The organism is Bradyrhizobium sp. SZCCHNR1002, assembly GCF_032381435.1.
Lineage (GTDB): Bacteria > Pseudomonadota > Alphaproteobacteria > Rhizobiales > Xanthobacteraceae > Bradyrhizobium > Bradyrhizobium aeschynomenes.
Window position 1 is genome coordinate 346,030 of the sequence record NZ_JAUHIS010000005.1, and the last position, 57,671, is coordinate 403,700.

The 57,671-nt window shown below is 67.1% G+C and carries 46 protein-coding genes and 1 pseudogene (1 of these 47 running past the window's edge); 21 read left to right on the forward strand and 26 right to left on the reverse strand.

Annotation, left to right across the window (positions count from 1 at the left end; translation table 11 throughout):
• A pseudogene (locus tag QX108_RS24165) lies at positions 1 to 136 on the forward strand (histidinol-phosphate transaminase) (its annotated part extends 65 nt beyond the left edge of the window); the annotation flags it as partial.
• Between the two features lie 206 nt (positions 137 to 342).
• Here QX108_RS24165 and QX108_RS24170 read toward each other — a convergent pair.
• The 9 genes from QX108_RS24170 to QX108_RS24210 form a co-directional block, all read right to left on the reverse strand.
• Positions 343 to 1,164, reverse strand: a complete 822-nt coding sequence (locus QX108_RS24170) for an NAD(+)--dinitrogen-reductase ADP-D-ribosyltransferase (RefSeq protein ID WP_409998551.1) — start codon at positions 1,162 to 1,164, stop codon at positions 343 to 345.
• A gap of 64 nt (positions 1,165 to 1,228) precedes the next feature.
• The gene (locus QX108_RS24175; protein WP_315783362.1) at positions 1,229 to 2,011 is read right to left on the reverse strand and encodes a TIGR04222 domain-containing membrane protein; all 783 of its coding nucleotides are present in this window, start codon (positions 2,009 to 2,011) and stop codon (positions 1,229 to 1,231) included.
• A gap of 46 nt (positions 2,012 to 2,057) precedes the next feature.
• Positions 2,058 to 2,672: a hypothetical protein gene (locus tag QX108_RS24180; RefSeq protein ID WP_315799609.1), complete on the reverse strand. Its 615-nt coding sequence runs from the start codon at positions 2,670 to 2,672 to the stop codon at positions 2,058 to 2,060.
• Between the two features lie 30 nt (positions 2,673 to 2,702).
• On the reverse strand, positions 2,703 to 3,755 hold the full coding sequence (locus QX108_RS24185; protein WP_315783366.1) for a M48 family metallopeptidase: 1,053 nt from the start codon (positions 3,753 to 3,755) through the stop codon (positions 2,703 to 2,705).
• Positions 3,756 to 4,259: 504 nt separating this feature from the next.
• Entirely contained in the window at positions 4,260 to 5,444 is a 1,185-nt protein-coding gene (locus tag QX108_RS24190) for a VWA domain-containing protein (RefSeq protein WP_315783368.1), read from the reverse strand.
• 5 nt (positions 5,445 to 5,449) lie between these two features.
• Positions 5,450 to 7,822: a DUF5682 family protein gene (locus tag QX108_RS24195; RefSeq protein ID WP_315783370.1), complete on the reverse strand. Its 2,373-nt coding sequence runs from the start codon at positions 7,820 to 7,822 to the stop codon at positions 5,450 to 5,452.
• A gap of 1 nt (position 7,823) precedes the next feature.
• Positions 7,824 to 8,927: an AAA family ATPase gene (locus QX108_RS24200; RefSeq protein ID WP_315783372.1), complete on the reverse strand. Its 1,104-nt coding sequence runs from the start codon at positions 8,925 to 8,927 to the stop codon at positions 7,824 to 7,826.
• Positions 8,924 to 10,351: a DUF5691 domain-containing protein gene (locus QX108_RS24205; protein WP_315783374.1), complete on the reverse strand. Its 1,428-nt coding sequence runs from the start codon at positions 10,349 to 10,351 to the stop codon at positions 8,924 to 8,926. Before QX108_RS24205 ends, QX108_RS24200 begins: the two co-directional genes overlap by 4 nt.
• A gap of 2 nt (positions 10,352 to 10,353) precedes the next feature.
• On the reverse strand, positions 10,354 to 11,781 hold the full coding sequence (locus QX108_RS24210; protein ID WP_315783376.1) for an SWIM zinc finger family protein: 1,428 nt from the start codon (positions 11,779 to 11,781) through the stop codon (positions 10,354 to 10,356).
• An 824-nt stretch (positions 11,782 to 12,605) separates the two neighbouring features.
• Here QX108_RS24210 and QX108_RS24215 point away from each other — a divergent pair.
• Positions 12,606 to 12,929 carry a hypothetical protein gene (locus tag QX108_RS24215; protein ID WP_315783378.1) on the forward strand — a complete coding sequence of 108 codons (324 nt, stop codon included), beginning with the start codon at positions 12,606 to 12,608 and terminating at the stop codon, positions 12,927 to 12,929.
• 86 nt (positions 12,930 to 13,015) lie between these two features.
• Here the strand turns inward: QX108_RS24215 and QX108_RS24220 are convergent, their stop codons facing one another.
• Positions 13,016 to 14,575, reverse strand: coding sequence for a glycosyltransferase family 39 protein (locus QX108_RS24220; protein WP_315783380.1), 1,560 nt, complete (start codon positions 14,573 to 14,575; stop codon positions 13,016 to 13,018).
• 482 nt (positions 14,576 to 15,057) lie between these two features.
• Between QX108_RS24220 and QX108_RS24225 the strand changes: the two genes are divergently transcribed.
• Both QX108_RS24225 and QX108_RS24230 read left to right on the forward strand, forming a co-directional pair.
• Positions 15,058 to 15,729, forward strand: a complete 672-nt coding sequence (locus QX108_RS24225; RefSeq protein WP_315724277.1) for a response regulator transcription factor — start codon at positions 15,058 to 15,060, stop codon at positions 15,727 to 15,729.
• Between the two features lie 5 nt (positions 15,730 to 15,734).
• Positions 15,735 to 17,186: a HAMP domain-containing sensor histidine kinase gene (locus QX108_RS24230; protein ID WP_315724278.1), complete on the forward strand. Its 1,452-nt coding sequence runs from the start codon at positions 15,735 to 15,737 to the stop codon at positions 17,184 to 17,186.
• Between the two features lie 18 nt (positions 17,187 to 17,204).
• On the opposite strand, the gene QX108_RS24235 is transcribed toward QX108_RS24230, so the two are convergent.
• Together QX108_RS24235 and QX108_RS24240 are read right to left on the reverse strand one after the other, a co-directional pair.
• Entirely contained in the window at positions 17,205 to 18,335 is a 1,131-nt protein-coding gene (locus tag QX108_RS24235) for a hypothetical protein (RefSeq protein WP_409998554.1), read from the reverse strand.
• Between the two features lie 275 nt (positions 18,336 to 18,610).
• A complete protein-coding gene (locus tag QX108_RS24240) occupies positions 18,611 to 19,561 on the reverse strand; it encodes an aldo/keto reductase (protein WP_315783383.1) in 951 nt (316 codons plus the stop codon).
• Between the two features lie 261 nt (positions 19,562 to 19,822).
• On the opposite strand from QX108_RS24240, the gene QX108_RS24245 reads away from it, so the two are divergent.
• The 3 genes from QX108_RS24245 to QX108_RS24255 all read left to right on the forward strand — a co-directional run bounded on the left by QX108_RS24245 (position 19,823) and on the right by QX108_RS24255 (position 22,875).
• A complete protein-coding gene (locus QX108_RS24245; RefSeq protein ID WP_315783385.1) occupies positions 19,823 to 21,064 on the forward strand; it encodes an NF038122 family metalloprotease in 1,242 nt (413 codons plus the stop codon).
• A 439-nt stretch (positions 21,065 to 21,503) separates the two neighbouring features.
• A complete protein-coding gene (locus tag QX108_RS24250; RefSeq protein ID WP_315799610.1) occupies positions 21,504 to 21,749 on the forward strand; it encodes a hypothetical protein in 246 nt (81 codons plus the stop codon).
• A gap of 418 nt (positions 21,750 to 22,167) precedes the next feature.
• Positions 22,168 to 22,875, forward strand: a complete 708-nt coding sequence (locus QX108_RS24255; RefSeq protein ID WP_315783571.1) for a group II intron maturase-specific domain-containing protein — start codon at positions 22,168 to 22,170, stop codon at positions 22,873 to 22,875.
• Positions 22,876 to 22,917: 42 nt separating this feature from the next.
• Here QX108_RS24255 and QX108_RS24260 read toward each other — a convergent pair whose 3' ends face one another.
• Positions 22,918 to 24,480, reverse strand: coding sequence for an AMP-binding protein (locus QX108_RS24260; protein WP_315783389.1), 1,563 nt, complete (start codon positions 24,478 to 24,480; stop codon positions 22,918 to 22,920).
• Between the two features lie 171 nt (positions 24,481 to 24,651).
• Here QX108_RS24260 and QX108_RS24265 point away from each other — a divergent pair, with 171 nt between their 5' ends.
• From QX108_RS24265 to QX108_RS24280, 4 genes are all read left to right on the forward strand, one after another.
• On the forward strand, positions 24,652 to 25,296 hold the full coding sequence (locus QX108_RS24265; protein ID WP_315783391.1) for a hypothetical protein: 645 nt from the start codon (positions 24,652 to 24,654) through the stop codon (positions 25,294 to 25,296).
• Positions 25,297 to 25,367: 71 nt separating this feature from the next.
• The gene (locus QX108_RS24270; protein WP_315783393.1) at positions 25,368 to 26,336 is read left to right on the forward strand and encodes a nitronate monooxygenase; all 969 of its coding nucleotides are present in this window, start codon (positions 25,368 to 25,370) and stop codon (positions 26,334 to 26,336) included.
• 84 nt (positions 26,337 to 26,420) lie between these two features.
• Positions 26,421 to 26,687, forward strand: coding sequence for a hypothetical protein (locus QX108_RS24275; protein WP_315724294.1), 267 nt, complete (start codon positions 26,421 to 26,423; stop codon positions 26,685 to 26,687).
• 184 nt (positions 26,688 to 26,871) lie between these two features.
• Positions 26,872 to 27,498 (forward strand): hypothetical protein, encoded by a 627-nt coding sequence (locus tag QX108_RS24280; protein ID WP_172110566.1) that lies wholly within the window; start codon positions 26,872 to 26,874, stop codon positions 27,496 to 27,498.
• A gap of 78 nt (positions 27,499 to 27,576) precedes the next feature.
• On the opposite strand, the gene QX108_RS24285 is transcribed toward QX108_RS24280, so the two are convergent.
• On the reverse strand, positions 27,577 to 28,056 hold the full coding sequence (locus QX108_RS24285; protein WP_315783394.1) for a hypothetical protein: 480 nt from the start codon (positions 28,054 to 28,056) through the stop codon (positions 27,577 to 27,579).
• A gap of 117 nt (positions 28,057 to 28,173) precedes the next feature.
• Positions 28,174 to 29,070, reverse strand: coding sequence for an SDR family NAD(P)-dependent oxidoreductase (locus tag QX108_RS24290; protein ID WP_315783396.1), 897 nt, complete (start codon positions 29,068 to 29,070; stop codon positions 28,174 to 28,176).
• A 141-nt stretch (positions 29,071 to 29,211) separates the two neighbouring features.
• Here QX108_RS24290 and QX108_RS24295 point away from each other — a divergent pair, with 141 nt between their 5' ends.
• Complete coding sequence (locus QX108_RS24295) at positions 29,212 to 29,862, forward strand: TetR/AcrR family transcriptional regulator (protein WP_315783398.1); 651 nt, start codon at positions 29,212 to 29,214, stop codon at positions 29,860 to 29,862.
• A 14-nt stretch (positions 29,863 to 29,876) separates the two neighbouring features.
• Here QX108_RS24295 and QX108_RS24300 read toward each other — a convergent pair whose 3' ends face one another.
• Positions 29,877 to 30,731: an NAD-dependent epimerase/dehydratase family protein gene (locus QX108_RS24300; RefSeq protein ID WP_315783400.1), complete on the reverse strand. Its 855-nt coding sequence runs from the start codon at positions 30,729 to 30,731 to the stop codon at positions 29,877 to 29,879.
• 180 nt (positions 30,732 to 30,911) lie between these two features.
• Here QX108_RS24300 and QX108_RS24305 point away from each other — a divergent pair, with 180 nt between their 5' ends.
• On the forward strand, positions 30,912 to 32,951 hold the full coding sequence (locus QX108_RS24305) for an NAD(+) synthase (protein ID WP_315783401.1): 2,040 nt from the start codon (positions 30,912 to 30,914) through the stop codon (positions 32,949 to 32,951).
• Positions 32,952 to 33,020: 69 nt separating this feature from the next.
• On the opposite strand, the gene QX108_RS24310 is transcribed toward QX108_RS24305, so the two are convergent.
• The 5 genes from QX108_RS24310 to metF all read right to left on the reverse strand — a co-directional run bounded on the left by QX108_RS24310 (position 33,021) and on the right by metF (position 40,987).
• Positions 33,021 to 34,040, reverse strand: a complete 1,020-nt coding sequence (locus QX108_RS24310) for an HlyD family secretion protein (RefSeq protein ID WP_315724307.1) — start codon at positions 34,038 to 34,040, stop codon at positions 33,021 to 33,023.
• On the reverse strand, positions 34,037 to 34,756 hold the full coding sequence (locus tag QX108_RS24315) for an ABC transporter ATP-binding protein (RefSeq protein WP_315783404.1): 720 nt from the start codon (positions 34,754 to 34,756) through the stop codon (positions 34,037 to 34,039). The genes QX108_RS24310 and QX108_RS24315 overlap by 4 nt, the downstream gene beginning before the upstream one ends.
• Positions 34,753 to 35,886 carry an ABC transporter permease gene (locus tag QX108_RS24320; RefSeq protein WP_315783406.1) on the reverse strand — a complete coding sequence of 378 codons (1,134 nt, stop codon included), beginning with the start codon at positions 35,884 to 35,886 and terminating at the stop codon, positions 34,753 to 34,755. The genes QX108_RS24315 and QX108_RS24320 overlap by 4 nt, the downstream gene beginning before the upstream one ends.
• Positions 35,887 to 36,206: 320 nt before the next feature.
• Positions 36,207 to 40,070, reverse strand: a complete 3,864-nt coding sequence (gene metH / locus QX108_RS24325) for a methionine synthase (RefSeq protein WP_315783408.1) — start codon at positions 40,068 to 40,070, stop codon at positions 36,207 to 36,209.
• Complete coding sequence (gene metF / locus QX108_RS24330) at positions 40,070 to 40,987, reverse strand: methylenetetrahydrofolate reductase [NAD(P)H] (RefSeq protein ID WP_315783410.1); 918 nt, start codon at positions 40,985 to 40,987, stop codon at positions 40,070 to 40,072. The genes metH and metF overlap by 1 nt, the downstream gene beginning before the upstream one ends.
• A gap of 372 nt (positions 40,988 to 41,359) precedes the next feature.
• Between metF and QX108_RS24335 the strand changes: the two genes are divergently transcribed.
• Complete coding sequence (locus tag QX108_RS24335) at positions 41,360 to 42,379, forward strand: LLM class flavin-dependent oxidoreductase (protein ID WP_315783412.1); 1,020 nt, start codon at positions 41,360 to 41,362, stop codon at positions 42,377 to 42,379.
• Between the two features lie 164 nt (positions 42,380 to 42,543).
• Here the strand turns inward: QX108_RS24335 and QX108_RS24340 are convergent, their stop codons facing one another.
• Complete coding sequence (locus QX108_RS24340) at positions 42,544 to 43,203, reverse strand: SDR family oxidoreductase (protein ID WP_315724319.1); 660 nt, start codon at positions 43,201 to 43,203, stop codon at positions 42,544 to 42,546.
• 122 nt (positions 43,204 to 43,325) lie between these two features.
• On the opposite strand from QX108_RS24340, the gene QX108_RS24345 reads away from it, so the two are divergent.
• Positions 43,326 to 44,216 carry a LysR family transcriptional regulator gene (locus QX108_RS24345; protein ID WP_315783414.1) on the forward strand — a complete coding sequence of 297 codons (891 nt, stop codon included), beginning with the start codon at positions 43,326 to 43,328 and terminating at the stop codon, positions 44,214 to 44,216.
• Positions 44,217 to 44,343: 127 nt separating this feature from the next.
• Here the strand turns inward: QX108_RS24345 and QX108_RS24350 are convergent, their stop codons facing one another.
• Positions 44,344 to 45,207, reverse strand: coding sequence for a prephenate dehydratase (locus QX108_RS24350; RefSeq protein ID WP_315724324.1), 864 nt, complete (start codon positions 45,205 to 45,207; stop codon positions 44,344 to 44,346).
• 21 nt (positions 45,208 to 45,228) lie between these two features.
• Entirely contained in the window at positions 45,229 to 45,969 is a 741-nt protein-coding gene (locus QX108_RS24355) for a 3-deoxy-manno-octulosonate cytidylyltransferase (RefSeq protein WP_172110105.1), read from the reverse strand.
• Between the two features lie 241 nt (positions 45,970 to 46,210).
• On the opposite strand from QX108_RS24355, the gene QX108_RS24360 reads away from it, so the two are divergent.
• The 6 genes from QX108_RS24360 to QX108_RS24385 all read left to right on the forward strand — a co-directional run bounded on the left by QX108_RS24360 (position 46,211) and on the right by QX108_RS24385 (position 54,792).
• A complete protein-coding gene (locus QX108_RS24360; RefSeq protein ID WP_315783417.1) occupies positions 46,211 to 46,759 on the forward strand; it encodes a c-type cytochrome in 549 nt (182 codons plus the stop codon).
• 377 nt (positions 46,760 to 47,136) lie between these two features.
• Positions 47,137 to 48,981 (forward strand): extracellular solute-binding protein, encoded by a 1,845-nt coding sequence (locus tag QX108_RS24365; protein ID WP_315783573.1) that lies wholly within the window; start codon positions 47,137 to 47,139, stop codon positions 48,979 to 48,981.
• Positions 48,982 to 48,986: 5 nt separating this feature from the next.
• Positions 48,987 to 50,855, forward strand: coding sequence for an extracellular solute-binding protein (locus tag QX108_RS24370; protein ID WP_315783575.1), 1,869 nt, complete (start codon positions 48,987 to 48,989; stop codon positions 50,853 to 50,855).
• Between the two features lie 3 nt (positions 50,856 to 50,858).
• A complete protein-coding gene (locus QX108_RS24375) occupies positions 50,859 to 51,971 on the forward strand; it encodes a microcin C ABC transporter permease YejB (protein WP_315724329.1) in 1,113 nt (370 codons plus the stop codon).
• Positions 51,971 to 53,149, forward strand: coding sequence for an ABC transporter permease (locus tag QX108_RS24380; RefSeq protein ID WP_172184063.1), 1,179 nt, complete (start codon positions 51,971 to 51,973; stop codon positions 53,147 to 53,149). Before QX108_RS24375 ends, QX108_RS24380 begins: the two co-directional genes overlap by 1 nt.
• Before the next feature lie 5 nt (positions 53,150 to 53,154).
• The gene (locus QX108_RS24385; protein WP_172133736.1) at positions 53,155 to 54,792 is read left to right on the forward strand and encodes an ABC transporter ATP-binding protein; all 1,638 of its coding nucleotides are present in this window, start codon (positions 53,155 to 53,157) and stop codon (positions 54,790 to 54,792) included.
• A 681-nt stretch (positions 54,793 to 55,473) separates the two neighbouring features.
• On the opposite strand, the gene QX108_RS24390 is transcribed toward QX108_RS24385, so the two are convergent.
• Together QX108_RS24390 and QX108_RS24395 are read right to left on the reverse strand one after the other, a co-directional pair.
• Positions 55,474 to 56,721 (reverse strand): DUF5666 domain-containing protein, encoded by a 1,248-nt coding sequence (locus tag QX108_RS24390; RefSeq protein WP_315783419.1) that lies wholly within the window; start codon positions 56,719 to 56,721, stop codon positions 55,474 to 55,476.
• Positions 56,718 to 57,566: a DUF6502 family protein gene (locus QX108_RS24395; RefSeq protein ID WP_315783421.1), complete on the reverse strand. Its 849-nt coding sequence runs from the start codon at positions 57,564 to 57,566 to the stop codon at positions 56,718 to 56,720. The genes QX108_RS24390 and QX108_RS24395 overlap by 4 nt, the downstream gene beginning before the upstream one ends.
• Between the last annotated feature and the right edge of the window lie 105 nt (positions 57,567 to 57,671).

Here is a 57,671-nt window from a genome sequence, read left to right on the forward strand (position 1 = left end):
GATCCCCGGTCTCGTCAAGCTCAACACCAATGACGGCCCGTTCGGGCCGTCGCCGAAGGCGAGCGAGGCGATCCGAGCCGCTGCGGCCGATCCGTTGCGGCTCTATCCCGATCCGCAGGCGACACGGCTGCGCGAGGGATCGAACGGCACCTACTATTGCTTCGCCTTGCGAAACGGGAGCACGAAGCTCAACACCGTCAGCGCCATCAGCGCGCTCAGGAACATTGTCAGGGAGACGTCACGCCACACCGGGCCGGTCCCCGTCGCGCGTCGTTAGGGATATCGTCACAGCTTGCCTCCTCGCGCGCTCGCCGACATCAGGCGCGCTCATGTGGGGCGCGCTCAGACATAGTCCACGCTGACGCGGGTGTCGCCGCCGATGACGAGATATTCGCCTTCGCCTTTCAGCGCGTGCGACGTCAGCAGGCTGTTGAAGAACACGACCTTGCTGACGGGAATCCGCGCGGTCAGGATCATGTCGCCGAAGCAGCTGGCGGTGTCGCGGTCCGAGGAGAACGACACGAGATTGTTGAGCCGCATCACCGCCTCGCGGCGCGTCGTCCGCTCGATGATCCAGTGCTCGTCGAACGAATTGACGCCGCGATAGAGCGTGAGATGCGTTTCGTCAGGGAAGGCGAAGCGGCGGATCGCCCACTGACAGAACTCGAACAGCAGATCGAGCTGCACCCAGATCGCGTTGTTGTGGAAGCGGCTCGACATCTTCTCTTCCACATAGCTCGTCCAGGCCCGGCTCGCCACGCGCTCGATGATCTCTTTGTGGTAGGACGGGCCGAGGCCGAACCGGCTTTCGACCCAGCCCTTCAGGACGGCGCCTTCCGGGCCGTTGCTGTCGAACCCCCAGCCCTGGATCAGCCGCAGGAACGAGGAACGGAAGCGCCTTTGACCGGTGCGCTGCTCCGGGTCGAGGCCGAACATCGCCATCATGTAGCTGGAGAAGGCCTGGCCGGCCTCGGCGAGATGCTCGGCCTGATCGAGCATCGTGAACAGGCTGGGGTTCATCTCGGTGACGCCCCAGATGTGCAGCGGCACCGCGCTGTCGTTGAAGGCGCAGCTCGCCAGCCATTCCGAGGGACGCCCCACGAGATTGGTCGAATGGCCGATGCCGCGCCGTGTCGGCCGTGCTGCGTCGCTCATGGCCGGCATGATGCCGCGCCGCATGCGAACAGGAAAGGCTTTGGTATCAACCGCGGCGCCGAGCGATTGATTGTCAGCTGCAGCCGCCGCAACCGCCGCCGCCACCATCGCCGCCCCCGCACCCTCCGCCGCCGCAGCCACCCCCATTGCCGCCGAGGGCTTTCGAGGTCGCGAGCACCGACGCATAGGCGGTGCCGGACAACACCATGGCGCCCGTCAGTGCCACGGCGAGCAGCAGCTCATGCTCGCGTGGTGCACGTGCTGCACGCGCGTGGGAGGCCTCGTAGCTCTTCAATGCGTCTTCGCCGGCGCGGGTTCGCAGCGGCGCGGATGCGAGCGGCAGCGTCGCGAACACGGTGCCACCGAGGAGAAACATCAGAAATTCGACATCGTGGTGCCGCGCGTGGCCCACGACCGCCTTGACGATGCCAAACAGCATGAGAGCGCCGACGAACTGCAGCACCGAGCGGCGGAAGGCGCTCATCTGCGCGCTGCTTGGGCAGTAACCCAGGGTCCGAAGACGCTGCTGAAGGCGCCGGGCGAGCGGCTCCAGTGCGGTCTGGAATTGCTCCCGCGTCATGTCGGGCTGGAGCGCGAGGCGTGGCGGCTGCTTGATCAGGGCCGCCAGCGGCGCCTGATCTGAGACCGTGATCTTGTGGTCGCCGGATGTGAAAGTGACGGCGTTCTGCACGGCGAGCCCGAGCAGCACGGCATCGCCGAGCCGGCGATCGCCGCCAGCCAGATAGGCCAGCTCCAGCTCGCTCAGGGGCTGGATCATCGAAGCTGCCGGACCGATCGTCCGTCGCCACCGATACGCGATCCAGAACAATAGGGCTGCGCTGCCGACATACAGCATGATGAACGGGCCGGCAGTCCAGTCGAACGGATTGAGCGGCAAGCAATCATCTCCTCAACAGTCGCCGCAGCCATGCGCGCGGCCGCGGCAGGGTGAGCCAATCTCTACGGTCGGCGACGAAATAGCGCGGGCCGGCGAAACGGATATGTGTCGCAGGCCACAGATCGGGGCTGGGCGGCCCGAAGAAGCGTTCGTGCAGCGCCAGGGTCTCGGCATATTGGCGGCGGTAGGTCATCTGCGCGTCCGGCCCGCCCGGGGTCGGATCATGATGCAGCGGGGACTGCAGCCGCTCACCGCACCACATGGTCCAATAGTCGCGCGAATAGATCAGGTGCTGATGCCAGACCTCGTCGACCACCTCGCTCGGCGTCACCGGCATCGGTGACACCATCGCGAGAAAGCAGAAGCGCCGATAGGCGCCGATGGCGGCGCGGGCCTCGTCGAGGCTCCAGCCATGATCGCGCGCCAGACGCTGGGTGAAGTTGAACGGCGTGTCCGGCTCGAAATCATGCGCGGCGATGCGCCGCCATAACTCCTGTCGCGCAGGCGTCCAGTCCGGCTCGCCGGCCCGGACATCGACCTTGAGCTGCGCGCGCTGTACCGAAGGGTCTCGGAGATCGTGCACGGCTGGACGATAGCATGGCAGCGCGCCGAGTTCCATGGGGGGGCCGCAGGCTGGTCCAATTGGGCGTCAGCCGCCCAGGCGCACCCTGGTCTGTGCCAATTTGCGCCACTCGGCGTCGAGCCGCGCGGCGAGGTCGCGCGCGGCATCGGGTGACAGCAACTGCGCGATGGCCGGTGCCTCGATCGGGTCGACCGCGGGGAGCGTGGCATAGCCGAGATTGGCTAGGCTCGTGCGGAGCGGCGGGTGGGTCGAATCCGGGTGCTCCATCGGCTCCTCGCCCATCGTCTTGGCCGCGGCAGCGGCGAGCGCGTCATGGTCACGGATGGCGGCGAGATGGCTGGACATGCGCTGCAGCGGCGTGGCCGGCAGGCTGATGGCGCCGAGCATGTCGGTCTCGAGGGGCGCAAAGACCAGCTCGCGCAGCCTCGCCGCGCCGCCGGCGATCAGCACGAGCGATCGTGCCATCTCGGCGGGTCCCATCAGCGCCGCCGCGCGCCGGTCTGCGGCCAGCTCGTTCTGGCGTGACAGTGCGCGATACTCCCTGTTGACCCATTCGAGCATCGCGCGCAGCAGAAATGCCGCGATCCGGCCGGTGATGGTGCGATCAGGGTTCGCGTAGTGGAGAACGTTCTCGCAGGCGCGCAGAAAGTCGAACAGATTGCCAGAGCCGGTGATGTGACGCAGCTCGGCATGGGCGACCTCATGGGCGATAGTGGCGCGGATGGCCCGCTCGTCGAGGATCATCAACAGCGGCAGTCCGACGGTCATCGTGACATGCTGGCGGAAGATGCCGGCATAGGAGCGCGCTTCGCCAATCGACGCGTTGAAATCGGCGTCGAAGCGCAGGCTGCGTCTCGGCTTGGCGAAGGCCGGGTCGAGCTCCCGCCAGATTCGCCACAGCGCGGGCGCCGTCGCTTCGTCCAGGACGTTGCTCCGGTCGCACCGCGCTGGCACGAACAAGATTCCGAGCGCCAGCGCGACGGCAGCCGCGATCACGCAGAACATGATGGGCGCGGTGGCCAGCACAAGCCGCGTAGAGTGGTCCAGCGCGAGCAGCCAGATGAAGAGCAATCCGCCAGCCAGCCCGACCAGGGGCAGAACCGCATAGCGGCCGAGCAACAGGATGGATGTCAGAACAAGGCGCTTCATCGATGTCCCATGCGATCGGAGCCGTCGACGGCTCGCCCATCATCCGTCTCTTTCGATGGCCGTGATCCGAAAGTCGCCCTGCGCGCGGAGCAGCCGCTCGACGGTGGCGGACAGCTCGCCCTCGGCCAGCATCTTTGTTGCGGCGGAAGAGACGGTCGCGCAGGCTCCGGCGTTCGTTGATCGCAATGATCCAGTGAAAATCCTGATTCGACTCCGGCGCCGAGCATGTAGGACATCGGCCCCCTCGCCGCGTAGGCATACCAGCCCCAATCTTCAGCCGCGGGGTCCGTCGTATCGTAGCCCAGCGTCCGGAGTTCGGAGCACAGCCACGCCAGGACAGCCTGTCCTGGAATCGGGTTGATCGGATTGGGGGGCTCGGCGGCAGGATCGAAGCGGTCAGTGATGACATAGATCAGATGATGCGCCATGTCGCTCCCGCTTGCCTGTTTCCTGTCAGCTGCCTCGGGCTGCGAGCTACACGCCACCGTCCTCCGGGCGTACCAGCTTGATGTCTTGCGCCGCGGCCCACGACCAGATGTCCTGGCGCTTCAGCGCCGTCGCCATCAGCTCGGGAAACTGGTGCGGCGTGCAGGCGAACACCGGGCAGCCGAGCGAGGCCAGGATCGCGGCGTGCTTGGCGTCGTAGGCCGGGCGGCCATCGTCGTTCAGCGCCAGCAGCACGATCAGGTTCACGCCGGACGACACCAGCGCCTTGGCGCGCGCCAGCATCTGCTCGGCGATGCCGCCCTCGATGAGGTCGCTGATCAGCACCATGTGCGTCCGTGTCGGCTCGTGCACCAGCCGCTCGCAATAGGCCAGCGCCTGGTTGATGTCGGTGCCGCCGCCGAGCTGCACCGAGAACAGCACCTCGACCGGATCGGCCAGTTCCTCGGTGAGATCGATGATGTTGGTGTCGAACACCACGAGCTTCATCGCGATCGCCGGGATCGAGGCCAGCACCGCGGCGAAGATCGAGGAGTAGACGACGGAGGTGCCCATCGAGCCCGACTGATCCACGCAGAGGATGACCTCCTCCAGATTCGTCCGCCGCGACGCGCGGGCGTGGCCGATCAGGGTCTCCGGCACGATGGTGCGATGCTCGGCCTGCCAGTGGCGCAGGTTCTTCCCGATGGTGCGCGGCCAGTCGATGTCGCCGGGACGCGGACGCCGGGTGCGGCGGCGGCGGTCGACCGCGCCACGGATGGCCTCGGTGGTGCGCGCGTCGAGCTTCTCCATCAGCTCCTTCACGACCTTGGCCACCACCTCGCGCGCCGTCGCCTTGGTTTTCTCGGGCATGACTGAGCGCAGTGCCATCAGGTCGGCGACGAGATGCACGTCGGCTTCGAGAGCGGCGAGAAACTCCGGCTGCAGCAGCATCTCCTTCAGGCCGAGCCGCTCGAACGCGTCCTTCTGGATCACCTGCACCACGGGCGCGGGAAAGAACTCCCTGATGTCGCCGAGCCAGCTCGCCACGCGCGGCGCCGAGCCGCCGAGCCCGCCGCGGCGGCCGCCGCTGCGTTTGCCGCCGGCGCCGGCGTCATATAGCCCGGCCAGCGCCGCATCGAGCCGGCGGTCGCGATCGGACAGGCCGGCTTGATCGTCGCCACCGAGAACGAGGCGCCAGCGGCGATTGCGCTCGGCCTCCGCATCACTGCTCATGTCGGTCATCCCTTCATAGGCCGGTCCGCGCCAAGGATCGTCAGCAGCAAGGGCAGCGCTGCGTCGAAGCCGGCCGCGCTGGACGGCAACGGCGCCAGCGGCTGCAACGGCGCGGCGTCGGTCGCCGTCGACATGGCGGTCGGACGCTGCCTCGCTAGCTCATCGAGCAGCCGCCGCCGCTCGCTGCGGTCGAAGCCCGCAAAGGCGCGGCGCATCACCGGCAGCAGATTGTTGAACGCCTCGTCGTCGATTGCCGCCAGCCAGGCGTCGATGATCCGGCGCAGCGCCTGATCGTGCAGCAACACCTGGCCGCTCTGACCGAGGAAGCCGTCGAGCCAGTCGCCGGCCTCCAATGTCGGTACGCTGTGCGACAGCGCGCGCGAGAGTGCCAGCGCCGTCTGCTCGGGCCGGACGATGCCGTGATCGTACAGCGCGCGGCTCGCCAGTCCCTTCAACAAGGGATGTGCCGAAGTGTCGTTGGCGACGAGCGTCAACGCGCGCCGCCATCCCTCGCGCAGGCCGGTGTCCTCGATCAGGCCGATCGCGGCGTCGAGCCGCGCCAGCTTGCCGCGCAGATCAGCCGCGACGTCCGCCTGCAGGCTGCGGCAGGCATAGACGAGGCCGGCGCAGATCGTCTCGACCAGGCTGATCACGAGGAGGCGCAGCGCCTCTGTCGGCAGCGCCCGCGCGGTGCCGTAGCGCAGGATCTCGGCGAGCGGCGGCACGGCTTCGGTGAGAGCGGCGACGTCGCTGGTCGCCGCCGAGCGCTGTTGCAGCAGCGCGATCGTGGTCTCGGCGGCCTCGCTCAGACCGGCCTCGAGACAGCCGCTCACGATGGCGGCGACCGTGTTCAGCGACGCCGCCGCTTGCGCGTTGCTCACCGCGGCGTTGCCGGCGGCCTGCGCGACCGTCGTGCCATGGACCAGCGCCTCGACCAGACGCACTGAGAATTCCGGTTCCCAGCGCAGCCGCCAGTTCTCGCGAAAGGTGCCGCGACTCTGCCCCGAGCCCTGCAGCCGTCCCCACGGCACCTGGATCAGCGCGAGACGATGCAGCAATTGCGATTTCGCAAGGCCCGCCTCGCTGCGCAGATCGAGCGCGAGGTCGCTGTCGAGCGCCTCGGGCTTGAGCTTCAGCTTGCGTTGCCAGCGCGCGAGATCGGCGGCCAGCGGCATCTGCGGCACGCTGTCGTCGATCTCGCCGACACGCTGGCCGATGATCAGCTGCTGCTCCATCAGGCGGAACAGTGCGGTCTCGCCCTCGCAGAGTGTGGCGAGGCTCGCCTCGCGCATCTCTGCGAGGCCAGGCAGCGCGACGTCGCGCAGCGCGGCGAGCGTGATCGCCAGCCGCGACGCTTCGATCACGGCGGCCGTCGATGCCGGCCGGCCGTTCCGGCGCAACAGCTCGGCGACGCGTGCCTGCCAGCGTGTCGTGAAGCCGGTCGCGTCGCGTGTGGCGACCTGACGATGCTGTAATCCTTGCCAGAGATGCGCGTACCAGCCGGGAGAGATCACGCCGGCCCCATAGCCGGAGCTGGCGGCAAGCCGCGTCTCGGTCCAGGGCACCCATGTCGCGGTCACCTTGATCTGCGGCAATCCCTTCAGCAGGGCGCGATCGTCCTTCAGGGCGACCTTCTTGCGCAGCGCCGGCACGTGCCAGGCGCCGCACACGACGCCGACTGGGCCTTCATGCTCGCTCAGCGCAGCGGCGATTTGCAGGCGCATGTGCGCTTCGCGGCGCAGCTCGCGCTGGGCCTCGTCGGCGGGCTGATAGGGCAGCGGATCGATCGTCTCCCGCAACGCCGTGATCGCAGCTTCCAGCGCGGCAAAGATCTCCGGTCCATGCGTGCCCTGCTCAACGATCGCGTTCCACCAGGACTCGCTGTCGTCATAGCCGGCGAGCGTGGCGAGATAGGCCAGCGGATCGCGCCGAATCTGTGCCAGCTCCGGGTCGGTGGGCTCGGGCGGATCTTGCGCAGCCGCGTCGGCGTCCTCAGGCGTGGCCTTGCCTTCATCATCCTCCTGCTTCGCCGCCTTAGCCCGTTCGGCGAGCCGATGCGACGCCGGCAGATCGATGAAGCGGACCGGTCGCTGCTTCGCCAGCGCCCAGCGGATCGCCTGCCATTCCGGCGAGAACACCGCGAACGGGAAGAAGCTGGCATTGCTCGCATCGTCCTGCGCATGGACCAGCAAGGCGATGGGCGGCACCATCGCCGGCGATGCGGCGAAGGAGATCAGCTCATCGGCGTCCGGCGGTCCCTCGATCAGCACGACCGCGGGATCTGCGGCGTCGAGCGCCGCCAGCACCGCGCGCGCCGAGCCCGGTCCATGATGACGGATGCCGAGGAGGTGCAGACGATCGGGCGAGGCTGCGGCCACGTCACATCACTTCGCGGATGGCGCCATAGAGATCGGCCCACGGCTTGCGTTCGCGCACCACGGTTTCGAGGTATTCCTGCAGCACGACCTTGTCCTGCACCGGGTCCTTGACGATTGCGCCGACCAGATTGGCGGCCATGCTCTGCGCGTCGATCACACCCGAGCCGAAATGCCCGGCCTCCGCCCATGCGCCGATCGTCACCGCGATCGCTTCCGCCGTCGACAGCGAGCCGGACGGTGATTTGAGCTTGAGACGGCCATCCAGCGTCTGGCCGTCGCGCAGTTCGCGGAACACGGTGACGATGCGCATGATCTCCTGGTCGGCGGGCGCGATCTTCGGCAGCTCCAGCCCGCCGCCGATCTCGCCGACGCGCTTGGTGACGATCTTGACCTCCTCATCCAGGTCGGCCGGCAGCGGCAGCACCACCACATTGAAGCGCCGCTTCAACGCCGAGGACAGCTCGTTGACGCCCTTGTCCCGCGCGTTGGCCGTCGCGATCATGTTGAAGCCGCGCGTGGCATGAATGGAATCGTTGATCTCCGGGATCGGCATCAGCTTCTCCGACAGCACGGTGATCAAGGTGTCCTGCACGTCCGAGGGCATGCGGGTCAGCTCCTCGAAGCGGACGATCCGCCCGGCCTCCATCGCGCGCATCAGCGGCGTCGCCACCATCGCCTCACGTGACGGACCTTTCGCCAGCAGCAGCGCGTAGTTCCAGCCATAGCGGATCTGGTTCTCGTCGGTGCCGGCCGTGCATTGCACGATCATCTCGGAGGACCCTGAGATCGCCGCGGCGAGATGCTCGGACACCCAGGATTTCGCGGTGCCGGGCACGCCGAGGATGAGAAGCGCGCGGTCGGTGGCGAGCGTCGCCACCGCGGTCTCGATCAGCCGGCGGTTGCCGATATATTTCGGCGAGATCTCGACGCCGGATTTGGTGCGGCCGCCCATCAGATAGGTGACGACCGCCTGGGGCGACAGCCGCCATTGCGCCGGCCGTGCCCGCGTGTCCTCCTGCGCCAGCGCATCGAGCTCATGCGCATGGAGTGCCTCGGCGGATCGGCGCAGCTGAGTGTCGGCGGGGCTCGCAGCGGGCGTGGTCATGGGTGTGCTCCAGGCATCATGTGTGGCGCTGCGGTCGGCAGCGCGAGAACGAGGTCGGCGAAATCCCTCGCCGCCCGCGCGGAGGCGGGGGACAGCGGCGCAAGCGAGCCGACGAAGGCCGGCATCGTCGCGTGCGGCATCAGCGCGGCCATCAGCACGAGACGGCCGTCATCCTTCTGCGCCGCAGGCGTCGTTGCGTCGGCAATGTCCTTCACCGCCTTCTGCCAGGTCGACGACGCGATCAGGCGCTCGGCTGTCGCCGGCGCGAGCGGCCGACGGGCTTTCGCGGCAAGCGACATCAGCGCATAGCCGTGCAACGACTCGCTGGCGTCGAGGTGTGCGCCGATGATGTGCATCACCACGTCGTCATCGCCTTCGGCCGCGGCGGCATCCATCAGCAGCATGAGCACGCGGTGCTCGCGCGGCGGCAACGCGGCGATCAGCGCCTCCTGTGGCACACCGACGGCCGCAGCCAGCGCAGAGAGCTGCAATCCGCCGAACAGCCGCTCGCGCAGCGCTTCGGCTTCCTGCCATTTCAGGCCGTCGATCGGCAGGGTGAATGTCAGGGTCGATCCCGAACCGAGCCCGATTTTCGACAGGAACGAGCCTGCGCGCTTGAAGCATCGCGCGGCCTCGATGAGCCGGGTGCCGCGTTCATCGCGGTCGGCAATGCGTGTCAGCAGTTGCGCGGCGATCTGCTTGACGCTGTCGGCGCGATCGCTGGCGAGGCTCTCCAGGAATGGCTTGTCCTCCGGGCCGAGGCCGACCACCAGCGCATCGAGCAGCGCGCCGCGGACCGGCGCCGGCTCGCTCTTCCACACCGATTCGATCAGCGCGCGGCCGGCTGCGGCATCGTCGCGGCGTATCCCCGCAACGAAGGCGCGGCGCTGCGCTTTCGGGAAGGTGGTCCAGTTGTCCGCGGTGATGCGCTCGAAGAACAGGCCCTTCGCCGCATCCTCATCGGAGTCGGAGGCGATCAAGGCAAGAAACGCACGTTCGGCGAGACCTTGTCCCTCGGCGTCCGCCTTGATGTGAGCGGCGAAATCCGGCAGATCGAACGGATGCAGCCGCCAGCCGGCGCCGTGGATCCGGCGCAACGCAAGCGGCATGACCGTCGAGGCAATCGCCTTCTCGACGCTGCGCGCCAAGCCCTTGAGGGCGCGCCGCGCCGGCTCCGGCAGGATCGGCCGCGCATCCTGGTGCAGCCGCTGCGCGGCATCGGGGACAGGATCGATGACCGGAGACGGTGCGCCGGCAAAGCGCTGCCATTGCGCGATCAGCGCGAGCAGGGGCAGCGCCGGCTCGCGTCCTTGCGGCAGCAATTCGGCGAGCTCCGACGGCACGGTCAGCGGCTGCCGCACGAGGCCGAGCAGGAACGATTGGCGCAGCCGGGCATGGATTTGCGGATCGATCGCACTGGCCATCGTCAGTCCTCGTGATGCCAGCGGCCCAGCGGCGTGTCGGCGGCGAGCACCTGGGCGGTCCGGCCGTCCCACAGACATAGCAGCGACACGTCGTCGAGGCCGAGCAGCGGCAGCAACTGATCGAATTGGCTGCGCTCGACCGCGATCGCCGCGCCGCTGACGTCTGCGATCCCCAGCGCATTCTTGCCGGCGGTGCGCAGCGCGACGTTGGACAGCAGCAACGGCCAGCGATCGAGCCATGGCAGCGTAGCCAATCGCCGCGCGTAGTCCTGCAGCGCTGGCGCGAGGCCCGGCAACGATTGCGGCCAACGCGCAGCGGCGGCCGTCTTGCGGCTGGCCAGCAGCCCGCGGAGCGGCGCCGCCGACGGATAGAACACGACCTCGCCTTCGATGAGCTCGCCGGGCGAGAACGGAAAACCCGCACCGCCGCCGGACACCGGCACGAAATCGATCAGCACCGCCGCGCGCGGCTGGCTGATGTCGGTGCTTGCATTGATCATCCAGGTTTCGAGCCTGCGCAGCCTGTCCGGTTGCACCTCGGACAGATTGGCGGCGACGATCCACACGCTCGTCACGCGAGGCGCCGTCGTATCGGCGAGCAGCTCCTCGCGCCGCACCGACCAGCCGACCGCGCGGCGGACATCGTCGCGCAGCGGCGCCGGCAACCGGTCCTGATGCCGGTAGGCCGAGGCGATCAGGGCCATCGCGCCCAGCCGCTCGATGGCGAGATCGGCGCGGCGCTCCTCACCGACGCGAAACAGCTCGGTGCCGAGCTGATCGAGCCGCGCGGCCAAGCCGCCGGCCTTGGCGTCCACCAGCCGCGTCGACAGCGTGCGCGCGGCGGAGCCTACGCGGGCGGCGAAATCGGCGAGGCCCTGATTGAGCTGATCGGCGATCCAGCGATCGAGCTCGTCGAGGCCGGCGAGGATCGCCCCCTCGCGCTCGGCCTTGATGCGCTCGCGCTGCGCCTCGGCGCGCGCAGCGGCCTTGGGATCCGCGGGGGTGGTGGTGGCAGCCTCGGCGAGCGCCGCGTCCAGCGAAGGCGGCGTGCCGGCTTCGTCGCCGTCAGGCTTCGGCTTGCCAGGTGCGCGTCCGCCGCCGCGGCGGCGCGCACTCCAGTCTTCGACCCATTGCGGTGGGCTCAGGCTCTCGAACCGCTCCGGCTTGTCGACGCGCAGCCACAGCACGGCGAGCACATGCTTGCAGGGAAACTTGCGGCTCGGGCAGGTGCACTTGTAGCCGCCGCCATCGGCCGCGGTCACGATGCGATACGGCGTCGCGCCGGAGCCCTGGCACTCGCCCCACAGCACCTCGGCATCCGTGCTTGCGGCCAGCACCGGCCAGCTCGCAGGCTTCACAAGCTTCAACGCCGCGGCAAGTGAAGCCTGGTCGGGCGCCAGCCCTTCGATCCGTTCGCGTGTCAGAGACACCCACTCTCCCAACCGGCCGATTGTGCGATGGCGCACTACCTAGCAGATGGCCGGAGAGCCGCACAACAATTCAGAGGAGAAGCCTTGCCGTTTTCGGCATCGCACGGCGACGACGGCGCAGCGTAGTCGCGCGTGCTGTCGCGACGTGCTGCCATTGGAACATGTCGCCGATACGGACGAGCCGCAATCTCCGACGAAGCCGGTGCTCGTGCCTTGTGGCCGCCCGACTATCATCATCATTGAGTCGGCACGCCGCTTCGCACCGTCCGGCGGCGTTGACGATCATGGCCGAATGGCAACGTGCTGATGTCATAGGAGCGGCTGCGGATGCGCGACGGCAATGCGTCGCGCGGCGTAATGCTGCGGTAAGGCCGGGCCGCTACGTCCTCACTGTCCTTACGGTCGTCGTCACGGCAGTTGCGCCACCGACTGCGTGCGCCGGCACCCATGCTCGCCGTCGCGCGATGTGGCGTTCGACCCGAAAGACATCGGAGTGGTGCCGCAGGTGACGCTCGACCGACCTGGTCAGCGTCGCCCGACCTGCGGCATTCTTCCATCATGAGCTGGTGCCGCATGGCTTCGAACGTCGTCGGACTCCAGCCAGCAGGCCGTCCGGGCCGTGTCCCAGCCCCACACTCCCGAACGGCCTGCAATGATGGTCTTCGCTCCGTCGCTGCATCGGCTGCGGGACCGGATGGGGCGCAGGCTTTTCAATCAGAAGGCTTCCAATCGAGAAGCGACGATGTCCCGACATGTAATGAACCCGTAAGCCGCGGCCACGATTCTCCTGCAGCAACGGCTGGGCCGATTGCAAGGAGAACAGAATGAAACGAGCTTTTGCATTTCTCGTCGCGGCATCGACCATCGCCGGCACGGTCGCGACACCGGCGAATGCCGGCGGCAACCGTGGCGCGGCGGTGGCTGCCGGCGTCGTGGGAGGCCTGGCGATCGGGGCCCTGATCGGGTCTGCGGCAACCGCCCATGCTGCTCCCACTTATGTGTACAGCTACGACGCTCCGCCGCCGCGCGTCGTCTACCGCCGTCACCGGGTCTACGAGTATGACGCGGGCTATGGCGGTGGTTACGGTGATGGCTACCAGTCCGGCTACCGCGATGGCTATTCGGACGGCGTCTGGGACGTCGACTGAGGCTCACGCACGACCGAGCGCAAGATCCTGCCGGTACGGGGCCTTGCGCTCGACTGTTTAGCCGTTCGAATGCAACGCAGGACTCCTCATCGTGTCACGAAATACGCGACGACGGTCCGCTGACATCCTGCCCGTCCCAGCAGGCGTGCTTGCACGAGAAATTCGCGCTTGACGTAGAGTCCCGCGCCAGCGGCTGCTCGCTCCGCCCGCGCGATGCAATCCGGCTGGTCGCGGAAGCAGAGCGAAACCCAGCCGCGCTCCTCGGTCGTCTCGCGCGAGGGATCCGCAGCAGGTTGATCCGCGGCAGCGGGCAGGCCGTAGTGCGGATGGTCGGGGCTGTAGAAGGCCGTCGCAAGCGCGAGGCTTTCGGTGCCGCCGACATGCGCGAGCGGCCGTCCCGTCAACTCGCGCCATTGTCGCGTCGCTTCCTCGGCGGTCTGCCGATAATAGGTACGCCCTTCTTCATAGCCATGGTTGTTGCGATAGAGTGCATGGAGCGGAGCCGCGACGGTGGCGGCTGCGACGGCGATGCCGGCCGTCAGCACCGCGACGTTGACGGTGTGGAAGCGCGCGATGCGATGGCTCGCGCCGCACACGATGATGACCACGAACAGGAAAAGTCCCTGCAGCGCCCACAGCGACGGCAGGTCGGTGCCCATGGTCAGCGCGTTGACGACGGGCAGGCTCACGGTGCCGACGGCGATGGATGACAGCAACCGCAGGCCGCCGTTCAGAGCGGCCATCTCAGCAGGGAGACGTCTGATCCGTGCGCCGACCACCATGATCCAGGTCACGGCCGGAAGTGCCATTGCGGCGAGCAGCCCAAGCACGAAGAACAGCGAATCCCGTGCGGATGTGGCGAGGTCGGACGCGGCGTGCGCCAGCGCATGCTGGATCGGTGCTCCGCCGCTCGCGACCAGCCAGTCCAGATGCAGGGAGAGGGCGCCGAGACCGGCGGCCGCCGAGATCCATGGCGATGCCGAGGTGAAGTAGGCCCGCCGCTGCGGATGCGCGATCGCCGCCAGCGCGAAGCTCATCACGAGAAAGATCGAATAATATTTGCCGAGCACCGCGAGCGCAGCCGTCGTGCCGGCGGCGACCGACCACGGCATCGTTCGGGTCTCGAACGCCCGCAGGAAGCAATAGGTCGCCAGCGGCCAGGTTGCCAGCTGCACCGAGTTCGCGTTGAAGCGCTGGGCGTGAAACTGATAGGTGGGGGTCAGCATCAGCAGCAGCAGCACGATCACGCGCTTGTCGCCGGTCACGAAGCGGCGGGACACCAGGTCGACGAACCACAGCGCCAACGCCGCGTTGGTCATCGCCATCAGGTGAAACGACCAGTCGGACAAGGGGAACACGGTGGTCCAGGCGCGGGCGACCCAGCCCATCAGGGGCGGATGCTTGGCGTAGCCCCAGGCGAGCTGTCGTCCGAATGTCCACGTTTCCAGGACATCGGGGTGCAGCCCGGCGCCGGAATAGGCGATGGTGAGATAGCCGGTCCAGACGGCCACGAAGCACAGAAGCAGCAGCGGCACGGCCCAGCCGGCCTCGATGCCGTCGAGCCAGCGCAGCAACGGCTGCCGCCACGCCGCCGGATTGCGATCCGACCGTTCGGCGGTCGCCGCGAAGGCAAGGTCAGGAAACATATCGGCCTGCATCAGGGAACGAGCGCCCGGCGCGACGTTCGGTCGGCGGTGGCAAGGTCCGGGCGGGGAAGGGGCGGCTGAGCTTCGTCGCAGCCGAAGAACGAGGGCGGCAGCGGAGATGGCGCCGCGGCCGGTGATGGGATCGGGACCGGCCGGCCTGTCCGGTCGATCATGCGTCAGTCTTCACGTGGAGATATCCTCGGCGATTGCTGGGCGCGCAGCTTCGGCCAGGACGATTACGGCAGCCTGACATGCGCGGCCCACGCGCGCCGACCCATGAGAGGTGGGCTCACGGCTGTCATGCGACGTCATACGATGGCAATCGCGCCGGCTGAGACGTCGTGCAGTCTGCAACCGGAGATCATCAGGATGAACGCGGAGCAGACCTCGGAACAGGTACCGGGACGCCGTCGATGTAATCCTATTGTAATCCGCCAGTAATGAATAGAAACACGGGCGTATCGATGGTGCGGGAGAGTGACGTGCGTGTTCTGGTCGTTGAGGATGACCCTCAGCTGGGAATCTGGCTGCGGGATGCACTCGCGACCGCGTTCGGCTCGTCGGATATCGTCACCACGCTCGACGAGGGGCGGGCGGCGATCGCCGTGCGCAATTTCGAGCTCGTGGTGATCGACCGCGGCCTGCCCGATGGCGACGGGCTGGCGCTGCTGCCGCACCTGCGGCAACAGAAGCCGAGCCCGGCGACCGTAGTGCTGACGGCGCTCGACGACCCCGCCGACATCGCGCGGGCGCTCGATGAAGGCGCGGACGACTACGTCGCCAAGCCGTTCGAGCCGATCGAGCTGGTCGCACGCGCACGAGCGGTGCTGCGCCGCCTGTTTCTCGATCGCGGCGCGATCGTCACGATCGCCAATCTGAGCTACGACATCGTCAATCGCGCGGTCTGCGTCGATCAGACGCCCATCGTCGTGCCGCGGCGCGAGCTGGCGATTCTCGAGGCGCTGGTCCGCGGCAGCGGACGCGTGGTCCTGCGTGAGACGCTCGAATCGGCGGCCTACGGCTTCGAGGACGAGATCCAGTCGAATGCGATCGAGGCCCACGTCTCCCGGCTGCGCCGGCGGCTGCGGGAGGCAAGCTGCAAGGCCACGATCAGGCCGGTGCGCGGCCTCGGCTATCTCCTGAGCGGCGAGTAACGGGCATGAGGTGGCAGAAGGTCACGCGCGTCCGTCGCTCCATCACGCTGCTGTCGGCGACGCTGATCGGGGTCGTCAGCACCATCATGCTGATCTGCGCCGCGGCCTTGCTGATCCGGTTCGGCGGCGACGACGACGGAACGTGGGGCGCGGCCGATGTCGCCGATGCGCTGAAGGAGGCGGTGGCGCGGGACGCCGGCGGGCGGCTGCTCGTCAAGCAGACCGCGCGTCTCGACAAGATCATCCAGGATTTTCCGACCTTCTGGTACGTCGTGTCGGACAAGAGCGGCGAGGTCAGCTACGGGCCGATTCCGAAATGGCGGCCGCACAAGCACCCGTCGTCGCAGGACAGCACGCGCTTTCTGGCCTACGCCATCGACGGCGAGACCCGGAACCTGAAGCGCATGACGGCCGTCCGGAACACGCCGGTGGGCGAGGTCTGGATCGAGACCGGCGGCGTGGCCTACACCTCGACGCAGCTGATGCTGGGCACGTTGACCGACGCGACGATCGTGGCGCTCCCGATCATTCTCGTGCTGCTGGCGACGGTGGTTGCGGCCCTGGTGTTCGTGCCGACGCTGATCGCGCGCCCGGTCCGCGCGGTGGCGAGCGCGGCCGAGATGATCGACGGCGTTCCGGACGGCCGCCGGCTGCCGGAGCGGGACGCGCCGGCCGAGTTGCTGCCGCTGGTCACCGCATTCAATCGAGCGCTGTCCCGCATCGACCACGCCGCCGAGGCGCAGCGCAACTTCCTCTCCAACGCCGCGCATGAGCTGAGGACACCACTGACCAATGCACGCACGATGCTCGAGGCGGTGCCGGACGCCGGCCTGCGCGCCAGGCTCGTTGCCGAAAACCAGAAGCTGTCCGCGATCGTCACCATGCTCCTGCAATTGGCGCGCATCTCGATGGAGCCGGCCGAGCTGACCGAGATCGATCTGGTCACGCTGGCGCGTCGCGTCACGGCGGAGCACGTGCCGATGGCGCTGAAGGCCGGCCTGGAGATCGGCTTCGCCGGGCCCGACGCTCCGGTCTGGATCCAGGGCTCGGAGCCGGCCGTCGCCGCGGCAATCTCCAACCTGATCAGAAACGCCGTCACGCATGCCGCCGCGGGCGGACCGATTCTCGTCGACGTCGACGCAACGGCGCGCTTGAGCGTGATCGATTCCGGGCCGGGATTGCCGTCGGATCAGCCCGAACGCCTGCTGCAGCCGTTCGCGCGCGGATCCGCCCGCGGCGAAGGCATGGGACTCGGGCTTTCCATCGTGTCGCAGGTCATGCTGACGCACCATGGCCGCGTCGCGCTGCACGAGACGCCCGGTGGAGGCGCCACGGTGGAGCTGAGCTTCGCACGCGCCTCGACCCCGCGAGGCGGAGCATCGATCGCCGCCGACGAGGCCTCGCCGCCCCGGCGGCGCGCCGCAGGGAAGGCCGGGTTGCAGCCGCACTCGGGCTGAGCTTCACCTCTCGAAATCTCAGCGCGTCTCCTTGCTCCGCTGCCACTTCAGGAAATCGCTGTAGAGCCGCGCCGCCTCGTCCGAGGACATCCGCGCCTGCGCCTTGCGCTCGTCGAGGAATTTGCGGAATTCGGCGGGGTTGCCGTCCGTCGTTGGCGACTGCATCGCCCGCGCGCCCTCGAGCCATTCCTGCGCCGCCTTGAAGCGGATCAGACCCTGCACCGGCGCCGACAGCACGGTGTCGCGCCATTTCGGATGCCGCGGCGGCGACTGCAGCACCTGGATCTTGCCGAACAGCGCATCGACGAACCGCGCGGTGCGGCGATAGCGCTCGCTGTTCTCGGGCCAGTTGTACACCATCAGCACGGTGGAGGCCGCGACCGCGTCGATCCTGGCGCCCGGCGGCACCAGGTTCGGATATTCTTCCGACGAGAACGCGGTCGGCAGATAGATGTCCTGCAGCGCGCGGTCGTAGGGCACGGCGAGCAGGTGCAGCCGGCCGCCCTCGTTCTTGATGCCCTTGATGATCGGCGCGTCCTTCGATACCGACGCGATCCAGGCATCGCCCTGGCCGTCGATCAGCTTCTGCAGTCCGCCGGTCGGATCGGTCTGCGAGTCGATGTCGGCCTGGATGCCGAGCCGCCGGAAGATCGTGCGCGCGGCAGGCAGGCCAATCGAGCGTTCGGCAAACACGCGCTTGCCGTTGAGATCCTGCAACGAGCGGATCTCGCGCCGCGCGACGATGTGGACGTCGTTGTGAAACAGCTGCGCGATGTAGCGCACGCGCTGGGCGATGTCCGGGATGTTGTATTCCGTCTTCACGAACTCCATCGCGTCGGTGGCGACGAAGCCCATATCGATGTTCTTCAGCATGATGATGTCGACGAGGTTCTGCGCCGAGCCCTTGCCGAGGATCGGCAGCACGCGCAGGCTCTCGCCTTCGTCGAGCACCGCGGCCATGTCCGAGCCCATCACCGACATCGGTCCGCCGATCGGTGCGGTGATGACGGTGACCGTGCCCGAGTTCAGCGATTCACGATCCGGCAGGGTGCCGACATGGGCCGCGCCGACGTGGGCCGCGCCGGCCGGGGCGCGCTGCTGCTGCTGCGCCCGCGCGCTGCCGCCGGGCCCGCAGGCCGTTGCCAGGATGATCGCCGAAATGATTGCGCAAACATCGACACGCGCCACACCTGCCCCCAACGCTTCCTTGAAGTCATTCTAATTTGGCAGTGCACTTAGCAATTCGATCCGGGCCGAATTTTGTCCTCGTCGTGGTGGTGCGCAAGAAGCTGCAAAGTAGCCCAATCAATTCCATGCTGCGGCTGGAATCGCAGTGGGGCGGCCGCTTCCGTGCCCGGCTCACGGCGCGCCGTCGGCGCGATGCGTCAACTGGTCGCGCCGTGCTCCGGATGCGTACTAACAACTCAAGCGCTGGCCTGATCGAGCCGCGCAACCTGTTCGGGAGTCAGCGCGAGCTGCGTCGCCGCCACCAGCGTGTCGACATGCTCCGGCTTCGTGGCGCTGGCGATCGGCGCGGTGACGGACGGTTTGGCCAGCAGCCAGGCCAGCGCGATCGCGGCCGGCTGCGCGCCGGTCTCGCGGGCGACCGCGTCGAGGCCGGCGAGAATGCGCATGCCGCGCTCGTTCATGTATTTGGGAATCGCGCGCGTGCCGCGCGGGCTCTGGCCGAGATCGGCCTCCGAGCGGTATTTGCCGGTGAGGAAGCCGGCAGCGAGCGAGAAGAAGGTGATGACGCCGACGCCGTTGTCCTCGCAGACACGCTGCAGCGCGCCCTCATAGGAGGTGCGCTCCGCGAGGCTGTATTCCGGCTGCAGGCTCTCATAGCGCGGCAGGCCGTTCGCCTTGGAGATGTCGAGCGCGGCCTGCAGCCGCTCCGCCGAGAAGTTCGAGGCGCCGATGACGCGCACCTTGCCGGCCTTGATGAGCCTGTCATAGGCCGCAAGCGTCTCCTCCTGCGGCGTGGTCTCGTCGTCCTTGTGCGACTGGTACAGATCGATCACGTCGGTCTGCAGCCGGCGCAAGCTGTCCTCCACGGCGCGGGCGATGTAGTCGGCCTTCAGCCCGACCTTGCCGTCGCCCATGTCCATGCCGACCTTGGTGGCGAGGATGATCTTGTCGCGGTTGCCGCGCAGCTTCATCCATTTGCCGATGATGGTCTCGGACTCGCCGCCGCTGTGGCCCGGCACCCAGCGCGAATAGACGTCGGCGGTGTCGAGGAAGCTGAGGCCGGACTCCAGCACCTTGTCGAGCAGGCGGAACGAGGCGGCTTCGTCGACCGTCCAGCCGAACACGTTGCAGCCGAAGCAGAGGGGCGGAACGTTGAGGCCGGAACGGCCGAGCGGACGGTGTTTCATGACGATCTCTCGATTCGAGGGGGCTTATAAAATGTGTGGCTGGATGTGTGGCGAGCGCCTGCGACAGATTGCCTCCGTTCGTCGCGCATGACCAGCGCGGCAGCAGCATGGCGGGCCCGCGTGATGCATCCAAACCATGGCGCCGCTGCCCCGAAGAGGTTCCGACGACGTCAGACTTTCCACTTAGTTGCCGATGATGGTCCGCCCATTGCGACCGCCTTGCAGATGAGGATGCGAGGCGCTGGTTGAGGAGTCCGTCCAATGAACACGCTGACCTATGACCAGCTCGGATTGAGCTCCGACGCCCTGATGGTGCAGGACACGGCCGCGGCGAACAACACGACGACCACGACGGCTGCCGCCGCGACGCCCTTCGTGCTGCCGCCGGATGCGGTCTCGGATCCGGTCGTCCATGCCGACGGCTCGGAGACCGTGTCGGTTCACACCGGCGGCCTCACCTTCAACCTGACCTTCGACGCGGCGGGCGCTGCCGCTCCGGAAAGCTTCCGGGCCGGCGTCGAGCAGGCCGCCGCGATCCTGTCGTCGGCGATCACCGACGAGGCCACGATCAACCTGTCGATCGAATATGCCGGCACCGGCGGCGGCGCCGGCGCCAATGTCAGCGACGGCGTGTTCGCCAACTACGCGTCGTTGCGGACCGATCTGCAGGACCACGCGGCGGCAGGCGACACCGTGTTCGACAATCTGCCGAACACGCGGGCGGTGCAGGGCCATTCCCAGGTGTTCGTCGCCAATGCGCAGGCCAAGGTGCTCGGCCTGATCGATCCGAACGATACGACGACCGAGGACGGCTTCGCCATCTTCAACACCGACATCCCGACGCAGTCGCTGGTCGGCGTCGCGCTGCACGAGCTGTCGCATGCGCTCGGGCGGGTGCCCTCGCCGGGCAATCTCGACATCTTTGATCTGTTCGACTTCACCAAGCCCGGCCAGAACCTGATCAACAATAGCATCAGCTCGGCACCGCCGGCCTATTTCTCGCTCGACGGTGGCGTCACCAAGATTGCCGATTACGGCCAGAACTCCGATCCGGCCGACTTCCTCAACACCGGCATCCAGGGCGCCAACGATCCTTTGAACGAGTTCTACAATCCGACCACGTCGCAGACGCTGTCACCGATCGACCTCGTGGTGCTGGAGACGCTCGGCTACAACATCACGACGCCGGACACCGCGGCGCTGCTCGCCGAGCTGCCGCGGGCGCGCGGCGTCGCCGCTCCCCTGCAGACCGTGCAGCAGGCCGCGGCCATCAACTCCGCCGTCGCGGCCGAGACCGCCGCCAGCCTGATCAAGCTCGGCGACGCGGCCGGCGCCGCCCAGGTGCTCGCCAACGCCGAGGCCGATGCGGCCGCAGCCAATGGCACGACCGCGACCAACGCGAACGGCATGACGCACGAGGCGGCCCTCCACGACCCCTATGCCGGCAACGCCCACTACGATTCCATGATGGCCATGCACCTGCACAACATCACCGCGAACTGAACTCGACGTCACCGGCACGGCGCCTGCCGGCAAGGCGCGCCGTGACGGAAACCCCAAGCCGGTTCGTATCGTCGAGCCGCGATGCGGCCCGACGCGCGGGGCTTCCCGCGACGCCGCGCCCGCATCCGCCAGCCCGACCGCGCCATCCGCGCGATGTGCGCGAGACGTTACGGCCGCGCAACAATCTCAGTGTCGTCCCGGGCGGAGACCCGGGACCCATAACCACCGGCCGACATGTGAGGCGCGCGAGCAACTCCACCTTCAGGCGGCCCATGCCCACCGCTCGCGGAGCCAAGCAGCGCGAGCGGCAAGTCGTGTATTAGTTTTATGCAGCGTCACCGTAGTTCCCTAGCGGCACTCGTCGATTGGATATTGCTGGGCGCTGCCGGGGCTGTCGAAGACGTCGACGAAGACCTTGATGCCGGTCTTGCAACGGGCGATGCAGGCGTTGGTCTCGGCGCTGCATCGGTTGATGTATGTGTCGAAATATCGCGCCGAAACCCTGGTCCTTGCCCAGGAGCGACATTCCTCGCCCTGCCGGGAGCACGACTTGGCATCAGCAGCTTGCGGCAGCATCGCCGCAGCGATCATGATGGCCGTCGTCAGGGCTGCGGACGTGAAGCGCCGCGACCCCGCCGACGTCAACCAGTTGGTAACAGATCTCACCCGTGAGCCCTCCGCCTGACGAGGGCACCATGAGAGCGAAAGATGTATTGAAATTTTATCAACCGTGGCGAGTGGCGATGCTCTGGACGGTGCTCGTCTCGCGATGTCCGCACGCGCACACCGCAGCATTGCTCAAGTACATGGTTGGATTCCGAGCAACGCAATTGCCGGCGACGGTCTTCGCTTTGTTACGGGCCCGGTACTCGATTTCGCCGTCATGCCCGACGGGCAATCTCCGCATCGCCCTCATGCACCAACCGCCCGTCGAGCCAGTTTGTCGCACGCTCGTCGCCTTGTGTCGTCGGGCAAATCAGGGGCGATGCTCTCGGCCATCCCGTTCGCGATGAAGAGGGACGTTTCGGCCGATCGTCACGGAGCATAGCGAGCGGGGAGCGGTGGACGTGTCGGGCTCGGGGCTTTCGCGCAAGCGGGCCGGCGTGCTGACGGGGCGACAGTCTGGCCGCAGCCTGGAGCAGATCATCGAGAAGCTGTCGCTGTACCTGAAGGGATGGCGCGGCTACGTCGGGTTCTGCGAGACGCCGTCGGTGTTGCGCAAGCTGGATGAGTGGATCAGGCGGCGGTTGCGCGCCGTCGTCCGGACCCGATGGAAGCGTGTTCCTAATCGCTTTGATGAGCTGCGACGCCGCGGCGTCGACCGGGAGACGGCGCTCAAAACCGCCGGCAACCCACGTGGTCCCTGGCGGCCCGCCAACAGCGCCGCGCTGGCCAGAGCTCTGCCAAAAATCCTTCTTCGCCTCACGCGGCCCGCCTTACCTCGAGGTCCGCAGAACCGCTTAATCTGCCGAACCGCCGTATACGTGATCCGTACGTACGATGGTGTGGGAGGGGGGAGTCGCGAGACCCCCTATCCCGATTCAGCCGAGGCCCGGCCTTCCCTGCACCCTCCGTTCCGATGGAGGGGACGAGTTCCGCAACACTCGGACGCCGATGCGCCGCGAGACGGCGATGCCATATGCGAAGCTCGTACGACATATTCCGCCGTCGACCCGGCGAACGCCGGGACCCATAACCACAGGACGTCGAATGAGGCACGTCTGCCGCGACATCCGCGGTCGCCAAACGCTCCTGTGGCTATGGATCCCGGGTCGCGCTTCGCTTGCCCGGGACGACGCGGGAGAGTGTAGTTGGCTGCTCAGCAAGCAAAGCTGAGCGGTCGGCAACCCGTCTCACCCCACCATCCGGCCGCGCCCTTCCCAATACCGCGCGCGCAGCACCTTCTTGTCGATCTTGCCGACGCCGGTCACCGGCAGCTCCGTGACGAACTCGATGCGCTTGGGCGCATGCGCCGAGCCCTTGCGTGCCTTCACCAGCTCGATCAGCTCCGTCGCATCCGGCTGCGCACCCGCGCGCGGCACCACGATCGCGGTGACGGCCTCGCCCCATTTGTCGTCGGGCACGCCGACCACGGCGCATATCGCGACATCGGCATGCTGGGTCAGCACATCCTCGATCTCGCGCGGGAAGATGTTGAAGCCGCCGGAGACGATCATGTCCTTCTTGCGGTCAAGGATGTACATGTAGCCGCGCTCGTCGCGCCGGGCGATGTCGCCGGTGTGCAGCCAGCCGTTCTTCAAGGTCTCGGCGGTGATATCGGGCCGCTTCCAGTATTCCGTCATCACATGCGGCGCGCGCACACAGATCTCGCCGGCCTCGCCCTGCGCCACCTCCTGATCATTGTCGTCGAGGATCTTGACCTCGCAGGCCGCGATCGGGAAGCCGCACGACAGGAACAGCTCCGGCTGCTTCGGATCGTGATCGGCCTTGCGCAGCACCGAGACCGGATAGCATTCGGTCTGGCCATAGAGCTGCGAGAACACCGGCCCGATGCGCTCGATGCCCTCGACCAGCCGCGTCGGCGACATCGCGGACGCGCCATACAATACGAGCTCGAGCGAGGACAGATCGGTCCGGCTCAGCGCCGGATGATCGAGCAGCACGTAGATCATGGTCGGCACGAACAGCGTGAAGTTGATGCGCTCGCGCTCGATCGTCTTCAGCACGGCGTCGGGGTCGAAGCCCTTGAGCATGTGCACGGTGCCGCCGCGCATCAGGGTCGGCAGCACCTTGGTGCCGGCGACGTGGCTGATCGGCGCCACCGTCAGATAGCGGGCACGGTCGGGGATCTCGAAATCGGCCAGGATCGCGGTGGCGAAGCCGCCATATTCGCGGTGGTGACGCAGCGCGCCCTTCGACTTGCCGGTCGTGCCGCCCGTGTAGTTCAAGGTCGCGACATCGTCGGGTGTCGCGAAATTGCGCGCAGTGGCATGGCCGGCCTGCTCGAGGGCGGCGAGCAGGTCTGCGCCGTACCCGGCTTGTCCGAGAGTGTACACGTGACGCAGGCCGTCGGCACGCGACGCCAGCTCGCCGCCGCGATCGCGGAACGCCGCGGCATCGATCACCAGCACCTGCGATTCCGAATCCGCCAGCTGGAACAGCTGATCCTCCAGCGATCCCAGCGGATGCAGCCAGGTGATCGCGAGCCGGGACAGCTGCGCCGCCATGCCGGCGCACCAGCTGTCGGCGCGGTTCGCGGTGAGGAACGCAACGCGCGTTCCGGCCGGCAGGTCGAGCCGCATGAACACGCTTTGCATGCGTCCGATCAGGTCGACGGCGCCCTGATACGTCAACGATCCGCCGGGCCAACTGAATGCCGTGCGCGTTGGATGGCGCGACAGTGTCAGCAGGGTCTGCTCACAAACGACCGGGAACGCGTGGAGCCGATGGGTCATGCGATGGTCCTCCCGACGTGTCCCGCTGGTTGTTGCGTCGCAGGGCTTGGCGACAGGGGCTTGGCGAGAAGGCTAACAGAATGTCGCTTGCGCTCAAGCCGAGTCATGACGCCGGTCGGAACATCGCTGCGCGCGCCGCGTTGCCCGGCCGAACAATAGCGGAGCAAGGCCATGCGCACCTCGACAGCTTTTTTTGCAGGAGCCGGAACGGTCGCCATCGCCGTCGCTGCCGGCCTCGGCGGCGGGCTCATGATTGCCGAGGGCATGAATCCGAAATCGGCGCCGGTCGAGACGGCCAAGCTCGAGCGTTCCGCGCCGTCGCCCAGTCCGGCCGCGACCTCATACCTCGCCGCCACGCAGGCGGCTGCGACGACTCCGATCAAGGTGACGCCTGTCGCGACACAGGCCGCTGCGATGCCTGCGCAGGCCAATGCCTCGCCGCAGCCGCAAGCGGCTGCTGCAGAAGCGACCGCGACGACGGTGGCTGCGTCGGCGGCCTCCGATCCACAGGCGGGCGCGTCGCAGGCTGGTACGCCGGACGACGCACAGGCGAAGCTCGTGGACAAGGGGCAGGACAAGGCCGCCGAGAAGGTGCAGGATCCCGATCCCAAGTCACGCGAGGCCGAGCGCAAGCGTGCCGCGGAGCAGCGCCGCGCCGAGCGGCATCGGCAATATGTCGAGCGTCGCCGGCAGCGCCGCGAGCAGGATCTGCGTGCCGTCGAACAGGCGGTGCGGGAGGATACGACGCCGCGGGCCTATGCCGCCCAGCCGGTCGACATGCAGGGCCCGCGCTTCAGCTTCTTCGGCGACGATTGATCGCGCACGCCGGCGTCGCTATCCCTGAGTCAAGCAAAGGCTCTGGGAGGCGCGCGGTGCAAGGACGTCCAATGACCAGCCTGCGAGCGCGGCTGCGTCTGCCGCTGATCGCAGCACCGATGTTCCTGGTATCGGGAATCGATCTCGTCAGCGCAACCTGTGCGAACGGCGTGATCGGTTCGTTTCCCACGGTGAATTGCCGCACGGCCGGCGAGCTCGAAGCTTGGCTGGGCGAGATCGCAACCAGGCTCGCTCGTGCCAGCGATGCGAGCGGTGAGGCCGCCGCGCCGGTGTGCCCGAACCTGATCATGCACCGCTCCAATGTCCGGCTCCAGGACGATCTCGCCGTGCTGCTGCGGCACCGGCCGGAACTCGTGATCACCTCGGTCGGCTCTCCGGCACCGGTGATCGAGCCGTTGCATGATGCGGGTACGCTGGTGTTCGCCGATGTCGCCTCGATCCGTCACGCCGAGCGTGCCGCGGAGGCTGGTGCGGACGGGCTCGTGCTGCTCACGGCCGGTGCCGGGGGCCAGACCGGCTGGCTCAATCCGTTTGCCTTCGTGCGTGCCGTCAGGGCGTTCTTCCCCGGTCCGGTCGTGCTCGCCGGCGGCATCAGCGATGGCGTGGCGCTGCGCGCCGCCGAGGTGTTGGGCTGCGATCTCGCTTATATGGGCACCAGGTTCATCGCCACGCAGGAGAGCATGGCAGATGGCCGCTACAAGGCGATGCTGGTCGAAAGCTCCGCGGACGACGTGTTGCTGACCTCCGCCTTCACCGGCCTGCCGACCAGCATGCTCAGGCCATCGATCATCGCTGCCGGTCTCGACCCGGAGGCGCTGCCGGCACGCGGGGCGATCGAGATCGGCACGGACATCGATGTCGGTGCGCGCGAGAACAGGCCGAAGCGCTGGCGGGATATCTGGAGTGCAGGCCATGCGACGTCGGGCGTGTCGGACGTTCCGTCCGTCGCGGACTTGGTTGCGCGAACCGCCGATGAGTATGACCGCGCGGGTGCCGTGCGCGGTGCCTTCGTACGATGAGAGAAACACCGGGTGTGTCCTTAAGGCACCATTAACCATCCCGTCCCACAATCCGCCCGAGTTCGAACTTGGCGGAATTGCGCGATGGGCATCGAGTGGGGGCAGGGCAAGGAGCGCGCGACGCTCGAGGAGATCCGGATCCGGGTCGGACATGCCCTGCAGCGGCATCCGCTCTGCCGCAACGTCCAGTTCGACATCATGAGCGTGCCGCGCACCGCACGTGGCGGGAACTGGACCATCAGCCTGCATTCGGTGGAACCGGCAGCGCTATGGGAGGCCTCCGACATCGTCGCGGACATCCAGGCCGCCTACGACCTGCAGATACCTGCCGAGCTCTGTTCCGCGGCGTGAGAAAAAATTATCCGTCATGTTCACAGGGCGGAATGGTGGCCCACGTGTTTCTGTGGCATTGTAAAGCCTTAATTAACTCCCACTTTTCGGCAAAGTGCGGTGTTTCCGCCGGGATACGGAGATTTGCGTGACGAAGTCGATCGCTTTTGCCGCTTTGCTTGGCGTCTTGATCGCAGGTGCCGCCGTGACCAGCATCCTGATGCGGGACAGCGTGCCGTCGGCTGGTGCGATGATGCCGCCCGTTGTTGCAAAGAGCCCGACCTCCAATCGTGATGCCAAGGGTGACCGCCTTGCCATGGTCACACTTGCTGCTCCCGAGGTGCAGCAGCAGGGCTCCGCAACCAAGACGACGCTGCGCCAGGCCTATGCCTATGCGCCCTCCGAAGCGGAGATGGCCAAGGCGTCGGCCGCTGCGGTCGTTGCTGCCGAGCCGGTGGTGCCGAAGTCCAAGATCCTCGCCCGTAGCGAGCCCGCTCCGGCACCGTTGAAGCCTGAGGTGCAGAAGGCCTATTCGCTGCTCTCGGACACCCAGATCGCCGGCATCAAGGAGCGGCTGCGGCTGTCGTCGAGCCAGGAATATTACTGGCCGGCGGTCGAGAGCGCGCTGCGCGCCGTGGCCCGTAAGATTCATACGGCCCGCCAGGGCGCTGCCAAGCCCGGCGCGGTGACGATCGATCCTGATTCGGACGAAGTGCAGCAGCTGAAATCGGCTGCCATGCCGCTGCTCTGGCAGTTGCGCGACGACCAGAAGGACGAAGTCCGGCGGCTTGCCCGCACCATCGGCCTCGACAAGGTCGCAGCCGCGATCTGAACTGGGCGATCCGCATCAGCGAATAGAGAGAAAAGGCCGCGCATTGCGCGGCCTTCGTGCTTTCCAGGGAGTCGCTCTTTATCGGGCGGGTGGATTGGCCTCCGGATGGCCGCCGCTCTCGGGGCCGGCACCGGTGGGCGACGATGCCGGGGCGGACCGCAGGTCCGGACCGGGCCGCGCCGGTTGGGTCATGGTCGGCGCTTGCGGCGGAGTGATCGCCGCGCCTGCGCCCACCGTCGTACCGCGGTCGGTGTTTGTCGGCGCCGATGGCATCGGCGTCGGCTTGTCGCCACCAGCGAAGCGGGTGGCGCCGCCGCTCTGATAACCGGCCACCAGAAGGCCGCTGACGATCAAGGCGAGCACGAACAGGCCGCCGAGCTCCGGCAGTGCGCCGGAGGGCGCCATGCCTCGGCCGCGGCCATCGCCCTCGAGCGCGACCGCCGCGATCTCACGGTTGTGCCGCGAGCGCAGGAACGCCAGGAACGCGCCTGCGGCAATGATGATCGCCGCGGCGAGCGTGAAGAACATGAGCCAGCTGATGGGTTGATCGCCTTGCATGTCGAACATCCTTTGCGTGAGGGGTGCACGACGTGCAGTCGCGTCAAACCCGCATGACAATCTCTGTTCGTGGCAATCGCCGATGGTGCGAAAGGTTTCGTGGCGTCCTTCAAAATCTCAGCCGCTGCCGCCGTCGGAGCTCAGCGCCGCGCCCGTCATGTAGGTCAGTTCGGGAGAGGCCATGGCGACTGTGAATTCGGCGATCTCCTCGGGCGAGGCCATGCGCTTGAGGCCGGGCATCTTGGCGCGGGCCCATTCTGTCGCCGCGATCTGCCACATCGCATCGGGCATGCCTTCGGTGCCGGCGACGCGGCGGACCAGCGCGGTGTCGGTGGTCCCCGGCAGGATGGCGTTGACGCGGATATTGTCATCGGCGTAGTCGAGGGCCGCCGACCTGATCAGCCCGATCAATCCCGCTTTGGTCGCCGTATAGATGCTCCGGCGTGCAGCCGTGCGATGTGCGACCGAGGACGACATGACGAGGATCGTGCCGCCGCCGCGTGCCCGCATTTCCGCGATCTCGTGCTTCATCGCGAAGAACACGCCACGCAGGTTGGTGTCGACGATGTCGTTCCAGTCGGACGCGTCGTATTCGTGCAGCGGCTTCTCGATGGTGATTCCGGCATTGTTCAGCGCGATGTCGAGGCTGCCGAAGCTCGCGATGGTCTGCGCCACCAGGTCACGCATCTCGGCTTCGACGCGCACGTCGGCCCGGACATAGCGCGCGCGGCCGCCCTGGGCCGTGAGCTCGGCTTCGAGCTCGCGTCCCAGCGCCTCGCGCCGTCCGCAGAACACGACGGCCGCGCCCTGGCGCGCGAAGGCGACGGCAGCGGCGCGGCCGATGCCTGACGTAGCGCCTGTGATCAGCACGGTCTTGCCGGCGAATCGCTTCGGCGCTGCGATGATCGTCGGCGCAGGACGTTGGCTTGCCTGTGCCACCGCGGCGGCGCCGGCGATCGCACCCAGCGCGAGCCCGCCGGCGGCGCCGGCTAGGGCCCGCCGTCGTGAAGTCATGGGAGACGCCATGGGAGACGTCGTCGCTTCCGTCATGATGCAGGCTCCACAGGTTTGGTCTGGACAGGTCAGGCTTCGTCTGGATATGAGCAGTGTTAACATCATCAGGCTTAATATGATCACTGTCAACATTGATTTTCGATGACCGAGCCCCCTGCCGAAATCCCTCCGGCGAAGCCGCAGCGCCGGTCCTATCACCACGGCGATTTGAAGCGGGCGCTGATTGCGGCCGCGACCGACCTGCTCGAGCAGGAGGGAGCGGAGGCGCTCTCGTTCCGGGCGGTGGCGCGAGCGGCCGGGGTGTCGCAGTCTGCGCCCTACAATCATTTCGCCGGCAAGGAGGATCTGCTCGCCACCATCGCGGAGGCGGGCTTTGCTGCGCTGGCCGCGGCGCAGAACGAGGCGGCGGCACGCGGGCCGGCCGGCGAGGACCGGCTGACCGCTCTCGGCCTCGACTACATCCGTTTCGCCGTCACCCAGCCGCAGCTGTACCGGCTGATGTTCGGCGTCGGCGTGAACGATTGGCACGCCCATCCCGACGTCTCCGCAGCGAAGCAGGCGACCTTCGCGCCTCTGCGTCTGGCTCTCGGAGAGTTCCTTGGTGCCGATATCCCAGCCGCGACGCTCGAGCAGGCTGCGGTGGCGGCCTGGGGACTTGCGCATGGGCTCGCCATGCTCCGGATCGACGGCTCACTGAAGGGGCGTGATAGCGCCGGCGAGGCCGGACCCGAGGAGGGCGCGTTGCGGCTATTCGGGCGCGGGCTGCGCGCGGCCTGCGGATCCGTCCCCTGAACCGGGTTCGCCGCTCAGCTCCGCCCTTCGCCCGCCGCCCACAGCGCGTCGAGCCCGGCACGATAGGTGGGGTAGGCGAACACGAGGCCGAGGTCCTGCTTGGCCCTGGTGTTTCGGATGCGCCGGTTGCTGGCGTAGAAGCTCTTCGCCATCGGCGACAGCTCCACACGATCGAACGGCTGCTCCGGCGGCGGAGCGATGCCCATCAGGCCGGCGGCATAGGCGACGACGTCCTGGGGCGGCGCCGGCTCGTCGTCGACAATGTTCCAGGCGCCGCCGGCTTCGCGCCGGATCGCGCCCATGATGGCGCCGGCGATGTCGTCGACATGGATACGGTTGAACACCTGGCCCGGCTTGACGATGCGCCGGGCGCGCCCCGCTCGCAGCTCGACCAGCGCATTGCGGCCGGGACCGTAGATGCCGCCGAGCCGGAGCACCGCCAGCCGGTCGCCGATCCGGCCCCGCCAGTCCTCTTCGACGCGGACACGCGCCTGCACCCGATCATGCTCCGGCGCCAGCGGCGTGTCCTCGTCGATCCAGGCGCCCTGGTGGTCGCCGTAGACGCCGACCGTGGAGAGATAGACCACGCGTCTTGCGCGACCATGGGTGACGGCATCACCGAACCGCGTCAACGCCGGATCGTCACCAGGTCCGGGCGGCGCCGAAATCAGCACGACATCCGCTTCGGCCGCCGCCGCCAGTGTCGCGGCCGTGGGCGCCGTGCCGTCGAACAGGTCTAGCTCGTAGCGCGCGAGCTGCGCGCGCTTGTCAGCGCCGCGCACCGTACCGGTGACGCGGGCGAAGCCGCTGCCGTAGAGATCGACGAAGCGCTGGGCGGAGTAGCCGAAGCCGATGACCAACAGGTTCATGTGTTTGCTCGAATGGCGGAGCCAGACTTATCCGGCATCGGGCGGCCGGCGCAAATCAAATGCCTGGTGTCCGCAAGGTGGCCCAGCCTGCAGGATCGGTGGTACTGACCTGCCGCGCTTGTCATGGCTCCCGTCATGGAACATGTCGTATGGTGAGACGACAGGAGATGGACTGCCCCGATGAATTTCCATTCGATCTACCGCCACGGCTTTGCCCGCGTCGCCGCCTGCGTCACGGCCTCCAGCGTCGCCAATCCGACAGCCAATGCGGCGGCGATCCTGGCCGCGGCGCGCGCCTGTCACGACCAGAACGCCGCGGTCGCGGTGTTTCCGGAGCTGTGTTTGTCCGGGTACGCGATCGAGGACCTCGTCAAGCAGGATCCGCTGCTCGATGCCGTCCAGCGCGGGCTGCTCACCTTGGTCGAAGCCTCACATGACCTGATGCCGGTGCTGATCGTCGGCGCGCCGCTGCGCTTCGCGCATCGCATCTACAATTGCGCCGTCGTGATCCATCGCGGCGAGGTGCTCGGCGTCATTCCGAAGAGCTATCTGCCGACCTATCGCGAGTTCTACGAAGGCCGCCACTTCGCCTCCGGTGCCGGCATCCGTGGCGAGATGATCGAAGTGGCCGAGACCATGGCGCCGTTCGGCACCGATCTGCTGTTCGCCGCCGCCGACGTCGCCGGTCTCGTGATCGGCGTCGAGATCTGCGAGGACATGTGGATTCCCGTCACGCCGGCCTCCGAGCTCGCGCTCGCCGGCGCCACCGTGCTCGCCAATCTCTCGGGCAGCCCGATCACCGTCGGCCGCGCGGAATCCCGCTCGCTGCTGTGCCGGTCGACCTCGGCGCGCTGCCTCGCCGCCTATGTCTACGCCGCCGCCGGTGTCGGCGAATCCACCACCGATCTGTCCTGGGACGGCCAGACCTCGATCTTCGAGAACGGCGTGCTGCTCGCCGAGAGCGAGCGCTTCCGCCAGACCGGCCAGACCATCTTCGCCGACGTTGATCTCGATCTGCTGCGCCAGGAGCGCGCGCTGATGGGCACGTTCGACGACAATGCGCGCGCGCAAGACACAGGCGTGCATTGGCGCCGCATCGGCTTCGAGCTGCAGCCGGCCGAGGGCGACATCGGCTTCATGCGCAGCATCGAGCGCTTTCCGTTCGTGCCGAGCGATCCCGCGCGGCTCGATCAGGACTGCTACGAGGCCTACAACATCCAGGTCGCGGGTCTGACGCAGCGGCTGCGCGCCACCGGCACCAAGCGCATCGTGATCGGTGTCTCCGGCGGGCTCGATTCGACGCATGCGCTGATCGTCGCCGCCAAGGCGATGGACCTGCTCGGCCTGCCCCGCACCAACATTCTCGCCTACACGATGCCCGGCTTTGCCACGGGCGCGCAGAGCAAGTCCTACGCGCACGCGCTGATGACATCGCTCGAGGTCAGCGCTGCCGAGCTCGACATCCGCCCCGCGGCGACGCAGATGCTGAAGGACATCGGCCATCCCTTCGGCCGCGGCGAGGAGGTCTACGACGTCACCTTCGAGAACGTGCAGGCCGGCTTGCGCACCGACTATCTGTTCCGCCTCGCCAACGATCGCGGCGGGATCGTGCTCGGCACCGGCGATCTCTCCGAGCTGGCGCTCGGATGGTGCACCTATGGCGTCGGCGATCAGATGGCGCACTACAACGTCAACGCCGGCGTGCCGAAGACCCTGATCCAGCATCTCATCCGCTGGGTCATCGCCTCGCATCAGTTCTCGGCCGATGTCGATCGCACCCTCGAGGCGGTGCTGTCGGCGGAGATTTCGCCGGAGCTGGTGCCGGTAAAGGAGGGCGAGACGCCGCAGAGCACGCAGGCCGCGATCGGCCCCTATGAGCTGCAGGACTTCAATCTGTTCTACACGCTGCGCTACGGCATGCGCCCGGCGAAGATCGCCTTCATGGCGCATCACGCCTGGAAGGATGCCGGCGCCGGCGCCTGGCCGCCGCATTTCCCCGATGACAAGCGCAACGCCTACACGCTCGGTGAGATCAGGAAATGGCTGGAAGTCTTTCTCAAGCGCTTCTTCGCCTTCAGCCAGTTCAAGCGCTCGGCGATGCCCAACGGCCCCAAGGTGGTCGCCGGCGGCGCGCTCTCCCCCCGCGGCGACTGGCGCGCGCCCTCGGACGGCAATGCCGTGGCGTGGCTGGAGGATCTCGAGCACAACGTCCCGAAATGAGCGCAAGGAGCAGATTGATCCCGGCCTGTGCCAAGCGCGCGGTCGTTGCCAATCCGATCGGGCACGCCGTCACGGCTTGAAGTACACGTCCACCTTCATGCCGACCGCGAACGGGCCGGGCTCTGCGAGATCGACCAGCACCTCGACGACGTCGACATCGGTCATGTTGCGCTGGCTGAGCGCGGCGGCGCGGCTGCTTTCGACCAGCGGCGCGACCGCCGCGACCTTGCCAGCGACGTCGCGGCCGCGAAAGGCGTCGGAGCGGACCACGGCCTGCTGGCCGGGCTTGATCTTGTCGAGATCGCGCTGATCGAGCTCGGCGCGGACCCGCAGCGAGGACATGTCGCCGAGCAGCACCAGCGGCGGCGTCGATTGCGGCGAGGCGATCTCGCCGGCGCGCGCATTCACCTGCAGAACGGTGCCGTCGAGCGGCGCGCGGAGGGTGAGCTTCTCCAAGCCGGCGCGTGCCGCCTGCAGCTCGCTGCGCGCGACGTTGAGCTGGCCCTCGGCGCTGATCGGCAGCGGCGCATCGGCGGTGACCTTGCGCAGCTCCTCGGTCTGCTGATCCAGCTTGGCCTGCGCAGTCGTCAGCTGCGTGCGCGCGCTCTCGACCTCGGCATCGGCGCCGCGCCCGGCGCGCCGCTCGGCCACCGCCTTGTCGAGTGCAACGCGGGCATCGAACAAAGCTGCCTGCGCATCGGCCACGCCATCCTCGGCGCGGCGCCGCGGGCCGGCTCCCGACGGCGTCGTTTCCTTGTTGCGCACGCGCTTGCGCATCGCAGCCTGCGCCTCGGCGCTGGCGAGCTGCGCGCGCGCCTCGGCATCAGCGAGCCGCACCAGCGCCTGGCCGGCGAACACGGTATCACCGGGTTTCACCAGCACCTCCTGGATCGCGCCGACCACGGGGGCGCCGAGCTTGATCAGGCCGGAGGCCGGCTCGACGCGGCCGGGAGCGACCGCGAGCCAGCGTTCCTCCTGGGCGTTCGCGGCGCGCGCCTCCAGCGTGATCCAGCGCGGCGCGACCGCGAACGCCGTGGATGCCGCCAGCAGCAGCGCGACAGCCTGATGAGCTCGGCCGGGCTTGTTCATGCGTTCGAGACCTTCTTCATCGATTCTGTCACAGCCTCCTCGCTGATGATGCGGCCGTCCTCGATATGAACGACGCGGCTGGCGAAAGGCAGGATGCGCGGATCGTGCGTCACCACCAGCACCGCGCGCGATGGATCCTTGGCGATATCGGCGAGCAGCGTCATGATCGCCTGGCCGTTGGCGGTGTCGAGCGCGCCGGTGGGCTCGTCGGCGAGAATGACCTGGGTCTTGCCGACAATGGCGCGGGCGATCGCGACGCGCTGCTGCTCACCGCCGGAGAGCTCGCGCGGCAGCGATTTGCGCTTGTGGCCGAGACCGACGGTGGCCAGCACCTCGCGCGACGCCTGCTTCGCGACCCGCGCGCGCTCGCCGCGCACGTCGAGCGCGAGGCGGACATTGTCCTCGGCGTTGAGCGTCGGGAACAAATGATAGGACTGGAAGATGAAGCCGATGCGCTCGCGCCGGAGTTTTGCCAGCGCCTCCGCATCGAGCCCGGCGACGGCTTGGCCGCCGACATGCACCGTGCCGGCGTCCGGCGTCATCAGGCAGCCCAGGATCGACAGCAGCGTGGTCTTGCCGCTGCCGGACGGCCCCATCAGGAGCACCAGCTCGCCGCCCTTCAACGCCAGGCTCACGCCCTTCAGCGCCTGCACCCGGCCGGCGCCCTGGCCGAGGTGATGCACGAGATCGGTGGCCGCGAGCACGACGTCGCTCATCGCGAGAACACCATGGCCGGATCGATGCGCATCACCTTGACGATGGCAGCGATCGCCGAGCCCACGCACATCGTCACGGTCAGCAGGAACAGCGCCACGGTCAGCATCGGCGTCATGATTACCGGCAGGGCTGATTCCGCCGTCGCCGCCGCGACGATCTTGCCGATGCCGGCGGCCCCCGCGAAGCCGACGATGGCGCTGAGCAGCGCCTGCCAGATGATGACCGTGTAGATGTAGCGGCTGGACGAGCCGATCGCGCGCAGCGTCGCGAACTCGTTGAGATGATCCTTGGTGCTGGAATAGAGCGTCTGCGCCACGATGACCGTGCCGACGATGACCCCGAGCAGTGCGCCGGCGAACAACGCCGCGCCCGCGCCGGTGCCGAACAGCCAGAACGAACGGCTGCGGTTGCGAAACTCGGCTGCGGTCAGCACCTCGACATTGCCGAGACTGTCGCGCAGCGCCTGCTGGGTCTTCCAGAGATCGGCATCGGGCGCCAGCCGCACCAGCAGATAGGACGCCTTGCTCGGCGTGGTGCCCGTGTAGCTGCGCGCGCGCTCGACATCGGTGAACACGTAAGGCGTGGTCGTGAACGAGCGGATGCCCTTGCTCACCGCCATCACCTGCACCTTGCGGTCGCGCAGCTCGGCAGTCTGCTCCACGCCGGAGATGCCGAGACGTTCGAAATAGGTCTGATCGACCGCGACCGCGCCGGGCACCGAGAGGTCGTCGAGCCGGCCCTCGACCACGTTCCAGGGATGCAGGCCGAGCCCGCGCAGCTCCGAGCCGACCACGAAGACGGGCGTCGTCGTGCCCTGCGGCAGCCGCCATTGTGCATAGCCGATGACCAGCGGCGTCGCCTCGGCGACGCCGGGAACCGCGAGCGCCCGGAACCGCTGCCGCTCGTCGAGCAGCGATGGATCCTCGAAGCATTTGGTGCCGACCGGCATGATCCACAGCTGCGCCGGGGCATGGTCGATCATCGTCGTCACCATGCGGCGAAAGCCGACATAGAGGCCCATCTGCACGGTCACCAGCACGATCGAGAAGATGATGCCGATGACGGTCGCGACGAAGCGCAGCCTGTCATGGAACAGGTTTCGCGACGCAAGCCTGAACTGCAACGACATGAACCAAAACCACCCGGCGCCCCCGGGCGGCATTTCAGCTGGTTATGGAGGCGATGTCCACGCTGGATCGGGCCCCGTCAGCTGTGGCGCTTTGTCATTCGGGGCGGTCGTGGCGCCGGGGACACGGGGGGCATTGCCGAACGGCAAGTAAGCCGACCAAGGTGCGTCACAACCGGTGTCGTCCCGGCGAACGCCGGGACCCATAACCACAGGGAGCAGTGATGCACTCGGTATCCGCCACCGCGCGCTCCCGATACATCACGCGGTATGGGTCCCGGCGTTCGCCGGGACGACGGTGGTGGGTGACGCGGGACTGTGGGCTACTTCGCGCCCACCGCCTTCTTGCGCCACGCCAGGTGAACCGCGCAGGTGCAGCCGACGGGATGGCTGGCCAGCTCGGCAGGGGCCGCATCGTTGGCGGGGGCGGGCGAGGCGACCGGGCGGGGCGTCTCGGTCGGCTGTCCACCTCGCGCCGGGATGTAGTTCAGGATCGGCGCCAGCCAGCGCTCGACCTCGGCCACCGTCATGCCCTTGCGTGCGGCGTAGTCCTCGACCTGGTCGCGCTCGATCTTGCCGACGCCGAAATAGAAGCTCTCCGGCGAGGCGAAGTAGAGGCCCGAAACCGACGAGCCCGGCCACATCGCAAAGCTCTCGGTGAGCCGGACGCCGGCGTTTGTCTCGGCATCCAGCAGCTCGAACAAGGTCGCCTTCTCGGTGTGATCGGGCTGTGCCGGATAGCCTGGCGCGGGGCGGATGCCCTGGTACTTCTCCAGGATCAGATCGTCGGGGGAGACCGTCTCGTCCGGGGCGTAGGCCCAGAACTCGCGGCGCACGCGGGCGTGCAGGCGTTCGGCAAAGGCTTCGGCGAGGCGGTCGGCCAGCGCCTTGACCAGGATCGAGGAATAGTCGTCATTGGCGTTCTTGAAGCGGTCGGCGACCGCATCCTCGCCGAGCCCCGTCGTCACGACGAAGCCGCCGACATAGTCCGGCACGCCGGAGCCCGCGGGCGCGACGAAGTCGGACAGCGCGGTGTTGAAGCGGCCCTCGCGCTTTTCGAGCTGCTGGCGCAGCGTGTGCAGCGTCGCGATCGCCTTGCTGCGGTTGTCATCGGCATACAGCACGATGTCGTCGCCGACGGCGTTGGCCGGCCAGAAGCCGATCGCGGCGCGCGCGGTGAACCACTTTTCGTCGACGATCTGCTTCAGCATCTTCTGCGCGTCGTCGTACAGCGCCCGCGCGGCCTCGCCGACCTTGGCATCGTCGAGGATTGCCGGGAAGCGGCCGGCCAGCTCCCAGGTCTGGAAGAACGGCGTCCAGTCGATATAGGGCACGAGCTCGGCAAGGTCGTAGTCCACAAAAGTCTTCGTGCCGAGGAAGGTCGGCTTCACCGGCCTGGCCTTGGCGAAATCGATTTTCGGCGCGTTGGCTCGGGCGTCCTTCAGTGACAGCCGCTTCTTGTCGGCCTGGCCACGCAGATGCGCCGCGGCGATCTTCTGATACTCGCCGCGGATGTCCGCGGCATAGGCATCCTTGCGCTCCGCCGACAGCAGCGACGAGGCGACGCCGACGGCGCGGCTGGCGTCGTTGACATGCACCACCGGCCCGCTCTGGTAGTTCGGGTCGATCTTTACGGCGGTATGGACGCGGCTGGTGGTGGCACCGCCGATCAGCAGCGGCACGTTCAGGCCCTGGCGCTCCATCTCCGATGCCAGATACGCCATCTCGTCGAGCGAGGGCGTGATCAGGCCGGAGAGGCCGATGATGTCGGCATTCTCCGCCTTCGCGGTCTCGATGATCTTGGCGGCGGGCACCATGACGCCGAGGTCGATGACCTCGAAATTGTTGCACTGGAGCACGATGCCGACGATGTTCTTGCCGATGTCGTGGACGTCGCCCTTGACGGTGGCGAGCACGATCTTGCCGGCATTGGAGCGCTCATTGGCACGGCCCTTGTTGGCGGCCTTCTCGGCCTCCATGAACGGCATCAGATAGGCGACCGCCTGCTTCATCACGCGCGCCGACTTCACGACCTGCGGCAGGAACATCTTGCCGTCGCCGAACAGGTCGCCGACCACGTTCATGCCCGCCATCAGCGGGCCTTCGATGACGTCGAGCGGCCGGCTCGACTTGGCGCGCGCCTCTTCCGTATCCTTCTCGATGAACTCGGTGATCCCGTGCACCAGCGCGTGGGACAGCCGCTTGTCGACCGGCCATTCGCGCCAGGCGAGATCGGCCTCCTTGGTCTGCTTGCCCTGGCCGCGGAATTTCTCCGCCAGCGCCAGCAACCGCTCGGAGGCGCCGGGATCGCGGTTGAGCACGACGTCCTCGCACACCTGGCGCAACTCGGGATCGATGTCGTCATAGACGATCATCTGGCCGGCATTGACGATGCCCATGTCCATGCCCGCCTTGATGGCGTGATACAGGAACACCGAATGCATCGCCTCGCGCACCGGCTCGTTGCCGCGGAACGAGAACGACAGATTGGAGACGCCGCCGGAAATGTGGGCATGCGGCAGGTTCTGGCGGATCCACCTCGTCGCCTCGATGAAGTCGACGCCGTAGTTGTTGTGCTCTTCCAGCCCGGTGGCGATCGCAAAGATGTTGGGATCGAAGATGATGTCTTCGGGCGGGAAGCCGACCGTCTCGACCAGGATCTTGTAGGCGCGGGCGCAGATCTCGGTCTTGCGCTGATAGGTGTCGGCCTGACCCGTTTCGTCGAACGCCATGACGACGACGGCCGCGCCATGGCGGCGCGCGATCTTCGCCTCGTGGATGAACTTCTCCTCGCCTTCCTTCAGCGAGATCGAGTTCACCACCGGCTTGCCTTGCACGCATTTCAGGCCGGCCTCGATGACGTGGAATTTCGAGGAGTCGACCATGACAGGGACGCGGGCGATATCCGGCTCGGCGGCGACGAGGTTGAGGAAGGTCCGCATCGCGGCTTCCGAATCGAGCAGGCCCTCGTCCATGTTGACGTCGATGACCTGGGCGCCGTTCTCGACCTGGTCGCGCGCGACCTGCAAAGCTGCGGTGTAGTCGCCCGCGGTGATCAGCTTGCGGAATTTGGCCGAGCCGGTGACGTTGGTGCGCTCGCCGACATTGACGAAGGGGATGGCGGGCGTCAGCTCGAACGGCTCCAGGCCCGATAGCCGCAGCCGCGGCGCGATGTCAGGGACGACGCGCGGCTTGTGCGGGGCGACGGCGGCGGCGATCGCGGCGATATGGTCCGGGGTGGTGCCGCAGCAGCCGCCGACGATGTTGACGAGGCCGGACGCAGCGAACTCGCCGATCAGCCGCGCCATGTAGGCCGGCGTCTCGTCATACTGGCCGAACTCGTTGGGCAGGCCGGCATTCGGATAGGCGCAGACCAGCGTGTCGGCGACGCGGCCGATGTCGGCGACATGGGCGCGCAGGTCTTCCGCTCCGAGCGCGCAGTTGAAGCCGATGGTCAGCGGCTTGGCGTGACGCACCGAATTCCAGAACGCCTCCGGCATCTGACCCGACAGCAGGCGGCCGGACTTGTCGGTGATGGTGCCGGAGATCATCACGGGCACGTCGATGCCGCGCTCCTCGCACAGCTCCGCGATGGCATACAGCGCCGCCTTGGCGTTGAGCGTGTCGAAGATGGTCTCGACCAGCAGGATGTCTGCGCCGCCGTCCAGCAGTCCGCGCGCCTGCTCGCCATAGGCGATGCGCAGATCGTCGAAGGTGACGGCGCGGTAGCCGGGGTTGGAGACGTCAGGCGAGATCGAGGCGGTGCGGTTGGTCGGGCCCATCGCGCCGGCAACGAAGCGCGGCTTGCCGTCCTCGGCAGCGACGCGGGTCGCGGCATTGCGCGCCAGGCGCGCGCCTTCACGGTTGAGCTCGTAGATGATGTCGGAGAGATCGTAGTCGGCCTGCGCGATCGACGTCGCCGAGAAAGTGTTGGTGGCGACGATGTCGGCGCCGGCGCGCAGATATTGCGCGTGGATGTCCTCGATCGCCTCGGGTTGCGTCAGGATCAGCAGGTCGTTGTTGCCGCGGAGGTCGCGGTGAAAATCCTTGAAGCGCGACCCGCGGAACGCGGCCTCGTCGAACTGCAGCGCCTGGATCATCGTGCCCATGGCGCCGTCGAGAATCAGGATGCGCTGGCGTGCTGCAGCGAGGAAGGCGGTACGCGCGTTGGAAACAGGGGCGGACATCAGGCAGCAGCCTTGTTGGCGGACTTCGGACGGATGCCAAGCAGATGGCTTATCGCGAAGACGAGGTCGGCGCGGTTCATGGTGTAGAAATGGAAGGTGTCGACGCCATGCTTGGCGAGCTTGTGCACCTGGCCGGCGGCGACGGTCGCCGCCACCAGCTTGCGGGTCTCGGGATCGTCGTCGAGGCCGTCGAACTTCTCGGCCAGCCAGTCCGGCACGGTGGTGCCGGCCCGGGTGACGAAGCCGCGCGCCTGCTTGAAATTGTGCATCGGCATGATGCCGGGCACGATCGGAATGTCGATGCCGCGGGCGCGGACCCGGTCGAGGTAGCGGAAGTAGAGATCGTTGTCGAAGAACACCTGGGTGATCGCGCGGGTCGCGCCGGCGTCGACCTTCGCCTTGAGCATGTCGATGTCGGCGTCGAAGTCGCGGCTCTCCGGGTGCTTCTCCGGATAGGCCGAGACCGAGACTTCGATGTCGGGATGACGCTTCTTGATGCCGGCGATCAGCTCGGGCGAGGTCTGATAGCCCTCGGCGTGGGTGTGATAGGGCGTGCCGATGCCGCCGGGCGGATCGCCGCGCAGTGCGACGATGTGGCGGACGCCGACCTCGTGATAGCGGTCGACGACTTCGTCGATCTCCCCGCGGGAGGCCCCGACGCAGGTGAGATGCGCCGCCGGCAGCAACGCGGTCTCTCTCAGGATGCGCGCAATGGTGGCGTGGGTGCGCTCGCGGGTCGAGCCGCCGGCGCCATAGGTGACCGAGACGAAGCTGGGCTCCAGCGGCGCCAGGCGCTCGATCGAGGTCCACAGCGTCCGCTCCATCTCCTCGGTCTTCGGCGGGAAGAACTCGAACGAGATTTTCGGCCGGGGGATCGCGGCGTGTCCATCAGTGATGGCGGTGGCGAGGTCGGTCATGGCGGCGCAGGTTCCCGATGGCGCGTAAATTTCAACTTGAGAGCGGATCGCTCCTCAGATGCGCCAAGATAGGGGAAGTGCGTCGCAATAAACAGCCCACCGGAAATGGGATTTAGCCCACAAATCGGGATTTAAGTACAGATTTTCTGGGATGAGTGGGTATCAATGTGGGCAAGAAAAAGTGAGATTCAACAGCGTTGAAATGGCCTCAAGAGCAGATTTGTCCTAAAATTGAGTGTGGGATAGGGCGATGTTCCTGTTGTATACAAACAGCTTGTCCCAACTCCATCCGGACGTGATCCCTGCATTTCCAGCAGATCACCGGCGCGGCTGGCCCATTGTCGCGGCCCGTGCAGCCATTACGTTGAAGACATGATCCCGATTTCAGTCCTCGACCTCTCGGTCACAACGACGGCCACGCCGGCCTCGGTGGCGTTGCGCAACAGCATCGACCTAGCGCGCCATGTCGACCAGCTCGGCTATGTCCGCTACTGGCTCGCCGAGCATCACAGCCTGGTTTCGGTGGCGAGCCCGTCGCCCGACATCATGATCGGGCAGATCGCTGCCGTCACCAAGCACATCCGCGTCGGCTCCGGCGGCGTGATGCTGCCCAATCACGCGCCCCTGGTGGTGGCCGAGCGCTTCAAGATGCTGGAAGCGCTGTTCCCAGGCCGCATCGATCTCGGTCTGGGCCGCGCGCCCGGCACCGACGGCACCACGGCCTATGCGTTGCGGAGCCGGCTCGACCGCCGCGAAGGCGACGATTTCCTCGAGCGGCTGCACGAGCTGACCCTATGGGAGACGCGCGAGTTTCCCGCTGGCCATCCCTACAACAACGTCATCGCGATGCCTGACGATGCGCCGCTGCCGCCGATCTGGCTGCTCGGCTCCAGCGACTATTCCAGCGAGCTCTCGGCGCAGATGGGCATGGGTTTTGGCTTCGCGCATCACTTCGCCAACCACGATGCGATCGACGCGATGACCAACTATCGCGCTCATTTCACCGCGTCGCGCTGGCGCTCGCAGCCACATGCGATCCTGGCGGTCGCGGTGGTGACGGCGGAAACCGATGCTGAAGCCGAGCGATTGGCCTCGTCGATGGACCTCAACCGCCTCCGACGCGACCGCGGCCAATTCCTGCCGCTGCCGAGCCCGGAGGAAGCGGCAGCCTATCCGTACACAGACTCGGACCGTGCCTCGATCGCCCGCAACCGCTCGCGGCTGTTCGTCGGCTCGCCGGCCACGGTGCGCGCCAAGCTCGATCCGATGATCGCGGCGAGCCAGGCCGACGAGCTGATGGTGATCACCGCGATCTTCGACCACGAGGCCCGCAAGCGCTCCTACACCCTGCTCGCGGACGCCTTCGGCCTGGAGCGGCAGGCGGCGGCGTAACTACTCTTCCATCCCCTCGACGTCATTCCGGGGCAAGGCCGCAGGCCTTGAACCCGGAATCCAGAGCTTGTCTTGCAGTTCTTCTTCATCATCTCGGGATTCCGAGTTCAATCGCCATGCGTGACCGCATGGACGATTGCCCCGGAATGACGGGATATTTGGTCTCACCATGTGATCAGCGGCGAGCGGCGCAGGAAAGTGTCGTCGCTCACCTGGTCCACGACGAAGCGCGCGACATCGGCGCGCGCGATCGTGCCGCCGTGGAAGCCTGCGAGATCCGTCAGCGCGCGCACTGCCCGACCACCCGGCTTGTCGTTGAGCATCGCGGGGCGCACGATCACCCAATCGAGCCCGCTGTCGCGGATGATCGCCTCCTGCCGGTCCTTGTCGGCGTAGACATTGCGAAGCAGCAGCGGCAGGATCAGGCGGTCGTAGACGAAGCCGCCATGTCCCTTGCTGTCGCCGGCGCCGATCCCGGTGATCGCGACCAGTCGCGCGACGCCCTCCGCCTTCATCGCTTCGACCAGCGCGCGCGTCGATGTCGAGAGCGTCGTGACCTCCTTGAACGGGCTGAGCGACGTGCCGAGCGAACTGATGACGGCATCCTGTCCCTTCAGCGCCTTGCGCAGCGTGGCTTCGTCGCGGGCGTCGCCCACGATCAGTTGCGCGCCTTGCAGATCACCGGCCTTTTCGGGCGAGCGCACCAGCGCGCTGACGTGATGGCCGCGCGCCAGCGCATCGCGGACGATCAGCCGTCCGGTGCCGCCGGTGGCGCCGAGCACGAGGATGTTGCGCCTGGTCTCGTTGTTGTCGTCGGTGGTCATAGTCGTCTCCTGTTCTGAATTGGACCCCCGCGTGGGCGGTCCGAAAGCTGAACTGGGAAATAGCGATCCACATTTGAGCCAACAGACGCTATTCTTGGACGGCTTGTCTCACTGGTGGAACGATGGATCTACTCGCGCTTGCCGATTTCACGCTCGTCGCCCGGCACGGCGGCTTCGGCCGGGCCGCGCGGGCCAGTGGGCGGCCGAAGGCGACGTTGTCGCGCCGGGTCGCCGAGCTCGAGGCAGCCCTGGACATCCGCCTGATCGAGCGCGGCGGACGCGCGCTGAAGCTGACCGAGGAGGGGCGGGCGCTGTACGAGCGCACCGGCGCGCTGCTGACCGAGCTCGACGAGACCGTCGGCGCGATCGCATCAGGCGGCCAGACGCCGCGCGGCCGCCTGCGCATCAGCGCACCGCTGCTGTTCTCGCAGATGGCGATGGGTAAGCTCGCCGCGACCTTTGCGCTGAGATACCCGGACGTGCGCCTAGACGTGACCACGGACGATCGGACTGTCGACATGGTCGAGGAGGGCTACGACCTGGTGATCCGGGTCAACCCCGCTCCCGACGACAGCCTGGTCGGGCGCATCTTCCTGCGCGACCGGATGGTCGTGGTCGCTCACCCCGCGCTTCCCCGGCCCGACGATGGAGCGCCCGTGCGCGCCATCGTTCGCAGCGGTGACCAGATCACGAGTTGGGTCGTGACGGGGCCGGCAGGACCGGCTCGGATCTCCGTCGAGCCGATCCTGCGGCTGACCTCGCTGATCATGGTGCGCGATGCCGTTCGCGCCGGTGTGGGCGCGGCGTGCCTGCCGTTGTCGCTCGCCAGCCACGATATCGCGGCCGGGCGTCTCGTGCATTGGGCCGATCTCGACGCGCCGCCGGTCGCGCTATGGACGCTGTATCCGTCGCGCCGGCTGTTGAGCGCCCGCGTGTCGGCGTTTCTCGATCACCTCAAGGATGCCTTCCCGACGGGAACGTCAGCCGAGCTCGCCGCCTATGTCGAAGGGTAGGAGGCCGAATTCGGCGTCATTCCGGGGCGAGGCCGCAGGCCTCGAGCCCGGAATCTCGAGGTGAAGTCCGAAGCTCGAGATTCCGGGTCTGCTCCTTCGGACCATCCCGGAATGACGGCCAAACAGCCTAGCCTTCAAGGCGCTCGCTGAACGTCGCCCGGAACGGATGGGCCGGATAGACGCCGACGATGCGCAGCTCGCGCGAGAAGAACTTCAGCTCCTCCAGCGCGAACGCGAGCCCCTTGTCCTCCGGATGGCCGTCGACATCGGCGTAGAATTGCGTGGCGAAGAAATTGCCGTCGACCATGTAGCTTTCGAGCTTGGTCATGTTGACGCCGTTGGTCGCGAAGCCGCCGAGCGCCTTATACAGCGCCGCCGGCAGGTTGCGGACGCGGAACACGAAGCTCGTCACCAGCGGGCCGGAGTTCTGCTCGGCCCATTGCGGCTCGCGCGCCAGCACGACGAAACGGGTGGTGTTGTGGGCCTCGTCCTCGATGTCCTCGGCCAGAATGTCGAGGCCATAGATGTCTGCGGCCAGGCGCGAGGCGATCGCGGCAACGCTCTTGTCGCCCCGCTGCGACACGTCGCGCGCGCTGCCGGCGGTGTCGCCGGCGACGATCGGGCGCACGCCGAGCTGGCGGATGATGCGGCGGCACTGGCCGAGCGCGTGGACGTGGCTCTCGACGGTCTTGATGTCGGCGAGCTTGGTGCCTTTGAGGGCCATCAGCTGGTGGCGGATCGGCAGGAACCACTCGCCGATGATGTACAGGCCGGAGCCCGGCAGCAGATGGTGGATGTCGGCGACGCGACCGGCCACCGAGTTCTCGATCGGGATCATGCCGAGATCGGCCTCGCCGGAGGAAATCGCGGCCAACGCGTCCTCGAAGGTCGGGCAGGGCATGGCCTCGGCGGTCGGATAGGCCTCGGAGATGGCGATGTGGGAATTGGCTCCCGGCTCGCCCTGGAATGCGATTTTCAAGATCTTGCTCATGAGGGGCCTTGTAGCAGCAGCTTAGGTCTGTGACAGCAGCCGGCGCGCGGTTTCGAGATCGGCCGGCGTGTCGACGCCGCGCGGGACGGCATCGACAACCATCACGTCGATGCGCATGCCGGCCTCCAGCGCGCGGAGCTGTTCCAGCTTCTCCTGCTGTTCCAGCGGCGACGGGGGCAGGCTGACGAAGCGCTCCAGCGCCGCGCGGCGGTAGGCGTAGAGGCCGATGTGGTGGTAGCGCGGTCCGTCGCCATGCGGCGCCGTGGCCCGGGTGAAGTACAGCGCGCGCATGCGCCGCCCGGACAGCGGCGAGCCGACGGCCTTGACCACGTTGGGGTTCAGGCTCTCTTCCTCGGTGTGGATTTCGGCCGCCAAGGTGGCGATGTCGACGGCGGGGTCCGCAAGCGGCGGCAGCACGTCACTGATGCTCTGGGGATCGATGGTCGGAAAGTCGCCCTGCAGGTTGACCACGATCTCGGCCTCACCGGCCGGGTCGAGCTTGCACATCGCCTCGTAGATGCGGTCGGATCCGGAGGGATGATCGGGCTTGGTCATGACCACCTCGCCGCCCGCAGCCGTCACGGCCGCGGCGATCTCCGGCGTATCGGTGGCCACGGCCACGCGGCCGATCGCCGCCTCCTGGGCACGGCGCAGCACCTGCACGATCATCGGCACGCCGGCGATGTCGAGCAGCGGCTTGCCGGGCAGGCGGGTCGAGGCCATGCGGGCCGGGATCAGCACGAGGATCTTGGAGCGGGTCATCCGGGGAACGATAGCTCGGAGCCGGTCGCAACAGCGCGTCCGGGACTTGATGGGGGACAGCAAAAACGGCCCGCTTATACGGGTTGCCAGAGCACGGGCAAACCGATATCTCACTTCTGCCGCAGGGGGAGGCGCGACGGCTCGATTCCGCTCGATGCCTTCACGAAATCCTGGGGCGATTCACGGCCGCGGCCCCGCGGCCTCCAAGCCATGAAATCCGCCCTCGGAGCCTGATTCCAAAATGGACTCCTTCGAACTTAACAAAATCCTCGGCGCCGTTCTGGCCGCCTGCCTGGTCGTGCTGGTGACGAGCTTTTCCGCCAGCGCGCTGTTCGCGCCGAAAATGCCGGAGAAGCCGGGCTTCGAGATCGCCGTGAAGGAAGCCGAGGGCGCGGCCAAGGGTAGCGCTGCGCCGGCTGCCGCCGAGCCGATCGAGAAGCTGCTGCAGACCGCGTCGGTCGAGAAGGGCGCTGCCGCCGCCAAGAAGTGCGCCGCCTGCCACACCTTCGACAAGGGCGGCAAGAATGGCGTCGGTCCCAACCTCTATGGCATCGTCGGCGACCACATCGGCGAAGGCCGCGGCTTCAATTTCTCCGCGGCGATCAAGGCCAAGGGCGGCACTTGGACGATCGATGCGCTGAACCAGTTCATCGCCAATCCCAAGGGCTACATCCCGGGCACCGCGATGGGCTTCGCCGGCATCCAGAAGGACTCGGAGCGTGCCGACGTGCTGGCCTATCTGAACTCGCTGGCCGACAGCCCGGCGCCGCTGCCGACCGCAGCCAAGTAACCCGCGACTTAATCTCGCATTGCACACGGCCGGGCTTCGCCCGGCCGTTTTGCTTATGGGGGAAGCGAATTTTGCCGCATTTGGGACCTTTGGTCGCATGCCGGTCGTTCACAACCCGGTATCATGAGGAAAAAGCAAGGTTATCCGTCGAAACCTTGCCGTATATTGGTCCCTGAATGGAACAGGTTCGGAAGGTCCGGAGCGCCCTGCTTCGGCCGGTGCAGCCTGTCCCGTCCGGATTGGGTTACGATCAAACGTTGGATCAGGAAGCATCGATGGCCGGCGCCGGCCAGGCGCTTTCGAGCGGTCTTATTCAGAGGAAGTCTCATTTGACGATTACCCGACGACAGCTCCTGCAGAGCAGCGTCATCGCTGCGATGACCCCGGCGCTCGGCACCGCCGCCAGCCTCGCGCCTCTCGATGCCGCGCAGGCGCAGACCGGCGAGCAACTGGTCTGGCGCCACGGCCTGTCGCTGTTCGGCGAGTTGAAATATCCGGCCGACTTCAAGCGGTTCGACTACGTCAATCCGGACGCGCCGAAGGGCGGCACCGCCCGGATGATCTCGCTCGGGACGTTCGACAACTTCAACATCGTCGTGATGTATGTGAAGGGCAACATCGCCGCGGCCGCGATGACCGTCTACGAGCCGCTGATGTCGCGGGCGCAGGACGAGGTCTCGACCGAGTACGGCCTGCTGGCCGAGGCGGCCGCCTATCCGGACGACTACTCCTGGGTGGTCTATCGCCTGCGCAAGGAGGCGCGCTGGCACGACGGCAAGCCGGTCACGCCCGAGGACGTCATCTTCTCGCTCGACGTGCTCAAGAAGAACAGCCCGTTCTACGGCTCCTACTACCGGCATGTCGTGAAGGCGGAGAAGATCGGCGACCAGGAGATCAAGTTCAGCTTCGACGGGCCGGGCAACCGCGAGCTGCCGCACATCGTCGGCGAATTGCTGGTGCTGCCGAAGCATTGGTGGGAGGGCACCGACGCGCAGGGCCGCAAGCGCGACGTCACGGCGACGAGCCTGGAGCCGCCGCTGGGATCGAGCCCCTATCGCATCAAGGAGTTCGTGCCCGGCCGCTCGATCAAGGTCGAGCGCGTCAAGGATTATTGGGGCGCCAACCTGCCGGTGCGGATCGGCCAGAACAATTTCGACGAGCTGCAGTTCGAGTATTTCCGCGACAATCTCGTCGCGCTCGAAGCCTTCAAGGCCGATCAGGCCGACTGGATCAACGAGAATTCGGCCAAGCAATGGGCGACGGCCTACGAGTTCCCGGCGATTGCCGACAAGCGGGTCATCAAGCACGAGTTTCCGATCCGCGATTCCGGCCGCATGCAGGCCTTTGTCTTCAACCTGCGCCGTCCGCAATTCCAGGACGCGCGGCTGCGGCGCGCCTTCAACTACGCCTTCGACTTCGAGGAGATGAACAAGCAGCTGTTCTTCGGCATCTACAAGCGGATCAACAGCTATTTCGAAGGCACCGAGCTCGCCAGCTCCGGCCTGCCGCAGGGCCTGGAGCTGCAGATCCTCGAAGGCATGCGCGACAAGGTTCCGCCGGAGGTGTTCACCACGGTCTACCAGAACCCGGTCGGCGGCAACCCCGAGAACGTCCGCGCCAATCTGCGCGAGGCCACCAAGCTGTTGAAGGAGGCCGGCTACGAGATCAAGGACCGCAAGCTGGTCGACCCGGCCGGCAAGCCGGTCGCGATCGAGCTGATGGTCCAGGACCCGTCGTCCGAGCGCATCGTGCTGTTCTACAAGCCGTCGCTGGAGCGGCTCGGCGTCACCGTCACGGTGCGCCAGGTCGACAACGTCCAGTATGAGCAGCGGGTGCGCACCTTCGACTACGACATGATCACCGATGTCTGGGGACAGTCGCTGTCGCCCGGCAACGAGCAGCGCGATTTCTGGGGCTCCAAGGCCGCGGACGAGCAGGGCTCGAAGAACACGGCCGGCATCAAGAACCCGGCAATCGACGAGCTGATCGAGAAGATCATCTTCGCCAGGGATCGCGCCACCTTGGAAGCGGCTACGCACGCGCTCGACCGGGTGCTGCTGTGGAATTTCTACGTCGTGCCGCAGTTCACCTATCCGTTCGCGCGCAGCGCGCGCTGGGACCGGTTCAGCCATTTCGAGCCGTTCCCGAAATATGCCAGCACCGGCTGGCCGTCGCTGTGGTGGTACGACGCCGACAAGGCTGCCAAGGTGAAGCGCTCTTGAGCAAGCTGTTCCATCTGTCACGCCGCGACGTGCTCGGGCTCGGGCTCGGCGCGGCAAGCGCCGTCGCCCTGCGCCCGGCCATGGCTGCGGAGTTCGGCGCCGAATCGCACGGCATGTCGGCGTTCGGCGATCTGAAGTATCCGGCCGACTTCCGGCAGTTCGACTACGTCAATCCGGACGCGCCGAAGGGCGGGCTGTTCTCGCTGATCCCATCGACCCGCGCCTACAACCAGTCCTACCAGACGTTCAACTCGTTCAATGCCTATGTCCTCAAGGGCGAGGGCGCGCAGGGCATGGACATGACGTTCGCATCGCTGATGGTGCGCGCGAGCGACGAGCCCGACGCAGTCTATGGCCTGGTCGCCAAGTCGGTCGCGATCTCCGCCGACAAGCTGACCTATCGCTTCACGCTACGGCCCGAAGCGCGCTTCCATGACGGCTCGAAGATCACCGCTCATGACGTTGCCTTCTCGCTCAATACGCTGAAGGAGAAGGGCCATCCGCTCATCATCGTGCAGCTGCGCGACTTCGTGAAGGCCGAGGCGCTCGATGACGCGACCGTCGTGGTGAGCTTCGTCGAGAAGCGCGCGCGCGACGTGCCGCTCTACGTCGTGACCCTGCCGATCTTCTCCAAGGCCTGGTACGCCAACCGCGCCTTCGACGAGAACCCGCTCGACGTTCCGCTCGGCTCCGGGCCGTACAAGGTCGGAAAATACGAGATCAACCGCTACGTCGAGTTCGAGCGCGTCAAGGACTGGTGGGCGGCCGACCTGCCGGTCAGCCGCGGCCTCTACAATTTCGACATCGTGCGCTACGAGTTCTATCGCGACCGCGACGTCGCCTTCGAGGGCTTCACCGCCAAGAGCTATCTGTATCGCGAGGAGTTCACCTCGCGCATCTGGGCGACGCGCTACGACTTCCCCGCGATCAAGGACGGCCGCGTCAAGCGCGAGCTGTTGCCGGACGAGACGCCGTCGGGCGGGCAGGGCTGGTTCATCAACACCCGCCGCAACAAGTTCTCAGATCCGCGCGTCCGCCAGGCGCTGACCTACGCCTTCGACTTCGAGTGGACCAACAAGACCATCATGTACGGCGCCTATGCGCGCACGGTGTCGCCGTTCCAGAACTCGGACATGGTCGCGGTCGGTCCGCCGTCGCCGGAGGAGCTGAAGCTGCTCGAGCCGTTCCGCGGCCAGGTGCCCGACGACGTGTTCGGCGAACCCTTCGTGCCGCCGGCCTCGGACGGCTCGGGCCAGGATCGCGCGTTGCTGCGCAAGGCCATGCAATTGCTGCAGCAGGCGGGACTGCCGGTGAAGGACGGCAAGCGGCTGCTGCCGTCGGGCGAGGTCTTCGCGATCGAGTTCCTGATCGACGAGGTCTCGTTCAAGCCGCATCACGGCACCCTGATCAAGAACCTGCAGACGCTCGGCATCGATGCCGATCTGCGCATCGTCGATGCCGTGCAGTATCGCGCGCGGGTCGAGGAATTCGACTTCGACATCACGGTGCAGCGGCTGTCGATGTCGCCGACGCCGGGCGACGGCCTCAGGGCCTATTTCACCTCGGACACCGCCAAGACCAAGGGCTCGTACAATCTGGCCGGGATCAGCAATCCCGCCATCGACGCGCTGGTGGCCAAGGCGATCGCCGCGGAGACCCGCACCGATCTGACGCTCGCCTGCCGGGCGCTCGACCGCGTGTTCCGCGCCGGACATTACTGGATTCCCCAGTGGTATCGGCAGACCCATCCGATCGCCTATTGGGATCAGTTCAGCCACCCGCCGAAGCCGCCGAAATATGCCTCGGGTGTCGGCGCCCCGGACATCTGGTGGTACGATGCCGCCAAGGCCGCAAAGCTGGAGCAGGCGAAGTAGTTCATGGCTGCCTATATCCTCCGCCGCATGCTTCTGATGCTCCCGACCCTGCTCGGGATCCTCTTCATCTCCTTCGTCGTGGTGCAGTTCGCGCCGGGCGGGCCGGTCGAGCGCGTCATCGCGCAGCTGACCGGCGCGGACACCGGCGGCACCTCGCGCATCTCCGGCGGCAGCGGCTCCGATTTCGGCGCGCGGCCGCCGGGGCAGGTCGGTGCGGGCGGCGACACCAACTCCAAATATCGCGGCGCGCAGGGGCTCGATCCGGCCTTCGTCAAGCAGCTCGAGAAGCAGTTCGGCTTCGACAAGCCGGCGCCGGAGCGCTTCGCGCTGATGGTCTGGAACTTCGCGCGCTTCGACTTCGGCAAGAGCTATTTCCGCGACACCAGCGTGCTGCAGCTGATCAAGGAGAAGCTGCCGGTGTCGATATCGCTCGGTCTGTGGATGACCCTGCTGACCTATCTGATCTCGATTCCGCTCGGCATCCGCAAGGCCGTTCAGGACGGCTCGCGCTTCGACGTCTGGACTTCGGCCGTGATCATCGTCGGCTACGCCATTCCCGGCTTCCTGTTCGCGATCCTGCTTATCATCCTGTTCGCCGGAGGCTCGTTCCTCAACATCTTCCCGCTGCGCGGGCTGACCTCCGACGGCTGGTCCGACTTCCCGTGGTACTGGAAGGTCATCGACTATTTCTGGCACCTCACATTGCCGCTGCTGTCCATGGCGCTCGGCGCCTTCGCGACGATGACGCTGCTGACGAAGAATTCGTTCCTCGACGAGATCCGCAAGCAATACGTCATGACCGCGCGTGCCAAGGGCTGCAGCGAGCGCCAGGTGCTGTACGGCCACGTATTCCGTAACGCCATGCTGATCGTGATCGCGGGCTTTCCGGGCACCTTCATCCACGCCTTCTTCTCGGGATCGCTGCTGATCGAGACCATCTTCTCGCTCGACGGCCTGGGCCTGCTCTCGTTCGAGAGCATTCTCAATCGTGACTATCCCGTCGTGTTCGGCAATCTCTTCATCTTTTCGCTGCTGGGTCTCGTGGTCAATCTGATCTCCGACCTCACCTACATGTGGATCGATCCGCGGATCGATTTCGAGGCGCGGGAGGTCTGATGACGCTCACAGCCACTCCCCCGGTCGAGACCACCACGCAGGCGCCGCTCGGCGAGGCCGTGCCGCCGACCCGGCATCGCTTCCGGCCGTCGCCGCTCAATCAGCGCCGCTGGCAGAACTTCAAGGCCAACCGCCGCGGCTACTGGTCGCTGTGGATCTTTCTGTTTCTGTTCATCGTCTCCCTGTTCGCCGAGCTGATCGCCAACGACCGGCCGTTCCTGATCAAGTTCGACGGCCATCTGTATTGGCCGGCCTTCGTCTCCTATCCGGAGACGGCGTTCGGCGGCGACTTCGAGACCGCGGCCGACTATCGCGATCCGTACTTGCAGAAGCTGATCGCCGACAAGGGCGGCACCGTGATCTGGCCGCTGATCCGCTATTCCTATGCCACCCACAATCTCGATCTGCCGACGCCGGCGCCGTCGCCGCCGACCTGGATGCTCAAGGAATCGCAGTGCAAGGCGGTGGTCGAGAAGAAGGGGCTCAAGAGCTGCCGCGATCTCGAATACAACTGGCTCGGCACCGATGATCAGGGCCGCGACGTGGTGGCGCGTCTGATCTACGGCTTCCGCATCTCCGTGCTGTTCGGCCTGTCGCTGACGTTCTTCTCCTCCATCATCGGCATCGCCGCCGGCGGCGTGCAGGGCTATTTCGGCGGCTGGGTCGATCTTCTGTTCCAGCGCTTCATCGAGATCTGGAACGCGATCCCCTATCTCTATCTGCTCCTGATCCTGTCGGCGGTGCTGGTGCCCGGCTTCTTCACGCTGCTCGGCATCATGCTGCTGTTCTCCTGGGTGTCGCTGGTCGGGCTGGTCCGTGCCGAATTCCTGCGCGGCCGCAATTTCGAATACATCCAGGCGGCGCGTGCGCTCGGCGTCTCCAACGTCGTCATCATGTGGCGGCATCTGTTGCCCAACGCGATGGTCGCGACCATGACCTTCCTGCCCTTCATCGTGTCGAGCTCGGTGATGACGCTCACCGCGCTCGACTTCCTCGGCTTCGGCCTTCCGCCCGGCTCGCCCTCGCTGGGCGAGATGCTGTCGCAGGCCAAGTCCAACGTGCAGGCGCCGTGGCTCGGCCTCACCGGCTTCTTCTCGGTCGCGATCATGCTGTCGCTGCTGATCTTCATCGGCGAGGCCGTGCGCGACGCGTTCGATCCGCGCAAGACGTTCAGGTGAGCGACATGGATGCGATCAGCCAGCCGCTGCTCTCGGTCAGGGATCTCTCGGTGGCCTTCCACCAGCAGGGCCGCGTGGTGACCGCGGTCGACCGTGTCTCGTTCGACATCAAGCGCGGTGAATGCATTGCGCTGGTCGGCGAGTCCGGCTCCGGCAAGTCGGTCAGCGCGCTGTCGGTGCTGAAGCTGCTGCCTTATCCTGTCGCCTCGCATCCCTCGGGCAGCATCCGCTTCAAGGGCCGCGATCTCCTGCCGCTGTCGGAAGGCGAGATGCGCGAGATCCGCGGCAGCGACATCTCGATCATCTTTCAGGAGCCGATGACCTCGCTCAATCCGCTGCACACGATCGAGCGGCAGATCGGCGAGATCCTGCAACTGCATCAGTCGATCTCGAACAGCGCCGCGCGCGCGCGCACCCTCGAGCTGCTCACCCAGGTCGGCATCCCCGAGCCGGAGACGCGGCTCGGCAGTTATCCGCACCAGCTCTCCGGCGGCCAGCGTCAGCGCGTGATGATCGCGATGGCGCTCGCCAACGAGCCGGACCTCCTGATCGCCGACGAGCCGACCACCGCGCTCGACGTCACCGTCCAGGCGCAGATCCTGGCGCTGCTCGCCGACATCCGCGCGCGGCTCGGCATGAGCCTGCTGTTCATCACCCATGATCTCGGCATCGTCCGCCGCATCGCCGACCGCGTCTGCGTCATGAACGGCGGCAAGATCGTCGAGCAGGGTCCGGTGGAGCAGGTGTTCACGTCGCCGTCCCATCCCTACACCAAGGCGCTGCTCGCGGCCGAGCCGAAGCCCGATCCGGCGCCGCCGCGGCCCGATGCGCCGGTGGTGATGCAGGCCAAGGATCTCAAGGTCTGGTTTCCGATCAAGCGCGGCCTGTTCCGCTCCACCGTCGGCCACATCAAGGCGGTCGACGGCGTCAGCATCGCCGTGCGCAAGGGCGAGACGCTCGGCGTCGTCGGTGAATCCGGCTCGGGCAAGACCACGCTCGGGCTGGCGCTGCTGCGGCTGATCTCCTCCGACGGTCCGATCGTGTTCCTCGGCAGCGAGATCCAGGGGCTGACCTTCAAGCAGGTCCGTCCGTTCCGCCGCGACATGCAGATCGTGTTTCAGGACCCGTTCGGCGCGCTCAGCCCGCGCATGTCGGTCGGCGACATCATCGCCGAAGGCTTGAGCGTGCATCAGCCTGATCTGTCGGAGGAGCAGTCCGAGGCGAAGGTCGTCAAGGCGCTCACCGATGTCGGCCTCGATCCGCAGACCCGCTTCCGCTATCCGCACGAATTTTCCGGCGGCCAGCGCCAGCGCATCTCGGTGGCGCGTGCGGTCGTGCTCGAGCCGAGCTTCGTCGTGCTCGACGAGCCGACCTCGGCGCTCGACATGTTGTTCCAGTCCCAGATGGTCGAGCTGCTGCGCGAGCTGCAGCGCAAGCGCGAACTGACCTACATGTTCATCTCGCACGATTTGCGCGTCGTCGCCGCCTTGGCCAGCCATCTCATCGTGATGCGCCACGGCAAGGTGGTGGAGGAGGGCCCCGCCGCGCAGCTGTTCAAGGCGCCGAAGACCGACTACACGCGGGCGCTGTTTGCGGCGGCGTTCCGCAACGAGACGGCGGGGAACGGGGCGGCGGCGAGCTAGACAGCGCTCGCCCGGAGCCGCTCTGCTGCGCTCTCATAAATGGCGCGCGTTGGTGCAGCAGCGATCACAGAGTTATGCGCGCAACGAGAAAGAGCCAGCGGCTCGAGCTAGAGCATGATGCGATGACGTGGAGACGCATCATGCTCTCATCGCCAACGTGCTGATAAGGACGACGGAAGGCACCGCGAATTCAGTCTCACCTTCCCCTGGAGGGCAGGGCTATCGCATATGGCCACTCTGAGTGTGTCCCGAAACTGTCTCCACATCGTCATGCCCGGGCTTGTCCCGGGCATCCACGTCGTTCTCAGCATGCCGGACGTCGTGGATGGCCGGGACGAGCCCGGCCATGACGACGCGGAGGGAGATAGGCGCAAAACATCGATCGCCATATGCGATGGCCCTCCCCTGGAGGGGGAGGGTCGATCGCACGCGAAGCGGGCGAGCGGGGTGGGGTGATCTCTCCGCGAAACCGGCGCAAGAGGAGAGATCACCCCACCCCGGCTCACATGACGCTGCGCTCTATGTGAGCCGACCCTCCCCCTCCAGGGGAGGGTGAGAGCGGGGCTGACCTCGAAGCTGCGCGCTGCGCGATCGAAAAGGTGCGTCATGTGGCCATGATGCGATTCCGAAAACGCACATCATGCTCTAGCGGCTGTGGGGAGCTCATCAGTCACGTCGTGATCAGTGCCGGCCGCCTCCACCCCCGCCTCTGCCGCCACCGCCAAACCCGCCTTGGCCGCCGAAGCCGCTGCCGCCGCCGGGGGGAGGACCACCTGGTGTACCGCCGAAGCCCGGCGGGCTCGAAGCGCCGCCTGAGCCGAAGCCGCCGGGTGAGCCCATGCCGCCCGGCGGGGACATGCCGCTGTCTCGGCCGAACCCGGGCGCACCCGGAGATCCCGGTCCCCTCGAATTGTTCGGTGCACCGGGTCCGCCCGGTGGGTTGCCGCCACCAGGGCCGCCCGGACCACCCGGCCCCTGCATCGGCCCCTGGCCACGTGGCGCCTGCGGACCCTGCACGGATTCGCCGGGGAAGCGGGTCACTGCCTGCACCGATTCGGCGCGCAGTCCGCCGGCACCGTCCGGAACGGCGTTGATCACGACGCGGGTCTCCCCCGCAGGCTGGAAGCGCGAATTGTCGCGCGCGACGTAGCCGGAGCCGAACCGCAGGTCGTTGCCGACGCGCTGGACATAGCCTTCGATCAAGAGCCGGCTGGCCCGCGCGAATTCCTTCAGATCGTCCGGCCTGATCTGCGCCACCTGCATCACGCCCCGGATAACGCGGCCTTCGGCCTGCACGCGCCGGCCGACCTGCGCCTGGTCGACGCCGGCGAGCCGCAGGCCGCCGATCGACAGGCCGCTGCGGTCGCGCACGACCACGCCGCTGATCCGGCTCGGCGCGCTGCTGCGCGGGTCGACGAGGCTGGCGACGATCACGCCGTCGCTGCGCCGCAGGCCGAACACCGCAACCTGGCTGCCGACCTTGCGCCAGCTCTGCTGGCCCGGCGAGATCACGGTCTGGCCGAGCACGGTGAGCTCGCCCGGCCTGACCGCCTCGATCGGCCCGGTCACCTCGCTGACGACGTCGATGCGCGCCGTGCTGAGGGTGCCGCCGGCGTCGCGCTGCGCCAGCACGCGGGCGAGCTGGCCGATCTTCAGCGCCTTCACGGACGCAGCTTCGCCATCGATCGCGACCGGCACGTTGGGCGCGTAGCTGACGCGCTCGCCATTGACGAAGATGCTGCCGAAGCGCTGGATCACGCCGACGATGCCGGTGCCGCCCATGCCCTGGTCCTGGCCGCCGGTGATCCCGGTGCCGCCGAGACCCTGGTCATTGCCCTTGCGGGTCTGTCCCCAGGCGAGCGCCGATGATCCGGCGAGCCAGAGGCCGGTGAGCACGGCCCTGCGCGAGAGCATCGGCGGCCGGCTCATGATTTGCCGTCCTCGCCGGGGGTGTCCTTCGGCTCCTCCAGATAGATGTAGACGCCGAAATTCCAGCGGGCGTCGCCGCCCTTGTCCTTGGCCAGCGCGCGGTTGGCCTCGCGGTTGGCGGTCTTCAGCGCCTCCATCGCCAGCTCGCGCGAGCGCGCTTCGAGGCGCCGCGCCAGCTTTGGTGACAGCCCGTCATAGTGGACGGCGCGCTCCATGAAGCGCGGCGTCGCCTCGGACACGTTGTCGGCGGCGGCTGCGATGTGATCATGGAGGTTGCGGCCGAGATAATACCATTTGCGGTCGTCGTCGCCGCGCGGCACGAAGCCGGTCTCCGCCAGCACGATGTTGTCGCCGGCATCGATGCTCACGAGCTTGCGGTCGAGCCATTCATCGAGCACCGCGCGTGGCCGCACGTCCTTGGTGATCGCGGCCACCAGCGCCTCGAAGGAGGGGGCATCGCCCTCGGCGGTGCGCGGCAGCGGCAGCGGCTCGCCCCTGGCGTCGGTGAACTCCGGCGCGGCGAGCCAGTGCGCGATGATGGCGCTGGTGCGCGACAAGGTCGCGGGCACCACATTCACCGGCGCGCCCGCGCCACGCAGCCGCGCCACCTCCTTGCGATGGATCCCCGTGAGCAGGCTGACGCGGCTGTCGGTCTGCGGCTTGCCGTCGAGCGCGAAGTCGTGCTCGGCGACGTTCACGAACAGCTCGCGCAGCAGCTGCGCCAGCGCCGGAAACGTCATCCCGCTGCGGATGCAGAGCCGCACGAGCGGACGCAGCAGCCGCGCCAGCGGCGCTTGCAACTGCGTCGCGGTCAGCGGCGACGGCGTCCGGGCGGTGGGATCCATGCCCAGATTTTAAGCGGAGCCACTGTGGGACACAATCCCACACATTTATTGACGTGTGAAAAATTCCCACGTAATGGAAGGGGCGTTCAACCCCCGGCTGGTGCC

What these genes read in the sequence shown, in the direction of transcription:
- metF (WP_315783410.1), bottom strand. Translation starts at nt 40,987, where the DNA reads ATGACCGACCTCGCCACCGCCATCACTGATGGACACGCCGCGATCCCC.
- QX108_RS24180 (WP_315799609.1), bottom strand. Translation starts at nt 2,672, where the DNA reads ATGGAACTCGGCGCGCTGCCATGCTATCGTCCAGCCGTGCACGATCTC.
- QX108_RS24240 (WP_315783383.1), bottom strand. Translation starts at nt 19,561, where the DNA reads ATGAAACACCGTCCGCTCGGCCGTTCCGGCCTCAACGTTCCGCCCCTC.
- QX108_RS24275 (WP_315724294.1), top strand. Translation starts at nt 26,421, where the DNA reads ATGGGCATCGAGTGGGGGCAGGGCAAGGAGCGCGCGACGCTCGAGGAG.
- QX108_RS24190 (WP_315783368.1), bottom strand. Translation starts at nt 5,444, where the DNA reads ATGAGCAGTGATGCGGAGGCCGAGCGCAATCGCCGCTGGCGCCTCGTT.
- QX108_RS24355 (WP_172110105.1), bottom strand. Translation starts at nt 45,969, where the DNA reads ATGACCCGCTCCAAGATCCTCGTGCTGATCCCGGCCCGCATGGCCTCG.
- QX108_RS24315 (WP_315783404.1), bottom strand. Translation starts at nt 34,756, where the DNA reads ATGAGCGACGTCGTGCTCGCGGCCACCGATCTCGTGCATCACCTCGGC.
- QX108_RS24300 (WP_315783400.1), bottom strand. Translation starts at nt 30,731, where the DNA reads ATGAACCTGTTGGTCATCGGCTTCGGCTACTCCGCCCAGCGCTTCGTC.
- QX108_RS24250 (WP_315799610.1), top strand. Translation starts at nt 21,504, where the DNA reads ATGCAGGCGTTGGTCTCGGCGCTGCATCGGTTGATGTATGTGTCGAAA.
- QX108_RS24200 (WP_315783372.1), bottom strand. Translation starts at nt 8,927, where the DNA reads ATGACCACGCCCGCTGCGAGCCCCGCCGACACTCAGCTGCGCCGATCC.
- QX108_RS24265 (WP_315783391.1), top strand. Translation starts at nt 24,652, where the DNA reads ATGCGCACCTCGACAGCTTTTTTTGCAGGAGCCGGAACGGTCGCCATC.
- QX108_RS24290 (WP_315783396.1), bottom strand. Translation starts at nt 29,070, where the DNA reads ATGACTTCACGACGGCGGGCCCTAGCCGGCGCCGCCGGCGGGCTCGCG.
- QX108_RS24310 (WP_315724307.1), bottom strand. Translation starts at nt 34,040, where the DNA reads ATGAACAAGCCCGGCCGAGCTCATCAGGCTGTCGCGCTGCTGCTGGCG.
- QX108_RS24295 (WP_315783398.1), top strand. Translation starts at nt 29,212, where the DNA reads ATGACCGAGCCCCCTGCCGAAATCCCTCCGGCGAAGCCGCAGCGCCGG.
- QX108_RS24215 (WP_315783378.1), top strand. Translation starts at nt 12,606, where the DNA reads ATGAAACGAGCTTTTGCATTTCTCGTCGCGGCATCGACCATCGCCGGC.
- QX108_RS24395 (WP_315783421.1), bottom strand. Translation starts at nt 57,566, where the DNA reads ATGGATCCCACCGCCCGGACGCCGTCGCCGCTGACCGCGACGCAGTTG.
- QX108_RS24285 (WP_315783394.1), bottom strand. Translation starts at nt 28,056, where the DNA reads ATGCAAGGCGATCAACCCATCAGCTGGCTCATGTTCTTCACGCTCGCC.
- QX108_RS24260 (WP_315783389.1), bottom strand. Translation starts at nt 24,480, where the DNA reads ATGACCCATCGGCTCCACGCGTTCCCGGTCGTTTGTGAGCAGACCCTG.
- QX108_RS24270 (WP_315783393.1), top strand. Translation starts at nt 25,368, where the DNA reads ATGACCAGCCTGCGAGCGCGGCTGCGTCTGCCGCTGATCGCAGCACCG.
- QX108_RS24220 (WP_315783380.1), bottom strand. Translation starts at nt 14,575, where the DNA reads ATGTTTCCTGACCTTGCCTTCGCGGCGACCGCCGAACGGTCGGATCGC.
- QX108_RS24320 (WP_315783406.1), bottom strand. Translation starts at nt 35,886, where the DNA reads ATGTCGTTGCAGTTCAGGCTTGCGTCGCGAAACCTGTTCCATGACAGG.
- QX108_RS24205 (WP_315783374.1), bottom strand. Translation starts at nt 10,351, where the DNA reads ATGGCCAGTGCGATCGATCCGCAAATCCATGCCCGGCTGCGCCAATCG.
- QX108_RS24375 (WP_315724329.1), top strand. Translation starts at nt 50,859, where the DNA reads ATGGCTGCCTATATCCTCCGCCGCATGCTTCTGATGCTCCCGACCCTG.
- QX108_RS24345 (WP_315783414.1), top strand. Translation starts at nt 43,326, where the DNA reads ATGGATCTACTCGCGCTTGCCGATTTCACGCTCGTCGCCCGGCACGGC.
- QX108_RS24170 (WP_409998551.1), bottom strand. Translation starts at nt 1,164, where the DNA reads ATGCCGGCCATGAGCGACGCAGCACGGCCGACACGGCGCGGCATCGGC.
- QX108_RS24335 (WP_315783412.1), top strand. Translation starts at nt 41,360, where the DNA reads ATGATCCCGATTTCAGTCCTCGACCTCTCGGTCACAACGACGGCCACG.
- QX108_RS24175 (WP_315783362.1), bottom strand. Translation starts at nt 2,011, where the DNA reads ATGCTGTATGTCGGCAGCGCAGCCCTATTGTTCTGGATCGCGTATCGG.
- QX108_RS24340 (WP_315724319.1), bottom strand. Translation starts at nt 43,203, where the DNA reads ATGACCACCGACGACAACAACGAGACCAGGCGCAACATCCTCGTGCTC.
- QX108_RS24365 (WP_315783573.1), top strand. Translation starts at nt 47,137, where the DNA reads ATGACCCCGGCGCTCGGCACCGCCGCCAGCCTCGCGCCTCTCGATGCC.
- QX108_RS24390 (WP_315783419.1), bottom strand. Translation starts at nt 56,721, where the DNA reads ATGAGCCGGCCGCCGATGCTCTCGCGCAGGGCCGTGCTCACCGGCCTC.
- metH (WP_315783408.1), bottom strand. Translation starts at nt 40,070, where the DNA reads ATGTCCGCCCCTGTTTCCAACGCGCGTACCGCCTTCCTCGCTGCAGCA.
- QX108_RS24380 (WP_172184063.1), top strand. Translation starts at nt 51,971, where the DNA reads ATGACGCTCACAGCCACTCCCCCGGTCGAGACCACCACGCAGGCGCCG.
- QX108_RS24385 (WP_172133736.1), top strand. Translation starts at nt 53,155, where the DNA reads ATGGATGCGATCAGCCAGCCGCTGCTCTCGGTCAGGGATCTCTCGGTG.
- QX108_RS24245 (WP_315783385.1), top strand. Translation starts at nt 19,823, where the DNA reads ATGAACACGCTGACCTATGACCAGCTCGGATTGAGCTCCGACGCCCTG.
- QX108_RS24230 (WP_315724278.1), top strand. Translation starts at nt 15,735, where the DNA reads ATGAGGTGGCAGAAGGTCACGCGCGTCCGTCGCTCCATCACGCTGCTG.
- QX108_RS24350 (WP_315724324.1), bottom strand. Translation starts at nt 45,207, where the DNA reads ATGAGCAAGATCTTGAAAATCGCATTCCAGGGCGAGCCGGGAGCCAAT.
- QX108_RS24360 (WP_315783417.1), top strand. Translation starts at nt 46,211, where the DNA reads ATGGACTCCTTCGAACTTAACAAAATCCTCGGCGCCGTTCTGGCCGCC.
- QX108_RS24305 (WP_315783401.1), top strand. Translation starts at nt 30,912, where the DNA reads ATGAATTTCCATTCGATCTACCGCCACGGCTTTGCCCGCGTCGCCGCC.